Source organism: Aeromonas enteropelogenes (assembly GCF_020097295.1).
In the GTDB taxonomy this organism is placed as follows: domain Bacteria; phylum Pseudomonadota; class Gammaproteobacteria; order Enterobacterales; family Aeromonadaceae; genus Aeromonas; species Aeromonas enteropelogenes.
Genome location: NZ_CP083625.1, coordinates 113,737 through 171,407 on the forward strand (window position 1 = coordinate 113,737; position 57,671 = coordinate 171,407).

A 57,671-nucleotide genomic window follows, 5' to 3' on the forward strand; every position below is an offset into this window, starting at 1 on the left:
ACTTTATGTTCTCCCTGTGCTTATTATTTTATACGGCAGCACCACAGGGAGGGTCGGGTAACCGGCCCCCTGCTGCCCGGATCCACACTCGAGGCTTCCCATGTCAGGAACTACACCCAACAGCAGCTTGATCAAATCCCGCGCCTATATAGATGGTCACTGGTGCGACGCCGCCAGCGGCCGCACCTTCGAGGTCACCAATCCGGCCAGCGGTGCCGTGATTACCCAGGTGCCCGACATGAATGCCGAGGACACCCGCCGCGCCATCGAGGCCGCCAAGGCCGCCCAACCGGCCTGGGCCGCCCTGACCGCCAAGGAGCGCAGCAACAAACTCTACGCCTGGTTTGCCGCCATCACTGCCCACACCGACCAGCTGGCCCGCATCATGACCTGCGAGCAGGGTAAGCCGCTGGCCGAAGCCAAGGGGGAAGTGGCCTACGGCGCCAGCTTCATCCAATGGTTCAGTGAGGAGGGCAAACGCGCCTACGGCCGCACCATCCCGGGTTTTAGCGGCGATCGCCGTCTGGCCACCATCAAGCAGCCGGTGGGGGTGGTTGCCGCCATCACCCCGTGGAACTTCCCCATCGCCATGATCACCCGCAAGGCGGGTCCGGCACTGGCCGCCGGTTGCACCATCGTCATCAAGCCCGCCGCCGAGACCCCTCTGTGCGCCCTCGCTCTGGCGGCACTGGCCGAAGAGGCGGGCATCCCGGCGGGCGTCATCAACATCATCACCTCCCATCAGGCGGCGGCGGTGGGTGACGAGCTGTGCCAGAACCCAGTGGTACGCAAGCTCTCGTTCACCGGCTCGACCCGCATCGGCAAGCTGTTGATGCGCCAGTGCGCCGACACCATGAAGCGGGTGTCGCTGGAACTTGGCGGCAACGCCCCCTTCATCGTCTTTGACGACGCGGATCTTGATGCCGCCGTGGCAGGGGCGCTGGCCTCCAAATACCGCAATGCGGGCCAGACCTGCGTCTGCGCCAACCGCATTCTGGTGCAATCGAGCGTCTACGACGCCTTCGCCGAGAAACTGACCGCCGCCGTCAAAGCCTTCAAGGTGGGGGATGGCATGAGCGAGGGCACCCAGATTGGCCCCCTCATCAACCCCGCCGCCGCCAGCAAGGTGGCCGAGCTGGTCAACCAGGCCCGGGACGCCGGCGCCAGGGTGCTGCTGGGGGGCGAGGCCCACCCCGCCGGCCCGCTCTTCTATCAGCCCACCATCCTCGGCGAGGTGAAGGGAGACAACCCCATCCTGCAGGAGGAGATCTTCGGCCCGGTGGCACCGCTGGTGCGCTTTGACAGCGAAGAGCAGGCCATTGCGCTGGCCAACGACACCCCCTATGGCCTGGCCGCCTACTTCTATGGCCGCGACATCGCCCGGGTGTGGCGAGTTGCCGAGCGGCTCGAATACGGCATGGTGGGCATCAACGAGGGGATCATCTCCACCGAACTGGCCCCCTTTGGCGGCATCAAGGAGTCGGGTCTGGGCCGCGAAGGGGCGGCCGAGGGGCTGGAGGAGTACCTCGAGACCAAATACCTCTGCTTTGGCGCCATCCGCTAGACAGGATAACGATCACCCCACAGACCTTCCCTTCACAAGGGAAGGAGCAAACCCAGCCCTCCCCCCCATGGGAAGGGCATGGGCGGGGTCTGGCCAGCCTGCCAAGGCTTGCCACCACACTATTCAAGGACGAAGTGAGCGCTCCCGCCCGGGAGCCTCGCCAACACTCAAGAGAGGGGGCAAACGCCCCCGCAGGGAGGAAAAATGAGTCATTCAGACAACCAGTCAAACCAGGCCTGGCAGGCCCGCCGTGAAGCCGCCGTGGTGAACGGCGTCGGTACCCTGCTACCGGTCTTTATCGACAAGGCGCAGAATGCCGAGCTGTGGGACATCGAGGGCAACCGCTACATCGATTTCGCCTCCGGCATCGCCGTGCTCAACACCGGCCACAACCACCCGAAAGTGGTGGCGGCGGTGCAGGCCCAACTGGAGAAATTCAGCCACACCTGCTTCCAGGTTACCCCCTACCCCGGCTATATCGAGCTGGCGGAAAAGTTGAATGCCCTGGTGCCCGGCTCCACATCGAAGCGCACCCTGTTTCTCTCTACCGGCGCCGAGGCGGTGGAGAACGCCATCAAGATCGCACGCGCCCACACCGGCCGCAGCGGTACCATCGCCTTCAAGGGGGGCTTTCACGGTCGCACCATGATGGGCATGGCTCTGACCGGCAAGGTGGTCCCCTACAAGACCGGCTTCGGCCCCTTCCCGGGCGAGGTCTACCACATCCCCTTCCCCGCCGACTATCTGGGGGTGAGTGAAGAGGATGCCCTGCAGGCCCTCGACCTCTGCTTCAGCGCCGACATCGAACCGAGCCGGGTGGCCGCCATTATCCTCGAACCGGTTCAGGGCGAGGGTGGCTTCTATCCCGCCTCCCCCCGCTTCATGCAGAGCCTGCGCCGCATCTGCGATCAGCACGGCATCCTGCTGATCTGCGACGAGATCCAGAGCGGTTTCTGCCGCACCGGCAAGACCTTCGCCACCGAGTATGCCGGCATTGAGCCGGATATCATGACCCTGGCGAAAAGCCTGGCCGGCGGCTTCCCCCTCTCCGCCGTGGTAGGCAAGGCCAACATCATGAACTCGGCCAAGCCGGGTGGTCTGGGCGGCACCTATGCCGGCTCCCCCATTGCCTGCGCCGCCGCCCTGGCGGTCCTCGAGGTGATCGAAGAGGAGCAGCTCAACCAGAAGGCCCAGGCCCAGGGCGAGCAGATCAAGGCAGGGCTGCAACGCATAGCCGAGCGTTTTGACTGCATAGGTCAAATTCGTGGCCCCGGCGCCATGGTGGCCATGGAGCTGGTGAAGCAGCGCGATGCCGTCCAGCCGGATCCCGACCTCACCAAGCGTCTGGTGGCCGAGGCGGGCAGGCGCGGTCTGGTCCTGTTGTCATGCGGTGTGCGCGCAAATGTCATCCGTTTTCTCGCCCCCCTGACCGCCCCTGCGTCCGTGATTGACGAAGGGCTGCAAATCCTTGAAAAGTCACTGGAGGCCGTGCTGGACTGACCAGCATGAAAGTGACCGCTCACCAGTGCAAATAAATGCAATTTTGCCCCTTTTATCGCTTGTCAAGGGGGCCCTGCAAATGCACAATGCGCGGCCACTGAAAGTACCGGTGCAGCCCAGCGGCATCGGTACTTTTTTCACAGTGAACAAACCCATAAACGAGGCCGGATCACCCCCGGAAAAGATAGCGAGATTGGCAGCAATCTCCCGACACCAAGTCTTAGTGAGGAACAACATGGGGCATGTCAATGCTTTCCTGCCGGCCCTGGCCGGTGCGCGCCACCCTGGCGCCCTTGATCCCCGGGCCACTCTCCCGGTTTCGTTGATGGACCGTGCCACCCCGGCACTGCGTGAGGAACAGGCATGATGACAACCCCGGCGGTTGGTCTGAAAAAGACCCTGAAACTCTGGCAGGTCGTGGTCATGGGCCTGGCTTACCTCACTCCCATGGCAGTGTTCGACACCTTCGGCATCGTCACCGAGATCACCGACGGCCATGTGCCGACGGCCTATCTGTTTGCCCTGATGGGCATGCTGTTCACCGCCCTGAGCTATGGCCATCTGGTACGCAAGTTCCCGTCGGCCGGTTCTGCCTATACCTATGCCCAGAAGGTGTTTCACCCCTATGTGGGCTTCATGGTGGGCTGGACCTCCCTGCTCGACTACATGTTCATGCCGATGATCAACATGTTGCTGGCCAAGATCTATCTGGAGGCCCTGTTCCCGAACGTGGAGCCCTGGACCTACATCTTTGGTCTGGCCGCCGTGATGACGGCCCTCAACCTGCGCGGCATCAAGCTGGTGGCCAACTTCAACAGCCTGATCGTCATGATGCAGTTCAGCATCATCGCCGTCTTCATCGGCCTCATCGCCTGGGGCGTCTACAACGGTGAAGGGCTGGGAACCGTGGCCAGCAGCCGTCCCTTCTTCTCCGAGCAGATGCACATCAACCCCCTGCTGACCGGCGCCTCCATCCTGTGCCTGTCGTTCCTGGGTTTTGATGCCATCAGCACCCTGTCGGAAGAGACTCCGGACGCGGATCGGGTGATCCCCCGCGCCATCGTGCTGACCGCGCTGATCGGCGGCGTGCTGTTCGTCACCACCTCCTACTTCCTGCAGCTGTTCTTCCCGGACATCTCCCGCTTCCAGCAACCGGATGCGGTCCTGCCCGAGATTGCCCTCTACGTGGGTGGCAAGCTGTTCCAGGCAGTGGTGCTGGTGTGCACGACAGTGGCGGTGCTGGCCTCGGGGCTGGCCTCCCACGCCGGCGTGTCGCGCCTGCTCTACGTGATGGGTCGGGATCGCGCCCTGCCTGCGCGCTTCTTCTCCTATATCCATCCGAAGTGGCAGACTCCGGCGCTCAACGTGCTGCTGGTGGGCACCCTGGCCCTCTCCGCCGTGTCGTTTGATCTGGAGATCGCCCTGGCCCTGATCAACTTCGGCGCCCTGGTGGCTTTCACCTTCGTCAACCTGGCGGTCATTGCCCACTTCTATGTGAAGCTCGGTCGCAACAAGACCCTGAAGGATCACCTGCTGTTCCTGGTGATGCCCCTGTGCGGCGCCGCCTGCATCGGGGTACTGTGGCTCAACCTCGAGCCCTCCTCCTTCGAGCTGGGGCTGATCTGGGCGGCGCTCGGTGCCCTCTACCTGTTCCTGCGTCTGGTGGTGTTCCGCATTCCGCTGCACACCGCCGACAAGGTCGAGGTGGCCCAGTAAGTCTGTGCGAGCATGAATGTACTGAATCAAAAGGAGCCTTTAGGCTCCTTTTTTCATGCCTGATTGAAAGCCTGATAAAAAATCCCTTTGTACTCAATTCCCTGGCTTGCCCCTCTTGCCCCCACCACCCATGACCAAAAACGGTGTTCACCCGGATAAAGTGACCATTTATTCGCGCCTCTCTCCTCCCTTATGCTGGTCGCCAGAGCAGGAGCCATGCACCAGACAGATCCCCTTGCCAGCCAACCGGAAGAGGCCACCCGGCCCGGGCGCCTCTTCCTGTACCAATGCGCCCTGCAGCGACGAAATGGCGAGATTCCGTACTGGATGAGAGCGAGGCTCCCTCATCCAGCGTGACCTGAAAAACGGGGGAAGAAGCTGCATGGTGGCAACAGGGGGAGAGTGATCGCTTACCTGTCAAAGCAGAGTGCAAAAAAATGCGATCCGGCGCCCATTATTGCTTGTCACGGGGGGGCCACGAATGCAAAATACGCGGCCAATTGAAGAGCCGATGTTCCTTGCGACATCGGTTCTTTCTTTTGGGCAGAACACCAAACCAACCACAGAGGCCGGAAACCTTCCGGAAGTGATACCGAGATTGCCAACAATCTCCCGACGTTAAGAGGAAAAAAATGGGGCGTTTCAATGCTTTCCTGCCGGCCAACACCGGTATGCGCCTCCCCGGCGCCCTTGATGTACAGGTCTGCGAATTTTTCGTCTCCCTGTGCGCGTTGCAAGCATGTGCTCCGGCACTGATTGAGGAGAAAGCGTAATGGCATCTCAAGGCGCCAAGCTGCTCAAGACCCTGACCCTGACTCAGGTTATCGTAATGGGTCTCGCCTATCTGACCCCCATGGCCGTATTCGACACCTTCGCCATCGTCGGTGACATCACCGAAGGCCGGGTCGCCACCGCCTACCTGCTGGCGCTGGGCGGCATCCTGCTGACTGCCCTCAGCTATGGCCACCTGGTGCGCAAATTCCCCTCCGCGGGCTCTGCCTACACCTATGCCCAGAAGGTGTTCAACCCCTACGTCGGTTTCATGGTCGGCTGGTCATCCCTGCTCGACTACATGTTCATGCCGATGATCAACATCCTGCTGGCCAAGATCTACCTGACCGCCATGTTCCCGGGTGTCGATCCCTGGATCTTCATCTTCGGCCTGGTGACCGTGATGACCTTCCTCAACCTGCGCGGCATCAACCTGGTGGCCAACTTCAACGGCGCCATCGTCTTTATCCAGCTCGCCATCATCGTCGTCTTCATTGGCCTGATGGGCTGGGGCCTCTACCATGGCGAGGGTGCCGCCACCCTGATGAGCAGCCGGCCGTTCCACTTCGAGAGCGCCAGCATGGTGCCGCTCTTTACCGGTGCGACCATCCTCTGCTTCTCCTTCCTCGGTTTTGACGGCCTGAGTTCCCTCAGTGAAGAGACCCCGAACGCCGGCAAGGTGATCCCCAAAGCGATCGTGCTGACCGCCCTCATCGGTGGCGTCATCTTCGTGGTGGTCTCCTACTGCCTGCAGCTCTACTTCCCGGATCTGGCCCGCTTCAAGGAGCCGGACGCCGTGCTGCCCGAGATCGCCCTCTACGTCGGCGGCACCCTGTTCCAGAGCATCGTCCTGGTCTGCACCACGGTCGCCGTACTGGCCTCCGGCATGGCGGCCCACGCCGGTGTCTCCCGCATCCTCTACGTGATGGGCCGCGATCGCATGATCCCGGAGCGGGTGTTTGGTTACATTCACCCCAAATACCGCACCCCGGCCATCAACGTGCTGCTGGTGGGCGCCCTGGCCCTCTCCGCGATGTCGTTCGATCTGGACATGGCGCTGGCACTGGTGAACTTCGGTGCTCTGGTGGCCTTCACCTTCGTCAACCTGTCGGTCATCGGCCAATTCTGGGTCCGCGAAAAGCGCAACAAGAGCCTGAAAGATCACCTGATCTACCTGCTGTTGCCGCTGCTTGGCGCCGCCACCATCGGCGCCCTGTGGATCAACCTGGAGCAGAGCTCCCTGGAGCTGGGCCTGATCTGGGCTGGCCTGGGCGTCACCTACCTGTTTCTGCGTCTGGCGGTATTCCGCATCCCGTTCCGCCAGTACGAAGAGGCGACTGACGCTCAATAATGGCGCGGATACCGGATAGCAAAAGGGGAGCCACTGGCTCCCTTTTTTAATGCGCTGGCCTGGGTGACGGCGCCCCCTGCCTCTTATCCGTCAGTATGTACCCGTGTGGCGCAGCACCGCCTTGCCCGCCGCCTTGAGCGGATCATCCACCACGTTATCGACCCGCTGCTTGGCGTTGCGTGCCTTGTGGTAGGCCTCATCCACCCCGGTCGCCTCGGCCGCCTTGCGCCTGGCGTAATCCCCCGGGTTCTCTACCGCATTCTCGACCCGTTGTTTGGTGTTGCGCGCCCTGTTGTAGGCTTCATCGACCCCGACCGCCTCGGCCGCCTTGCGCTTGGCGTAATCCCCCGGGTTTTCTACCGCATTCTCGACCCGCTGTTTGGTATTGCGCGCCCTGTTGTAGGCTTCATCGACCCCGACCGCCTCGGCCGCCTTGCGCTTGGCGTAATCCCCCGGATTCTCTACCGCATTCTCGACCCGCTGCTTGGTGCTGGCCGCCGAGCAGCGGCTGTTGACGCCGGTCGCGCTGTTGACCGCGGAACCAATCGCCACATCCTTGGCGCTGCAACCGGAGGAAAGAAGATTGGCCTGGGACGGCAGGGAGGCCAGCGCCAGAGGCAGGAGGAGAAGGGACCAATGTTTCATGACAGACTCACCATAGCTAATAATATGACGCCGCAGTGTACCCTCCCAGGCCCCGCCTTGGCACCGGATAGCTCCTTTATGCTCTTTTGGCTCCTCTGAGCCCGCTTCCTCCGTCAGTTTTTAACGCGCCGATGACCTGCCAAACAAAAAGGGAGCCATTGGCTCCCTTTCTTGCGCTGCACGGCGTACCGCTGGCGACTCCCAGCCTTAGCCCTTGTTGACCACGGCGCTGGCGGCCGACTTGACCGGATCCTTCACCACCTTCTTCACATCCTTGCTGGTCTGCTTGATATCGTCGCGCGTCTCCTTGAGGCCATCTGTCTTGTTGTCAATCGCCTCGGCGGTGTTCTTCTTCACCTCTTTCACTTCTTTCTTGGCGTCCTTGGTCTTCTGCTCCACCAGCTTGTCGGTATCACAGCGTCCCTTGACCCCCAGGGTCGCGTTGAGGGCTTCGTTTTTGGCCGCTTTTTCGAGATTGCACTCGGCCTGCACGCCGGCAGACAGCAACCCCAGGGAAACAAACAGTATCCATGCACGCATGACAGCACCACTCTCTTTGATGGAAGAAACAGCAGCCAGCATATAACGCTGGTGGCCAAGCACAAGCACGAATACGAACGGAGCCCTTCATCATCAGGCCCAGGAAGAGGAGCCGACAGTTTCTGACCGATTTCGCCAAAAAAGATCTCCCCGGGCGCTCAACCAGCGCACGGGGTCATGTCATCAAACCATCATAAAAGTGTCACTTTGTCATATTTCTGTCATGGAGCCTTGCTTAAATGCGCCTGTCATCAACTACCCAAGACGGAACGACCGTCCCAAGAGGCTTTATGCAACACAATGACTCCTTGCCGCAGCAGACCGCGACCCGCGCCCTGTTCAACTGGATGAGTGTTATCGTACTGGTCTATCTGATCCTGGTCGCCGTCGGCGCCGTTTCTCATGGTTTCAAAGGCTTCTCCGGCGGTGCCGAGGGTGCCGCCCAGATCTTCGCGTTTGCCAACAACCCCTTCGTCGCCCTGCTGCTCGGCATTCTGGCCACTGCCCTGGTGCAATCCTCCAGCACAGTGACCTCCGTCATCGTCGGCCTAGTGGCTGGCGGCCTGCCCATCAGCATGGCCATCCCCATGGTCATGGGCGCCAACCTCGGCACCACCATCACCAACACCATCGTCTCCCTGGGCCATATCCGGGATCGGGCGGAGTTTCGCCGCGCCTTCGCCGCCGCCACCGTCCATGACTTCTTCAATCTCATGGCCGTGGCCATCTTCCTGCCCCTGGAGCTGATGTTCGGCCTGCTGCAAAAGAGCGCCGAGACCCTGGCCACCTTCTTCACCGGTTCCGCCGACATGTCGATGAAGGGGATGGATTTCATGAAACCGCTGACCGCCCCGGCCCAGCAGCTGATCGACAGCGCCGTCGCCTTCCTGCCGGGCAAGGGTGCCTCCATCGCCACCATCATCATCGGCATCCTGCTGATCCTGGGCTGCGTGACCTATCTGGGCAAGGTATTGCAACAGGTGCTGGTCGGCCGCGCCAAAGAGGTGCTGCACAAAGCGCTGGGTCGTGGCCCCATGAGCGGCATCGCCTCCGGTGCCCTGGTGACCATCATGGTGCAATCCTCCTCCACCACCACCAGCCTGATGATCCCGCTGGCCGGCGGTGGCGTGTTCAGCACCCGTCAGCTCTATCCCTTCACCCTGGGCGCCAATATCGGTACCACCATCACGGCCCTGCTGGCTGCCACTGCCATCAGCGGCGCCGGTGCCCAGCTGGCCCTGACCATCGCCCTGGTTCACGTGCTGTTCAATGTCTTCGCCGTCATCTTCATCTATGGCATCCCGGCCCTGCGCGGCCTGCCGGTGCGCGCCGCCGAGTGGCTGGCCCGGGTTGGTAGCGAGAACAAGCTGCTGGCACTGGGTTACGTGGCAGGTCTCTTCTTCGCCCTGCCCGCCCTGATGATGGTGGCCGCCAAGTAACGCTCATCATGAAGACGAGGGGGAGGAGCCTGGCGCCTCCCCCTTCTCATTTGCCTGTTCTGTCACATCCTGCCCCGCCCCGACTCGCCCTGACGCCCTGGCTGGGATAAGATGCCGCTCTCGTTCTCACAAGGGAAAATCGATGAAATTCATCCTGATCGCGCTGCTGGTTGCCGGTGTCGCCTACTACTTCTACACCAGCAGCAACAACAAAAAGCTGGCCGCGGAAAACGTGCGCATCGGCGCCGAGTTCCTCGCCGGCAACAAGGAAAACCCGCTGGTGACTACTACCGCCTCCGGTCTGCAGTACGAGGTGCTCACCAAGGGCAGCGGCACGGTTCACCCCACCGCCACCAGCAAGGTGAAGGTGCACTACGAGGGCAAACTGCTGGATGGCACCGTATTTGACAGCTCGGTGGCCCGTGGCGAGCCCATCGAGTTTGGCCTCAACCAGGTGATCCCGGGCTGGACCGAAGGGGTACAGCTGATGGTGGAAGGTGAGAAGACCCGCTTCTACATCCCCGCCAACCTGGCCTATGGCGATCGCGCGGCTGGCAAGATCCCGCCCGGCTCGGTACTCATTTTCGACGTGGAGCTGCTGGGCATCCAGTGACGCCTCCTCCAGGACCGATAACAAGCTGGCCCGTAGCAATCACATCACCGGCAAGATCCCACTGAGCAATTCTGTCCTGATCTTCGACGTGGAGCTGCCAGGCATCCAGTAACGCGTTCTTCAAGCCCGTCACGCACCAACAACAAGGCCAGCATCATGCTGGCCTTGTTGTGATGGAACGGTTGCGATGGGAAAGCCTCACTCCCCCTTGGCGATCCCCTCGCGGCGCGGATCGGCGGCGCCAAACCATCCCTCTTTGTTGCGCTCTACCCCCTGCAGGCCAGAAGTCTGCTCATTGAGCACCACCTCGTGCCCCCTCGCCTTCAGCCCCTCAACCACGGCATCCGGGGTGCGCCCCGCTTCCAGCTCGGTAGGACCGTTGCGACTGCCGAAGTTGGGCAGATTGATCGCCTGCTGCAAATTGAGCCCCCAATCCTGGGTCCCCAGCAGCGTCTTGCCCACGTAGTTGATGATGGCCGAGCCACCCGGGGAGCCCAGGCTCATCTCCAGCTCGCCGCTTGCCTTGTCAAACACCAGCAGGGGCGACATGGAGGAGCGCGGCCGCTTGCCGGGCTCCACCCGGTTAGCCACCGGCAGCCCGGCGGCATCCACCGAGGTGAAGGAGAAGTCGGTGAGCTGGTTGTTGAGCAGATAGCCGTTGACCATCTGGCGCGAGCCGAATCCATCCTCGATGGAGCTGGTCATGGCGATCGCCATGCCGCTCGGGTCGACGATGGAGATGTGGCTGGTCGACGGCAGCTCAGGGGTGGCATCGCGGCCCATGGCCAGCGCCTGAGGCGGCGAGCCCGGTTGAGCTATCCCCATGGAGCGCTCGCCGATAAGCCGCCCGCGCTCGGCCAGATAGCCTTTATCGAGCAGGCCGGCCAGCGGTACCGATACGAAACGGCTGTCGGCCACATACTGGTTGCGATCAGCGAAGGCGAGTCGCGCCGCCTCGCTGTAGAGATGGATGGCGTCAGCCGAGGCGGCAAGCCCCCCTGCCGGGGTGGTGACGGGTTTGAGGGCCGCCATATTGCGACTCTCCAGCATGCCGAAGATCTGGCCAAGCGCGATGGTGCCCGACGAGGGGGTCGGGAAGCCGCACACCTTGCTCTGGCGATAGTCAAAGCAGAGGCCGTCACTCACCCGGGCCCGGTAGCTGGCCAGATCGGCGGTGCTGAGCACTCCGGGATTGGTGGCATGACCGCGCACCTTGGCTACCATGGCATCGGCCAGCGGCCCCTGATAGAAGGCATCAGCCCCCTGATCTGCCAGCGTTTTCAGTACCTTGGCCAGCGCCGGGTTGGTCAGCCGTGTACCCGCCGGCTTGGGGCTGCCATCAGGCTGGTAGAAGTAGGCGCGCGCCTGTGGGTCTTTGGCGAGATAGGGATCTTTTGCCAGCTGGGTGACCAGGCGCGGGCTTATCACAAACCCCTGCTCCGCCAGGGTGATGGCCGGCGTGAACAGACTTGCCCAGGGCAGCTTGCCATAACGCTCGTGGGCCAGCGCCAGGGCACGCACAGTGCCGGGCGCCCCGACTGAGCGGCCGCCCACCACGCCATCGTAGAAGGCCATCGGCTGGCCATCTTTCATGAACAGCTGATCCGTGGCCGCAGCGGGGGCCGTCTCCCGGCCATCCACCGCGCTGACCTGGCTCCCATCCCACACCAACAGCAAGGAGCCGCCACCGATGCCGGAGGATTGCGGCTCCACCAGGGTCAATACCAATTGCACCGCGATGGCAGCATCCACGGCGCTGCCGCCCGCCTTGATGATCTGGTAGCCCGCATCCACCGCCAGCGGGTTGGCGGCAGCCACCATGAAGTCACGGCCCTGCCAACCCTGTTTCTCCTGCCAGCCGCTGGCCGCCTCCGGCGCGATCAGGGTCTGGGGTGGCGCAGCATAGTGAAAGCCCGGTTCGCTGGCACAGCCGGCCAGCAGGGCAATGGCGATGGCTAGCCCCAGGGGTTTGCGCAACATGACACTCTCCTTGTCTGTTTTATGACCATGAAGGACGACTATGTCACGATTGGCGCTGATGACTCAAGTTACCGAGCCAAATCAATACTTTACTCATTTATCAACAGATTGAGCCGACTCATGCGGTCATAAAAAAACCGCCCGTAGGCGGTTCTTGCTGACAAGGAGTGCATCAGATGGACTGCTCTTCCCCGCCCATGGCGGCAAACAGCGCCGGGATGAACTGGGCCAGCTCGGCGGTCACCAGGGCGAAGTCGGCGTCCAGACGGGCGGCCGGATCCTCGCTGGTGATGTCATCGTTTTGCTCGCGCAGCTCTTCGCTGAACTTGAGGCGCTTGATGGAGAGATCGTCCCCCAGCACGAAGCTGATGGTCTCGCCCCAGTTGAGGGCCAGCTTGGTCACCAGCTTGTCGTTGGCCAGGTGGTTCTTGATCTCGTCGGTCATCAGATCCTGCTGCTTGCAGCGGATGATGCCGCCGTGCTCCATGGCGCTGCGCAGCTCGGCTTCGTCCTCCAGGGTGAAGGAGGCCGGCAGATTGCCTTCGTTCAGCCACTCGGTCATGGTGATCTCGGGCGGGTTCTTCAGGGCCACCGGCACCACCGGCAGGGAACCGATGGACTTGCGCAAGAGAGCCAGCAGATCGTCCGCCTTCTTGGCGGAGCCCGCATCCACCACCATCAGGTTGTCGGCAGGGTTTATCCAGGCAAAGGTCTGGCTGGTGCGGCTAAAGGCGCGCGGCAGCAGGGTGTGGAGGATCTCCTCCTTGAGCGCTTCCTTCTCTTTCTTCTTGAGGGCACGCCCCTGCTCGAACTCGATCGCCTCTACCTTCTCCGCCAGCATCTCCTTGACCACGGTACCCGGCAGCATTTTCTCCTCCTTGCGGGCACAGATGAGGATGTGACCGGAGGCGCTGTGGGTCAGGGTGGAACCGAATTTGCCAAGGGGCTTGACCCACCCGAAACGGGACATGTCCTGACTGCCGCACGGGGTGAAGGCGCAGGCCTCAAGCTGAGTCTCCAGCTGATCCACGGTCAGGTCAAAGGGGCGGGTAAAGCGATAAATCTGCAGGTTTTTAAACCACATGGCGTCCTCGGTCTCTAGATTGTCCGGCGGGCATTGTACTAGAGAGGCGCTTTGTGATCAGCCAATCATTCTCGCTAAATAAAGGACGATCGACGTCACAGGGAGTCATGTTCGCCCCCGACTCGATCGGCAAACTCCCCTAGACTGCGAATGTTTGAATTGTTAACAAGGATCAAAGCATGTTGCGGCCGAGTAGCCCGAAAGACATGGAAGAGATCGTCGAAATCTGGCTGCTGGCCTCCCTGCAAGCACACGATTTCGTCGATGCCTCCTGCTGGTGGCAGGCCCAGGAGGAGTTGCGTTCCCGCTATCTGGATCGTGCCCGCATCTGGGTGTTTGAGGAGCGCGGCGACTTGCTTGGCTTTATCGCGCTGGTGGATGACTACCTGGCGGCCCTGTTCGTACGCCCCGACCGGCAAGGGCGCGGCGTGGGTCATGCCCTGTTGCAGGAGGCCAAACGCCAGGGGGCTTCGCTGTATGCCAGGGTGTTCGTGGAAAACGAGCCGGCGGTGCGCTTCTATCGCCGTCACGGCTTCATGATCGAGGGCGAGGAGTCCGATCCCTTTACCGGCCACCCGCAATACCGGATGCGCTGCATACCCGCTTGACGCCAAGCTGGTGGCCAGTTTCCCTTGAAAAAAGCGAGGGGGATCCTCATCTTGTCTCCATCGGGTGCCGCTGGCACCGTCCCAGGATCCGGGTTGCTTTCTCATGAAAATCCTCCATACCGCCGACTGGCACCTTGGCCATCAACTTCATGGCCATGACCGCCGTTTTGAACACGATGCCTTCCTCGACTGGCTGACCGACACCCTCAAGGCACGCCAGATAGACGCCCTGCTGGTCGCAGGCGATCTGTTCGATACCGCCAATCCCCCCGCCAGCGCCTGGCAGCAGCTCTACCGCTTTCTGGCGCGGCTGCGGGCCGAGATGCCCAACCTCGACATGGTGCTGATCGGGGGCAACCACGACTCCCCTTCCAAGCTTGATGCCCCCCACGAACTGCTGCGGGCATTCGATCTGCATCTGGTGGGCAGCATCAGCCGAGACAAGGATGGCCAGCTTGAGACCGATCGCCTGCTGGTGCCGCTGCACGACAACGAAGGCAAGGTGGCCGCCTGGTGCGCCGCCGTGCCGTTTCTGCGCAGCAGCGATCTGCGGGTCGAACCGCTGGCCGAGGGGCAGGACAGGCTTATCGAGGGGGTGCGTCAGATCTATGCAGAAGTGCTCGCCGAGGGGCGCAAGCGCTGCGAACAGGATCAGGCCCTGATCGCCATGGGCCATGCCTATCTGGCGGCGGGCCAGCTCTCGGAATTGTCGGAGCGACGGGTGCTTGGCGGCAACCAGCACGCCCTGCCCGCCGACATCTTCACCGGCGCCGACTACACGGCGCTGGGCCACCTGCATCTGGCCCAGCGCCCGGCTGAAGGCGTTCACTACAGCGGCTCGCCGCTGCCCCTATCGCTGACCGAGACCGGCTACCGCCATCAGGTACTTGAGGTGACACTGGAAGCCGGCCAGCTCACAGCGGTAGAGCCCATCCCGGTGCCCCGCAGCGTCGAGATGATCCGCCTGCCCCAAGGTTCCCTTGACGAGGCACTGGCCGCCATCGACGCGCTTGAGTTGCCAGATCGTCCGCAGGAGGCGCAACCCTTCCTCGAGGTGCGGCTACTGCTGCCCAAACCCGAGGCCCGTATCCGCGAGCGCATTCTGGCGGCGCTGGCGGGCAAGCCGGTGCGCCTCGCCCGTATCAACACCCAGTATCAGGGGTCGGGACAGGGGCTGGCCGATGGTCGTGAGCGGCGCAGGCTGGACGAACTCTCCCCCACCGAGGTGTTTCGCCTCTGTTATCAACGCCAGTTTGAAGGTGAGCCCGAGGTCGGGCTGGTTGCCTCGTTTGAAGAGATCCTGGAGCAGGTGAAGGAGGCCGGCGCATGAAAATTTTATCCCTGTCAGGTGAAAATCTGGCCAGTCTGACCGGCCCCTTCACCATCGACTTTACCAAAGGGGCCCTCGGCGCCACCGGACTGTTCGCCATCACTGGCAACACGGGGGCGGGCAAGAGCACCTTGCTCGACGCCATCTGTCTGGCGCTCTATGACGAGATGCCGCGCTTTGTCGCCAACCGCAAGAACGTAGCCGAAGTGGGCCGCGCGGACGACGAGGAGAAACTCAAGGCCAACGACGTGCGCGGCATCCTCAGTCGCGGCCACGCCAGCGGCTTTGCCGAGGTCCAGTTTCGCGGCTGTGACGGTCGCACCTGGCTGGCCCGCTGGGCGGTGCGCCGGGCCCGCAACCGCGCCGAGGGGCGCTTTCAGGCCCAGGAGCGCAGCCTGACCGACGTCGAGTCGGGCCAGGTCTTCTCTGGCAGCAAGCGGGAATTGCAAGAGCGCATCGACGAGCTGGTGGGGCTCTCCTGGGAGCAGTTTCGCCGTGCGGTGATCCTGCCCCAGGGGGAGTTTGCCGCCTTCCTCAAATCCGATGCCAATGAGCGCTCCGCCCTGCTCGAGCGGATGACGGGCACCGAACTCTACTCCGCCATCTCCATCCAGACCTATGAACGGGCGCGGGAAGAGCAGCAGAAGCTCACCGCCATCGCGCAGCGCCTCGGCGACGTGGCGCTGATGGACGAGGCGACTCGTGAAGCGTGGATCGCTCGCCAGCTCACCCTCTCCACCACCCTCAAGCACGAACAGCAGCAGCGCCAGCTGATGCAGGATCTGCGAGAGCTGGATGGCCGCATCGCCGCCCAGTTGCAGGGGTGCCGCGAGGGGGAAGAGGCGCTGACAGCCGCCCAACAGGCTCACGATGCCGCAGCCCCCGAGCGTGAGGAGTTTGCCCGGGCCGAGCAGGCCCAGGTGGCCCGCGCCGATCACGACGAGCTGGCGCGCCTCACCCTGGAGGTGCAGCAACAGGAGAAGGTGATCGCCGAGCTTGGGCCGGAGCTGGACCGCCTCGAGGAACAGGCCAGACAAAATGCGCTCCATGAGCAGCAGTTGCTGGCGGACAAGATTGCCGCCGAACGCGAGTGGGGCGCCCTGCAACCCGAGCTCAAGCGAGCGCAGGAGCTCGACACCCGGCTGCTGGAAAAACAGCAGCAGTTGCAGAAGATCCAGCAGGAGGGAAGCCAGGAGCGCGAGGTGCAGCTCACCCTGGAGCAGAGCTGGCAGGAGCTGAGCCAACAGGTAGCCGCCCTCAAGAGCCAGTATCAGCAGTGGGGCGCCTGGCTCGAAGAGCACAGGGAACTGGCTCCCCAGGCTCGCCAGTGGCAACCCCTGCTCACCGCGATGCAGGATTGGGCCGAGTATGCCGACAAGCTGCAACAATTGCTGACCCTGCGTGAGCACAAGGTGCGTGCGCTGCAGCAGTTGCAACACCAGCTGGAGCAAGGCGGGCAGGAGCGTGACTACTGGCGCCGCGAGCAGGAGCGGCTGCAAAAATTGCAGGACGACCTGCAGGAGGAGCAGTGGGAGAGCCGCCTTGCCAAGGCGCAGGAGCAGTGGCAGCTGCAGACAGAACAGCTGGGCCAGCTGCGTCAACTGCTGGATCTCGCCAACTATGGCCGCAACCACGGCGAACAGCACGATCGCCTGCAGCAAGAAATTTCCCAGCTGGAACAAACTCTGACCCGGCTCGCCAGCCAGGGCCAGGAGCTGGCCCCCGCCCTGGAACGGCTGGCGGTGCAACGGGACGAGGCGCGCCACGCCCTGGAGCAGGCCCGCGCCGTGGCGAGCTTCGAGCAGTATCGCCACGTGCTGAGCGATGGCACCCCCTGCCCCCTTTGCGGCGCCGAGGAGCACCCCTACAGCCAGAGTCAGCCCCAGGTGGCAGGGATCCTGGGTCAGCTGGCGGAGCGAGCTCGCAGCCTGGAGCTGGAGTGGGAGCGGCTCAACCATCAATACATTCAGTGCGAGAGCGAGCGTCAGGAGCTGGCCCGCCAGCTGACTGTGCGCCAACAACACTTGCCGGAGCTGGCGGCGAGCTCCGAGCAGCTGACCCAGCACTGGCAACAACTCGGTGGGGAGGCGCTGCTCGGCCACCCCTTGCCGCTGCGCCAGAGCCCGGCCGAATGGGAGCACCTGCTGGACACCCTACTCGGTCGTGGCCAGGCGCTGGAACAGGGGCTGGCCCAGAGCCAGCAGACCCTGCGTCAGGCCCAACAGGGGCTGCAGCAGTTGCAGAGCATTCGCCAGCAACTCAGCCAGCTGGCCACCCGCCATCAACAATTTGATCAGCAGTGGCAGGAGGCCGACCGCCAGCGCATCGCCTGGGAAGGGGAAGTGAAGGCGATGGGCGAGCAGGAGAGCACCCTGCGCCAGCGCCTCGAACAGGGGGCCAACCGGCTCGACGAGCAGATGGGCGGCCAACCCTGGCGCCAGTGGCTCGGCAGTCAGCAGTGGCGCGAGTGGCAGCAAACCTGCGAGGCCTATCTGCACGGCCAGAGCGAGTGGGAGCGACTGGCCGGCGAGATTGCCAGCCTGACCCCGACCCTGAGTGCCCAGGAGGCCCGCCTGCAGACCCAGCGCGAGCGGCTGCACAAGCTGGAGCGTGACTATAAGGAGCACGAACAGCAGCGCCAGGGATTGCTGGCGAGCCGTGCGGCCTGCCTGGAAGGTGAAGGGATCCCCCAGGTCGAGGCTCGCTGGCAGGCGCGGTTGCAGCTGGCCGCCAGCCAGCTCGACGAGGCAGCCGGCGCCGGGCGCACCCTGCGGGAGCGACTGACCGAGCTCAAGACCCGCCTCGCCCATGTGGAGCAGGAAAAGCAGGTGAGCAGCCGCCGCAAACGCGAAGTGTTGGGACGCTGGGCTGCCCACGCCACTACTCTCGGCATCGCCGAATATGATCTGCGCCGTCTGCTGGCTATCGGCCAGGAGGAACTCAAGGCCCGCCGCGCCGCCCTGCAGTCACTGGACGATGCCTTGGCCGAGGCCCGTACCCGCCTCATCGAACGGCAACGAGCGCTGGCACAGGAGCAGAGCAAGCGGGAGCGTTATCAGGAACATCACCCCGAGTTGGCCGCCCTCACCGAGCAGGCACTCGGCGAACGGCTGGCAGCGCTGGAGAACCAGTGTCGCACCCTTGATGAGCAGCTGTTCGAGTGCCGCAGCACCCTGGCTCAGGCGGAGGCCGCCGCCCTCAAGGCGGGCAGCCTGCAAGAGGTGTTGGCGAGCCAGCAGGCGGTGGCGGATCACTGGCAGCAATTGTGCGATCTCATCGGCCAGGCCAACGGTGCCAAGTTCCGCACCTTCGCCCAGAGCCTCACGCTCGAGCGCCTCCTGCTGGAGGCCAACGCCCAGCTCGGCGAGCTGTCACCCCGCTACCGGCTGGAGCGGGTGCCCGGCACCGATCTGGCGCTCCAGGTGGTGGATCTCGACATGGGGGACGAGGTGCGCTCGGTAGATTCCCTCTCCGGTGGCGAGAGCTTCCTGGTGTCACTGGCCCTGGCACTGGCCCTCTCCAGCCTGTCGTCACGCCAGACCCAGGTCGAGTCGCTCTTCATCGACGAGGGGTTCGGCACCCTGGATCCGGACAGCCTGGATCTGGCGCTGGCCAGCCTCGACTCCCTGCAGGCCGCCGGTCGCCAGATCGGGGTCATCTCCCATGTACAGACCCTGGTGGAGCGGCTCGGGGTGCAGGTGAGAGTCGAGGCTCTCGGCGGCGGAGAAAGCCGGGTGATCGTGCCCTGACTGGCACCGCTTGGTCCCATCGGTAGCGGGATTGCATAGCAAAAGGCCCCGCCAAATGGCGGGGCCTTGTCGTTCATACCCACCGCGAGCGCCTTAGTCGAAACGGTAGGCCCCCATATAAAGGCTGCCCAGATCCCAGCTTTCGTGCAACCGGGCAGGGCTCTCCCCTCTGGCGGCCCCCAGCGCCACAAACAGGGGGCGCAGGTGATCGTCGTGGGGATGGGACTCCACCGCCCCGGGGGCCAGCCGGCGATAGTCGAGCAGCGCCTGCTTGTCCCCTTGCGCCATCATCTGCTCGAGCCAGCGGACAAACTCCCGGGCCCAGGGGGCCGTGGGGGAGTGATCCGGTCCGAGTGCCCTCAGGTTGTGGGTGATGGCGCCGGAGGCAAGGATGCCGATCCCCTGCTCGCGCAGCCGGCCCAGCGCTTCCCCGAGCTGCCACAGCTGCGCCGGGGTGAAGTTCACGGGGATGGATACCTGCGCCAACGGGATCTCGCTGTCCGGGTCTATCAGCGACATGGGTGACCAGACCCCGTGGTCCAGCTCCCGCCGCACGGCACTGGCCTGCCATCCGGCCACCGCCAGCTCGTCACCCACGGCCTGCTGCAGCCAGGCCGGGCTACTGGCAGGCCAGCGCATATGGTAGAGCGGCTCGGGGAAGCCGTAGAAGTCGTACATCAGGGCCGGAGCCGGCTCGACGTTGAGCTCCAGCTCGCGGCTGAACCAGTGGGCGGAGATGACCACCAGCCCCTTGAGCTCCCCCAGTCGCAGGGAGCTCAGGAAGCGGGTGGCGGGGCGATCCCGCAGCACCAGATCCGGGGCGCCGTGGGAGATAAACCAGACAGGGGCAAGGGACATGACAGTCACTCCAACAAGGTATCGGGTGGCGCCATTCACAAGGAATAACGCCGTTGGAGTACATTATCTGCCCACCATTTCAGGTTAACAATCAGGTGAAATGGATAAGCACTGTTTACCAATTATTGATAATCACCGGGAGCTAAAACCACGCTTCACTCTTGCCGCTCTGCGGGCAAGTGAGCATTTCGTTTATCGGTACCCCTCTCCCCCACAACCAGGAGACGGCTGGCCAGCCTGGTGGCCACTTGCTGATCCTGCCATTCCCGCCAGCCCAGTGTCAGCGCACTTTCGTGCCGTGGCACTCCGCTTAGCCAGCCTTGATTGTCTGGCCAAAAGCGCGTTGGCAGCACCTGCATCACCAGCAGGCTGGCCCCTAGCAGAAACAGCCCTGGCCCCGCCCATCCACTGTTTTTCATCCCGAAACCCTTCAGATGCCGACGAATGAACTAACATTCTTGCCCATGCGGGTGACAGGATGGTGACACTGAGCAAGTTGTCATTTTACAACATTTGCTCCCGAATCGGCCGCCAAGACACAGATGGAAACACTTGTCCCCTGTCAGCTCAGACCAGTAGGTGTATACCCTGAAAAGTGACAATCAGGAAAACGTTATCCCTGAAAAGAAAACGTTATCTGGTCAAAACGTTGTTTCTGGATCATAAAAAGAATCCAAAAACTGGTGTATATTGCTCGGCGGAAACTCCTTAACCATGAAGACTGACATGAAAAAGACCAAAATCGTCTGCACCATCGGTCCCAAGACCGAATCCAAAGAAATGCTGGCCAAGATGCTGGATGCCGGCATGAACGTCATGCGCCTGAACTTCTCCCACGGTGACTACGAAGAGCACGGTACCCGTATCAGCAACCTGCGTGCCGTGATGGCCGAAACCGGCAAGCAAGCCGCCATCCTGCTGGACACCAAGGGTCCCGAAATCCGCACCATGAAGCTGGAAGGTGGCAACGATGTCGCTCTGGTCGCCGGCCAGACCTTCACCTTCACCACCGACCAGACCGTGGTTGGCAACAAGGACAAGGTCGCCGTGACCTATCCGGGTTTCGCCAACGACCTGCGCGTCGGCAACCGCATCCTGGTTGACGACGGCCTGATCGGTCTGGACGTCATCGAAATCACCGAGCGCGAAGTTGTCTGTAAAGTGCTGAACAACGGTGACCTGGGCGAGAACAAGGGTGTCAACCTGCCGGGCGTATCCATCAAGCTGCCGGCCCTGGCCGAGAAAGACAAGCGCGACCTGATCTTCGGTTGCGAGCAGGGCGTTGATTTCGTTGCGGCTTCTTTCATCCGCAAGAAAGAAGACGTACTGGAAATCCGTGAGCACCTGAAGGCCCACGGTGGCGAGAACATCCAGATCATCTCCAAGATCGAAAACCAGGAAGGCCTGGACAACTTCGACGACATCCTGGCTGTTTCCGACGGCATCATGGTTGCTCGTGGCGACATGGGTGTAGAGATCCCGGTTGAAGAGGTGATCTTCGCCCAGAAGATGATCATCGCCAAGTGCAACAAGGCCCGCAAAGTGGTCATCACTGCGACCCAGATGCTGGACTCCATGATCAAGAACCCGCGTCCGACCCGCGCCGAAGCCGGCGACGTGGCCAACGCCATCCTGGACGGTACCGATGCGGTCATGCTGTCCGGTGAGTCCGCCAAGGGTAAATACCCGCTGGAAGCCGTGACCATCATGGCCACCATCTGCGAGCGCACCGATGCCGTGATGCCGTCCAACCTGTCTGCGTCCAACGACAGCAACAAGCTGCGCATCACCGAAGCCGTGTGCAAGGGCGCGGTAGAGACCACCGAGAAGCTGGATGCCCCGCTGATCGTGGTTGCCACCGAAGGCGGCAAATCCGCCAAGGCCATCCGCAAGTACTTCCCGAAAGCCTGGATCCTGGCCATCACCACCAACAAGAAGACTGCTGCCCAGCTGGTACTGACCAAGGGTGTCATGACTCACGTGGTTGACAGCATCGCCTCTACCGACGATTTCTATCGCATCGGTAAAGAAGTGGCGCTGGAGAGCGGCATGGGTCAGAAGGGTGACGTGGTTGTCATGGTTTCCGGTGCTCTGGTACCGAGCGGCACCACCAACACCGCTTCTGTTCACGTACTGTAATCCGTACCGAACTGCTGAAAACGGCGCCTGCGGGCGCCGTTTTTTTTATCTCTCCCCCTGCTTCCCTGACAAACCCGATGATAGAATCCACGCGGTTTTAATTTAAGCGGGATATCCCCCGTACATCGAGTAATAACCCGGAAGTTTTATGCTCTCAATACGATTGAAAAGAGCCTCGGCCACCCTGCTGCCGCTGCTCTGTCTACTCGCCAGCCTCTGCACTGCGCAGGCCATGGCACAAGAGGTTCCCCAGCGCGCCAGCGTCCAGCGTGCCCTGGACAGCCTGGGTAAATCCGAGACCCTCACCGTCTCGCAACAAGCCGATCAGAAATTTCTGACCGACACCCTCAGCCTGCTCGACAGCATCGACAAGGAAGAGGCGAAGGCCAAGGCCCAGGCTCAGCGGATCCGGGCACTTCCGGCCGAGATCCGCGACATCGGCGCCAAACTCAACGCCCTGAACGAGGGCAAGAGTGCGGAGCAGATCAAGAGCGAATACGCCAGCATGAGCCTGAACGAGCTGGAGAGCCGCCAGCCCGATGTGCTGGCGAACATGCAAAACGCCCAGGAAGCCCTCGGTGCCATCGCCAGCCAGCTCACCAACCTGCAGACACTGCCGGAGCGCGCCCAGACCAGCATGAGCCGGGTCTACCTGCGCAGCCAGGAGATCCGCAGCCGCCTCAATACCGGCGAGGGTGTCAGCAGTGCCGAGAAGATGAAACTCAATACCGAGCTGGCACTGCTCGAGTTGCAGCTGGCCAATCTGCAGAAGGAGCTGGACAACCGTACCAGCATGCAGGATCTCGCGATAAAACAGCGCGACTACCAGAGCGCCCGTCTCGCCAGCGAAGAGCAAAAGCTGCAACTACTGCAGGAGCAGAGCAGCGCCAAGCGCCTGGGTGACACCGAGAAAACCGCCGAGCAGACCGGCGAGCTGGTGGCCACCGAAGACAGTCCGCTGGTGCAAAGAGAGCAGGAGATCAACCACCAGCTCAGCCAGCAGCTGATCAGCGCCACTACCAACCTCAACTCGCTGGTGCAGAAGAATCTGCAGGCCAAGAGCTGGCTGGAGCGCGGCACCCAGACCGAACGCAACCTCAATGAACAGGTGCAGATGCTCAAGGGCAATCTGCTGCTCTCGCGCATTCTCTATCAGCTCTACCAGCAGCTGGAGGCGGCACCGACCGTCGCCGTCAAGAACCTGGAAGAGCAGATTGCCGACCTGCATCTGGCCCAGTTCGAGCTGAGCCAGCAACGCGACCAGCTGTTCCAGAAGAACCAGTATCTGGACAACCTCATCGCCCAGAGCCCCGATCCCGTCACTGCCGAAGACAGGGCCAGCCTTTCCAAGCTGCTCGATACCCGCATCAATCTGCTGGATCAGCTCAACCGCCAGCTCGACAGCCAGCTCACCAATGCCATCAGCCTGCAGCTGACCCAGCAGCAGCTGAGCCGGGTCTATGCCTCGGTCGAGTTTACCCTGCAGCAACATATCTTCTGGGTAAGCAGCAACAAGCCCATCGACGGCAAGTGGTTCATCAGCTGGCCAGCCCAGGCCTTCAAGCAGGCCTCCGACTGGGTGCTGAAACCTGACTGGAAGGGTTGGGGTGAAATGGTACTGCCCATTTCGCTGCTCTCCCTTCCCCTGATGCTGGTCGCCGGTCTGCTGATCTGGAAGCGCCCGACCCTGATCGAGCGCCAGAAGAAGATCGCCAAGGATCTCGGCCGCTTCCGCCAGGACAGCCAGTGGCATACCCCGGCGGCCCTCTTATATACCGTGCTGGAGCGCCTGCCGGGCAGCCTGTTCATCCTCGCCATCGGCCTGCTGCTGACCTACTGTGGTCTGCTCACGCCCAAGCTTATCTTCCAGATCACCCTGAACCTCGCACTGGGTTATCTGGTGTTCAGCGTCTACCTCTCCGTGATGCGTCCGGGCGGCATCGCCGAAAGCCACTTCCGCATACCGAAAGCCGAGCTGCAGGCCAAGCGCAACAGCATGCACTATCTGTGGCTGCCGCTGCTGCCCCTCATCATGCTGTCGACCAAGGCGGTAGTTGAACCCTCCACCCTTGGCAACGACGTGATCGGCCAGGCGCTCACTCTGGCGCTACTGGGCCTGACCGCCTATCTGGTCTTCCCCATCTCCCGCGCCCGCATGAAGGGCGAGACGAGCATGCAGAAGTCCATAGTCGCCATGGCTCTGGCGCTGGCCCCCGTGGCCCTGATCATACTGGTCGGTCTGGGCTACTACTACACGGCATTGAAACTGACCGGTCGCCTGATCGAATCCTTCTACATGCTCATCCTCTGGAGCCTGGTCTATCGCACCGCCCTGCGTGGCCTCGAGCTGGCGGCCCGCCGCCTGGCCTACCGCCGTGCCGTGGCCAAGCGGGAGCACAAGGCCCAAGAAGATGCGGAAGGGGGAGAATCCATCGAAGAGCAGCCCATGGATCTGGAAGAGGTCAGCCAGCAGTCCCTGCGTCTGACTCGCACCGTGCTGCTACTGATCTTTGGCGTCGCCTTCTACTGGCTCTGGTCCGATCTGGTGGCGGTCTTCGCCTACCTCGACAGCATGGTGTTGTGGCATCGCAGTGAAGGGACTGGCGCCAATGCAGTGCTCTTCCCCATAAGCCTGAGCGACGTGTTGATCGGTTTCCTCCTGCTGGGGGGAGCCTGGTCGCTGGCCCGCAACCTGCCCGGTCTGCTGGAGGTGCTGGTGCTCTCCAAGCTGAACCTGGCCCAGGGCACCGCCTACGCCATCACCACCATGCTCAACTATGTGCTGATCGGTGTCGGTTCTCTGACCGCTCTCTCCATGATGGGCGTCCAGTGGGATAAGCTGCAGTGGGTAGCGGGTGGCCTGTCAGTCGGTATCGGTTTTGGCATGAAGGAGATCCTCTCCAACTTCGTCTCCGGCATCATCATCCTGTTCGAGCGCCCGGTGCGGATCGGTGACACCGTCACCATCGGCAGCTTCTCCGGCACCGTCTCCAGGATCCGCATTCGTGCTACCACCCTGACCGACTTCGACCGCAAGGAAGTGATCATCCCCAACCAGCAGTTGATGACCGAACGGCTGATCAACTGGTCCCTGAGTGACACCATCACCCGCGTCATCGTGCGGGTCGGGGTGGCCTATGGCTCCGATCTCGAGCTGACCCGTACCCTGCTGATGCAGGCAGCCATGGAGAACAGCCGGGTGCTCAAGGATCCGGAACCCATCGTCTTCTTCCTCACCTTTGGCGCCAGCACTCTGGATCACGAGCTGCGCTTCTTCGTGAGCGAACTGGGTGATCGCAACCCGGCCATCGATGAGCTGAACCGCAAGATCGATGCCCTGTTCCGCGAGAACGGCATCGAGATCGCCTTCAACCAGATGGATGTCTACATCAAGAACATGCAGGGAGAGGAGCAGAAGCTGGAGTCCCACTCCAGCCTGCCGCTTGCAGAGCCCGGCCAGCAGCCAGCCTGATAATTCTTGCCGGCCATCCGATGACAAAAGCCGCTCACCCTGTGAGCGGCTTTTTTATGCCTGCTACAAGGCAGAGGGGGGCCACGGCAAGACCCCTTCCCAGTGTTCTGCACAAGGGGACAACCCATAGCTACAATGAGCCAGCCAGATGCGCTACCTCCCTTGGTAGCCTTCTGCTCACCCTATCAGGGTGCCTACGCCTTCCAGCCGCTTATGGATATGATGGCCGTTGCCAACCGTAGACCATAGGCCGCTGAGCGCTCACGTAGAACGTAGAGCAGTTATCAGTGCGATCTCCGGTTTCACACTCATGGCCTGGCTGATGAAATAACGCACTTCTCCTGTGCTGAAAGCGCCCTGCACCATAGAACAGCGGCCATAAAAAAACCGAAGCACAAGGCTTCGGTTTTTTACTGCAGTGGCTGGCACAGGCCAGCGCTGCATTATTTCTTGATGCGGATAACCGGGGTCTCGCCCACAACAACGGCACCAGTCATCTTCACCAGCTCTTTGATCTCGTCCATGTTGGAGATGACCACAGGAGTCAGGGTAGATTTGGCTTTCGCTTCCAGCACAGCCAGATCGAACTCGATGATGGTGTCGCCACGCTTGACCTGTTGACCTTCCTGAGCGATACGGGTGAAACCTTCACCTTTCAGCTCAACGGTGTCGATACCGAAATGAACGAACAGCTCGATACCAGAGTCGGATTCCAGAGAGAACGCATGGTTGGTCTCGAAAATCTTGCCGATGGTACCGTCGCACGGAGCAACCATCTTGTTGCCAGCCGGCTTGATGGCAATACCGTCACCCACGATCTTCTCGGCGAAGACAACATCGGGCACATCTTCGATCGGCACGATTTCGCCTGACAGCGGAGCAAAGATTTCGATGCCACCGGTATCAGAGCTATCGTCGGAAACCAGTTTCTTCAGTTTATCAAACAGACCCATAGTAAAGCTCCTAGAGATGATTTGTCGCTGTTTGCAGCCGATCTTAGCAGACTGCCTTCTGCTTAATAAAGTTATCTACACAGGCTTCGATTTCTGCGGCAGTGGCGAAGCTCAGTGCTTGGTCAGCCATCGCCTTCACATCTTCGAAGTTGGTGTTGCGGATAAGCTTCTTGATACGCGGTACAGAGATGGCGCTCATGGAGAACTCATCCAGACCCATACCCAGCAGCAGCAGGGTGGCACGCTCGTCACCAGCCAGTTCACCACACATACCGGTCCACTTGCCTTCGGCGTGGGACGCATCGATAACCATCTTGATCAGGGTCAGGACGGAGGGTGACAGCGGGTTGTACATGGCGGAGATCATCTCGTTACCACGGTCGACAGCCAGGGTGTACTGGGTCAGGTCGTTGGTACCGATACTGAAGAAATCCACTTCCTTGGCCAGATGATGAGCCATGACGGCAGCAGCCGGGGTCTCGATCATGATACCCACTTCGATGGCTTCATCAAAGGCTTTGCCTTCGGCACGCAGTTCGGCCTTCAGCGTCTCTACGGTAGCTTTGAGGCTACGGAACTCTTCGACGGAGATGATCATCGGGAACATGATGCGCAGTTTGCCGAAGGCAGACGCACGCAGAATGGCCCGCAGCTGGGCGTTCATGATGTCGGCGCGATCGAAGAAGATACGCACGGCACGCCAGCCCAGGAAGGGGTTCATCTCTTTCGGGAAATTCATGTACGGCAGTTCTTTGTCGCCGCCGATGTCCATGGTACGCACGATGATCGGCTGATCCGGCATCGCTTCGGCCACTTCTTTGTAGGCTTTGAACTGCTCGTCTTCGGTCGGCAGCGCATCGCGATCCATGAACAGGAACTCGGTACGGTACAGACCCACGCCTTCGGCGCCATTACGGATGGCACCCTCGGTATCCTTCACAGTACCGATGTTGGCGCACACTTCGACCTGGTGACCATCCAGCGTGATGGCGGGCAGATCTTTGAGCTTGGCCAGCTCGTCCTTCTCGGCCTGGAACTGGGCCTGGATCTCTTTGAATTTGGCCAGTTGTTCGGCAGTCGGGTTGATCACGATCTGGTTGTTGATCGCATCCAGCACCAGCACGTCACCGTTCTTGACACGCTCGGTGATGTCGTTGGTACCTACGATGGCCGGCAGCTCCAGGGAGCGGGCCATGATGGAGGTGTGGGAGGTACGGCCACCGATGTCGGTGACGAAGCCCAGCACGTACTTCAGGTTGATTTGAGCGGTTTCGGACGGGGTCAGGTCTTTGGCGACCAGGATAACCTCTTCGTCGATGGTGCTCAGGTTGACAACGGCGATGCCCAGTACGTTCTTGACCAGACGGGTGCCGATGTCACGGAAATCGGTGGCGCGCTCACGCAAGTAGGGGTCGTCCAGCTCGGCCATCATCTTGGCGTACTGTTCGATAACCTCGTAAATCGCCTTGTCGGCGGAAGCCTTGTTGTCTTTGATGAAGGATTTGATATCCCCTTCCAGCTCCTCATCTTCGAGCAGCATGATGTGACCTTCGAAGATGGCCTCTTTTTCCTCACCGAAGGTACGACCGGCCATCTCTTTGATGGCTTCCAGCTGGGCAGCTGACTTGGTGCGAGCTTCGAGGAAACGGTTGATCTCGGCATCAATCTGATCGGCAGAAATCTTGCCTTGATTGATAACGATCTCATCTTCTTTCAGAAGAAGCGCCTTACCGAATGCGATACCGGGGGACGCAAGAATGCCAGATATCATAATCCTTCCTATTAAAACGACTGTGGGGGAGGAATAAAGCTGGATTACTCCAGCTCGTCCATCAGGGCAACCAGCTTCTCAACGGCTTGCTGAGCATCCGGACCTTCGGCCTGGATGGTCACGTTGGTGCCTTTGGTCAGGCCCAGAGTCTGCAGCTTGAACAGGCTCTTGGCGCTGGCGGACTTGCCACCGGAGACCACAGTGATCTCGCTTTGGAATTCTTTGGCTTCTTTCACGAACTGAGCTGCCGGACGGGTGTGCAGGCCGTTTTCAGCAGTAATAACAACAGACTTCTCGTACATGGTTTCACCCCATATTATTGATATTTTTTGATGGATTGAGCGTTTATCAAACGATTCGCCCCACCGTGTCAGTATGGATATGTTGTAAAGTAACGAAAGCAGACCCGCAATGGTTTAATCCAGGTCAAGTTTCTGTGCAGTAATCGGTTTGTTGGCCGGTGTTTTTCCATTATCCGGCTGAAAGCCGCATCAGGACTGGCCTGAAATTAATTTATAACGAAAAATAACACTTTGTTACTTTGTGATACCTAGCCATCAAAAACCGCGTGACGCCGCACAGGATATGAGATTTATCACAGAATGTCTGCTTTTTTTGTCGCGGCAACGCTTGTTATTTTACCCCAAAAAATAAGGGTCGAGTGACGCTCCCTCGCGTCACGGCCAAGTGCAGAGTCTAGTCCATAACAAAACGGCGCTCCGAGGAGCGCCGTTGTTTTGAAAAGATCCGTACATTTACTGCTGCAGTTCCTGCTCGGTGAACACCCCGGCAAACAGGGCGCTGGAGAGGTAACGCTCCGCTGCGCTCGGCAGGATGACGACGATGGTCTTGCCTTCAAACTCCGGCAGTTCGGCCAGACGGCTGGCTGCGACCACGGCGGCGCCCGAGCTTATCCCTGCCAGGATGCCCTCCTCTTCCATCAAACGGCGCGCCATCTCGATGGCCTCGTCGCTGGTCACCTGCTCGACTCTGTCCAGCAGGGTTAGATCCAGGTTGCCCGGAATGAAGCCGGCACCGATCCCCTGGATCTTGTGGGGGCCCGGTTTGATCTCTTCACCCGCCAGTTTCTGGCTGATGACGGGAGATTCGGCCGGCTCGACGGCCACGGAGACCACGGCCTTGCCTTTGGTCTGTTTCAGATAGCGGGAGACACCCGTGATGGTACCGCCGGTACCGACGCCAGCCACAAACACATCCACCTCACCATCGGTGGCGTCCCAGATCTCGGGGCCAGTGGTTTTTTCATGGATTTCCGGGTTGGCCGGGTTTTCAAATTGCTGCAGCAGGACATATTTGCCCGGCTCGGATTCTAGGATCTCGTTGGCCTTGGCGATGGCACCCTTCATGCCGAGCGGCCCCTCGGTCAGTATCAGGTTGGCACCGAGTGCCTTGAGCAGCTTGCGACGCTCCAGGCTCATGGTGGCCGGCATGGTCAGGGTGATGGGATAGCCACGAGCAGCGGCCACAAAGGCCAGAGCAATACCCGTGTTGCCGCTGGTGGGCTCGATGATCTCCTTGCCCTTGGTCAGCACGCCGCGCTTCTCGGCATCCCAGATGAGGTTGGCGCCGATCCGGCACTTGACGCTGAAGCTCGGGTTGCGACTCTCGATCTTGGCCAGCACGCGGCCCTTGGTAACACGGTTGAGACGAACCAGCGGGGTGTTGCCTATGGTCTGGCTGTTGTCCTCGAAAATTTTGCTCATGGTGCTATCCCTGTGTTTGTTAAGGCGATGAAACAAGATTACCCTGTGGTTTCTGAATGAGAAGTGACGAATCGTTATAACAATATGTTATTACAACATATAGAGCTTATTCTCTCACTGAGTCCCGCCATCACCACGGGCCTCCCCTCGTCAAAGGATCGGACGCTATGGGATTTTCAGGAAGCAGCCACTATCTTGCCTCTGATGCACTGAGCATGGCGGTCAATGCCGCCATCGTGCTGGAGAAACCGCTGCTCATCAAAGGCGAGCCGGGCACCGGCAAGACGGTACTGGCCGAGGCGGTCGCCGACCATCTGGGCACTGAACTTATCGCCTGGCATATCAAGTCCACTACCAAGGCCCAGCAGGGGCTCTACGAATACGATGCGGTGGCCCGGCTGCGGGACTCCCAGCTCGGCGATCCGAACGTCGCCAACATCGACCACTACATTCGTCGCGGCAAGCTGTGGCAGGCCTTTACCGCCGACCAGCGCCCCGTGCTGCTCATCGACGAGATCGACAAGGCAGACATCGAGTTTCCCAACGATCTGCTGCTGGAGCTGGATCGCATGGAGTTCGACGTCTACGAGACCAGCGAGCGCGTCAGGGCCCGCCAGCGCCCCGTGGTCATCATCACCTCCAACAACGAAAAGGAGCTGCCGGATGCCTTCCTGCGCCGCTGCTTCTTTCACTACATTCGCTTCCCCGACAAGGCCGAGATGCAGGCCATCGTCAGGCTGCACTACCCGACCCTGAAGGATGCGCTGCTGGATGAGGCCATGGCGCTCTTCTTCGAGCTGCGGGATGTGGAGGGACTGCGCAAGAAACCCTCCACCTCGGAGCTGCTGGACTGGATCCGGCTGCTCTTGGCCGACGATATCGCCCCGGAGGCAATGCGCACCCGCGAGCCCGGCAAGCTGGTGCCCGCTCTCTATGGCGCCCTGCTCAAGACAGAGCAGGATCTGCATCTCTTTGAGAAGCTCGCCTTCCTGGCCCGCCGTGGTAGCTAGATGCTGATCGATTTTTTTACCCACCTGCGCCGCCACAAGCTTCCCTGCAGCCTGCGTGAACTGCTTGACCTGCACGCCGCCCTGGGGGCTCGCCTGGCCAGCGTCGACATGGATGACTTCTATTTGCTTGCCCGCACCCTGCTGGTGAAAGACGAGGCCCATTTCGATCGCTTCGATCGCGCCTTCGCCGAATACTACGACGGCCTGCAGACCACTCCCCTGTTGCCCGAAGCGCTACCCGACGACTGGCTGCGCAAGGAGTTCGAACGGCTGCTGAGCCCCGAGGAGAAGGCGTTGCTCAAGTCCCTCGGCGGACTCGACCAGCTGCTGGAGACCCTCAGCCAGCGTCTGGCGGAACAAAAGGAACGTCACGCCGGCGGCAACAAGTGGGTCGGCACCGGCGGCGGCAGCCCGTTTGGCCACGGCGGTTTTCACCCGGAAGGGATCCGCATGGGGGGAGAGGGACAGTACAGCCGGGCGGTCAAGGTGTGGGAGGCGCGCCACTACCGCAACTTCAGCGACGATTCGCCTTTGGGCCAACGGGCCATCCAACTGGCGCTGCGCAAACTCAGGCGCTGGGTGCGCCAGGGCAGCCCCGACGAGCTGGATCTCGACGACACCATCCAGAGCACGGCCAGGCAAGGCTGGCTCGATGTGAAGCTGCGCCCCGAGCGTCACAACGGGGTCAAGCTCTTGGTCTTTTTCGACGTGGGGGGCTCCATGGATGCCCACGTGGCCGAGGTGCAACGGCTCTTTTCCGCCCTACGCCACGAGTTCAAGCACCTGGAGTACTTCTATTTTCACAACTGCCTCTACGATTTTGTCTGGCAGGACAACGCCCGCAGGCACGAGGAGCGCTTCGACACCCTGCGGCTGCTGCGCACCTATGGCAGCGACTACCGGGTGATCCTGGTGGGGGATGCCACCATGGGTCCCTACGAAATAACCTGGCCCGGCGGCAGTGTCGAACAGTGGAACGAGGAGCCCGGCCAGGTATGGCTCGCCCGCCTGCAGCAGCATTTTCCCAAGCTGGTGTGGATCAACCCCACCCCGCGCCGGGAGTGGCTCTGGCACCCCTCCATCAAGCTAATGAACGAATTGATCGGCGGGCGCATGCACCCGCTGACCCTGGCCGGTCTCACCCAAGCTATCGACCAGCTGTAATGAACCTCTCTACCCGAACGGACAACAAGCCGGGAGTGCACCCGGCGAGGAGCAAAGATGACCCCTATCGTGATCAGTGGCTCAGGCCTCTATACCCCACCCTTTGCCGTCAGCAATGAAGAGCTGGTGGCCGCCTTCAACCAGTATGTGGATCTCTACAACGAGGAGAATGCCTCCGCCATCGACGCCGGCCAGCTGCCCGCCAAACAGCATTCGAGCAGCGAATTCATCGAGAAGGCCTCCGGCATCAAGAGCCGCTATCTGGTGAGCAAGGAAGGTGTGCTGGATCCCGACATTATGCAGCCATTGATGGCGGAGCGCCCCGATGACAAGCCCTCCATCATGGTGGAGATGGCGGTGGCTGCCGCCGAGCAGGCGCTGATCGCCGCCGGACGCGAGCCGGGGGAGATCGATCTGGTCATCGTCGCTGCCTCCAATATGCCGCGCCCCTACCCGGCGCTGGCCATCGAGCTGCAACACTATCTGGGGGCGAGCGGCATGGCCTTTGACATGAACGTGGCCTGCTCCTCCGCCACCTTCGGCATCAAGACGGCGGCGGATCTGCTGGCGGCAGGCACAGCCAAACTGGCGCTGGTGGTCAACCCGGAGATCTGCTCGGGCCACCTCAACTTTCGCGACAGAGACAGCCATTTTATCTTCGGCGACGCCTGCACCGCCGTGCTGCTGGAACGGGAGACCGATTGCAAGGTGGCCAACCCCTGGCAACTGGTGGCCAGCAAGCTGATGACCCAGTACTCCAACAACATCCGCAACAACTTCGGCTTTTTAAACCGGCTGAGCCCACGCACCCGCTACGGCGATGACAAGCTGTTTCGCCAGCAGGGGCGCAAGGTGTTCAAGGAGGTGCTGCCCATGGTGTGCGACCTGATCGCCGACCAGCTGGACGAGCAGGGTTGGAGGGCGGATGCCTTGAACCGGCTCTGGCTTCATCAGGCCAACCTCGCCATGAACCAGTTCATCGCCCGCAAGCTGCTGGGGCACGATGCCAGCCAGCAGGAGGCCCCGGTGATCCTCGACAGTTACGGCAATACCAGCTCTGCTGGTTCCATTATCGCGTTCCATCTGTACAATCGCGACCTTCCTTCGGGGGCCTGCGGCGTGCTTTGCTCATTCGGAGCCGGTTATTCCATCGGCAGCCTGCTGCTGCGGCGCCTGTAAAAAGGGGCCTGGCCCCTCATAACAATCATCCGTTGTTTGGGCGACATTATGCAGAAGATCACGGGGCGCTGTGCCCTTCACTATGGCGTGACACTGTCACTCTTTTGTCTCTACGGGCTGCAGGTCTGCCCGTTTCTCGAGAGCCTGACCCTGCCCCAGCTGGTCATGCCCACCCTGGTGGCCTTCACCTTCATGTTCGTCATGCGCAGCTGGCTGCTGCCACGCAGCCGCCTCACCGCCCGGGGGCTGGGCGGTTTCGGGCTCGAGGTCGGCTTCTTCCTGCTGGGCGCCCTGATGATCTCCACCTACAACGCCCTGGTGCACACCTTCCCACTGGAGAGTCATCTCAAGATCCTGCTGGGCATGACGACCTTGGGCTTTCTAGTGGCGGCGGACCTGACCCTGGCCCGGGACTGGCTCAGTGCCAAACAGCGGGAACAGCAGGGCGCCTTCGCCCTGAGTCATCCGTTGGCGATGCCGGTTTCGCGCAAACTCTCCCTGTTTGCCCTGGCGACCCTGACCCTGTTGGGAGCCGTCTTCTTCCTGCTGTTCAACAAGGATCTGGAGTGGCTGATCACGGTCGGGGAGACCTTGCCGCACCTCGCAGCCCAGCACTACATACTGCTGGAAATAGCCTTCGTGATGGCGGTGACTTTCGGCTATCTCTCCCTGATCATTCACGGCTATGGCCGCAACCTCTCCCTGACCCTGATGCACCAGACCCGCACCATGGCCAGGGTGCAGTGCGGCGATCTCAATGCCCGGGTGCCGGTTATCCGGGATGATGAGTTCGGTCTGATTGCCGCCAGCACCAATCAGATGATCGGGGAGCTGAAAGCGCGCCATGACGAGCTGCACCTGACCCGGGATGTGGCCATCCTGGGGCTCGCCTCCCTCGCGGAGACCCGGGACAACGAGACCGGCGCCCATATCATCCGTACCCAGCACTACGTCAAGGTGCTGGCCGAATACCTGAGCCATCACGAACGGGCCCGCTACCCGCTGGACGACGCCACCATCGATCTGCTGTTCAAGTCGGCCCCCCTGCACGATGTGGGCAAGGTGGGCATTCCCGATGCCATCCTGCTCAAGCCGGGCAAGCTGACTGACGAGGAGTTCGCCATCATGAAGCGCCACCCCCAGATAGGCGCCGATGCCCTGGCGAGCGCCGAGGCCCAGCTCGGCTCCAACTCCTTCCTGCACCTGGCGCGGGAAATTGCCCTCACCCATCACGAGAAGTGGGATGGCAGCGGTTATCCGAGCGGCCTGGTCGGCGAGGCGATCCCCCTCTCCGGCCGACTGATGGCAGTGGCGGATGTCTACGACGCCCTCATCTCGAAGCGGGTCTACAAGCCCGCCTTCAGCCATGAGGAGGCGAAGGCGATCATCGTCCGGGGCCGCGGCAGCCATTTCGATCCTGCCATCGTCGATGCTTTCCTCGCCTGTGAGGCAAATTTCCAGCAGATTGCCGCCCGCTTTCAGGACAGTCACTGACAAAGGGGCCGCCAACATGGCGGCCCTCCCCTCAAGCGTCATTCCCCTTTCGCAGCCGCCATAATCCCCTTCATTCACTACGGTTGATGGCCCTCAGAGGCGCGCTAACGTTTTCCTCCCTCACACACAACCAGCTGATAAATATATTATTTTTAAATAATGTGTCATTTTTTGGTCATTTGGACCCGAGAATTATGGAACCTGGATCACAAGGCGATATAAAAGTGACGATATGGGGCCGAAGGAGCCAATCATGACTGCCAATCAGAGCCAGGTTTGTTATCATCCCTGAATCTTTATCACCTGCCGCCGGTCACAAAAGAATACCCATGTACACACAGTTCTTCGGCCTCTCGGAACCTCCGTTCTCCATTTCCCCCAATCCAAAGTACCTCTATATGAGTGAACGCCACGGCGAAGCCCTGGCTCACCTCACCTACGGATTGCAGGATGGGGGCGGCTTCGTGCTGCTGACCGGCGAGGTGGGTACCGGCAAGACCACAGTCTCCCGCTGCCTGTTGCAACAGCTGCCGGAGGAAACCGAGATCGCCTACATCCTCAACCCCTCCCTGACCGAACGGGATCTGCTGGCCGCCATCTGCGACGAGTTCCAGCTTGCCTATGGGGAAGAGGCCGGGATCAAGGCGTTATTCGACCTCATTCGCGATCACCTGCTGGCCAACCTGGCGGCGGGCAAGCGCAGCGTGGTACTGGTGGACGAGGCGCAGCACCTGCTGCCCGGTGTGCTGGAGCAGCTGCGCCTGCTGACCAACCTCGAAACCGACGACAAGAAGCTGTTGCAGGTGGTGTTGATAGGCCAGCCGGAGCTGCAGCAGATGCTGCGTCAGCCCCTGCTGCGCCAGCTGGCCCAGCGCATCACCGCCCGTTACCACCTGTTGCCGCTCTCCGCCACTGACGTGGATGCCTACGTCAGGTTCCGCCTGCAGGTGGCCGGTTGCGTGCAGCCCATCTTTACCCCGGGTGCGGTCCAGACCCTGCATCGCCTGAGCGGCGGCGTGCCCCGCCTCATCAACCTCATCTGCGATCGTGCCCTGATCGCCGCCTTCGCCCGCGCCAGCTACAAGGTCGCCCCTGCCGACATCAGCCAGGCGGCCTTCGAGGTGACCGGTGTACGGGACGAAGGGAGCTGGCTCTCGGGGCTGACCGTGACCCTGGCCGGCGCCCTGCTGGTGGCTGCCGGCTGGTGGGGCTGGCAATTTTTCGGCGTTTTTCCCGAACGCCCAGTGGTCAAGGTCGAGGTGCCAGTCACCATAGACGAGACCGCCGAGCAGCAGGAGCAGCTGACCGAGGCAATCAACCAGGCGCTCGATCCCGACAGCGCTATGCAGAATCTCTACCGGGTATGGGGATATGAACCCGAACTGGACGACGCCACCTGTGCCAATGCCCCCCGTGCCGGCCTGCGCTGCCAGGAGGGGGAAGCAAGCCTCGAGGAGCTGCGCGCCCTGCAGCACCCCGCCATGATCACCCTGACCGACGAGACCGGCGGGATCTACTACGCCACCCTGGTGACCCTGGGTCCCAAGCAGGCCAGCCTGATGATCGGCGATCAGAGCTGGGAGGTAGAGCGCCAGTGGCTCCAGGATAACTGGGGCGGCAGCTACACCCTGTTGTGGCGCATGCCCAAGGGTGGCGTGGGCCTCATCAGCAGCAACGCTGGCCAATCCCAGCTCCAGTGGCTCGACAACGCCCTGAGCCGCGCTCTGCAGCAACCGGAACGCAAGGTGCGCCGCTTCGATGGCGAGCTCAAGCAAAAACTGCAGCAGTTCCAGCGGGATCAGGGGCTGACCCCGGACGGCATCGCCGGCAGCAATACCCTGCTGCGTCTCAACGCCCTCTCCGGCGAGCCCATGCCCAGACTGGAGGAGGCCTCCTGATGTCTACCCTGCTCAAGGCGCTGCGCCGCGCCGAACAACCGGCCATCCCGGCCCATATCCCCGCCATGGGGCTGCCGCTACCCCGGGAGGAGGAGCGTCACCCTCGCCGCATCGGCTGGCTGCTCGCACCGCTGGCCCTGCTGCTGGGCGCCGGCGCCAACTATGGCTGGCACCTGCTGCACAACCGCCCCATCGAGGAGAAGGTCGAGGTAAAGGAGGTGGTCAGGCCCCCCTTCGTGCGAGTCGAGCCCAAGGCGATGATCACCCGACCACTGCCGCCTCCCTTGCCGGAGCCCGTGGTGCAGCAACCCAGGGTGGTGGCTAAAAATAGCAACCCGGCCCCGAGTCTGGCCGAACAGTTGCTGCGCGCCCTCAATGAGACACCGCTGCAGGAACCCCGGGCCAGCGGGCCAGCGGTCGCTCCGAGCCAACTGATGAGCCTGAATGCGGCGCCGCCCGCGGTGCGCCAGCAGGTGCCGCCGCTGATGTACGGCTCCCATGTCTTCTCCTCCAACCCGGCCAAACGCACCGTGCTGCTCAATGGCCGTGAATACCGGGAGGGAAGTGACCTGGCGCCCGGCGTGCGCCTCGCCGCCATCGCGCAGGAGTACATAGTGCTGGATGTGGGCGGGCAGAGCGTCACCCTCAAGGCACTGCAGGACTGGCATGGTTAGCAGGGTGATGAAGCAAACCGTTCACCCCGGGTCGCGGGTCTGTGATATGAAGAGGATGCCAAACGGGTCACAACTGACAACCCCTGACGCCTGGCGTACAAGTGGCGCCGTGTCTCCTTGCGACGAAATGATTAAATACTCACCTGTATGCATACGCCTGTTGTGTCATGCAAACGGGCCGTTCACAATACGCAACCACACCGGAACCTGGAAGTGATTGATTAATATGACGCTACGATTCAGGGACGACATGTTTACCAGGCTGCTGGTCCAGTGCCGGCGCCTCCCCATGACCAGGATTGCCCAGCTGGTATTCCTGGTGCTGCTGCTCATGCTGGCCCAGCAGAGTGCCAGCCTGACCTGGCGTTTGCTCACCCTGGCAAGCCCCCAGCAGAGCGAACCCTGGCAACCGGCCATGGCCGCCACTGCCAGACCGGACAGCCCGCGCATCGAGCTCGATGACATCAGCCGGCTGGCTCTCTTTGGCAAGCCCCTGCCCAGGGCGCAGGACAACACTGCCGTGGCCGCCAATGCCCCCCGAACCCAACTCAATGCCCAGCTCAACGGCGTGCTGGCGAGCTCGGATCCGGCCAGATCGATCGCCATCATCGCCATCTCCGGGCGCCAGAACTCCTACGGTGTCGGGGATATGATCGACGGCACCCAGGCCAAGATCCGCCAGATCTTTGCCGATCGGGTCATCATCGCCCACAACGGCCGTGACGAGACCCTGATGCTGGACGGGGAAGAGTACGGCAAGCCGCTGCCGACCCCGGAGAAACCGGGCAGCACCCTCACCGACCTGCGCCAGGAGCTGATGGCCAACCCGGGCAAGATCACCGATTACCTCAATGTTTCACCGGTGCAGGTGGATGGCCGGATGACGGGCTATCGCCTCAATCCGGGCAGCAATCCGGCCCTCTTCAACCAGAGCGGACTGCAGGCCAATGATCTGGCCATCGCCATCAACGGACTGGATTTACGGGACAACATGCAAGCCATGCAGGCGATGCAACAGATGGCTGGCGCCACGGAAATGACGGTAACCATAGAGCGTCAGGGCGAACAGCTCGACGTCTATGTGAGCCTGGCAGAATAATAATTTTGGAGTCGTACCAAGAATGAGCACTAAAGGGAAAGGCTGGCGTCTGGCTACCATGGCCGCGGCACTGATGATGGCAGGCAGTGCCTGGGCCACCGAATACGCGGCCAGTTTCAAAAACGTCGAAATCGAAGAGTTCATCAACACGGTGAGCAAGAACCTCAACCGGACCGTCATCATAGAGCCGTCGGTGCGGGGCAAGATCAACGTGCGCAGCTATGACCTGCTCAACGAGGATCAGTACTACCAGTTCTTCCTGAGCGTGCTCGACGTCTACGGCTTTGCCGTGGTCCCCATGGACAACGGCGTGCTCAAGGTGCTGCGCTCGCGGGATGCCAAGACCTCCGCCATTCCGGTGGTGGATGGCAACAACCCGGGCTCCGGCGACGAAATGGTGACCCGGGTGGTGCCGGTGCGCAACGTCTCGGTGCGCGAACTCGCCCCCCTGCTGCGCCAGCTCAACGACAACGCCGGCGGCGGTAACGTGGTCCATTACGACCCGTCCAACGTGCTGCTCATCACCGGTCGCGCCGCCGTGGTCAATCGCCTGGTGGAAGTGGTCAACCGGGTTGACCGCGCCGGGGATCAGGAAGTCGACATCATCAAGCTGAAATACGCCTCCGCCGGCGAAATGGTGCGCCTGGTGACCAACCTCAACAAGGATGGCAACCCACAGGGAAGCACCGCCAGCCTGCTGCTGAGCCCCAAGGTGGTGGCCGATGAGCGCACCAACTCGGTGGTGGTCAGCGGCGAACCCAAGGCGCGCGCCCGCATCATCCAGATGGTGCGCCAGCTTGATCGGGATCTCCAGAGCCAGGGCAACACCCGGGTCTTCTACCTCAAATATGGCAAGGCCAAGGATATGGTCGAGGTGCTCAAGGGGGTCAGCTCCAGTATCGAGGCCGACAAGAAGGGGGGCACGGCGGCCACCACGGGGGGCGCCAGCATCGGCGGTGGCAAGCTTGCCATCTCCGCCGACGAGACCACCAATGCCCTGGTCATCACCGCTCAGCCTGACGTGATGGCGGAGCTCGAGCAGGTGATCGCCAAGCTCGATATCCGCCGTGCCCAGGTGCTGGTCGAAGCCATCATCGTCGAGATGCTGGATGGCGATGGCCTCAACCTCGGGGTCCAGTGGGGCAACGCCAATGGCGGTGGCACCCAGTTCACCAATACAGGAGTCGGACTCGGCTCTGCCATCATCGCGGGCAAGGATTACAAGGACAACGGCAACACCGACGGCCTTGGCAACCTGCTGAGCGGCTTCAACGGCATGGCCGCCGGCTTCTACCATGGCGACTGGGCCATGCTGGCCACGGCGCTCGCCTCCAACACCAAGAGCGATATTCTCTCCACCCCGAGCATAGTCACCATGGACAACAAGGAGGCGTCGTTCAACGTGGGTCAGGAGGTACCGGTCCAGACTGGGTCGCAAAGCTCCACCTCGGGCGACAACATCTTCAACACCATAGAGCGCAAGACTGTGGGCACCAAGCTGGTGGTCACTCCCCAGATCAACGAGGGGGATTCGGTGCTGCTCACCATAGAGCAGGAGGTCTCCAGCGTGGCCAAGGCGCAGGCCTCGGGCACCGCAGAGCTCGGACCCACCTTCGATACCCGTACCGTGAAAAACGCCGTGCTGGTGAAAAGTGGCGAGACAGTGGTGCTGGGCGGCCTGATGGACGAACAGACCAAGGAGGAGATCTCCAAGGTGCCGGTGCTGGGGGATATCCCCGTGCTGGGCTACCTGTTCCGCTCCACCGCCAATACGACCTCCAAGCGCAACCTGATGGTCTTTATCCGGCCGACCATACTGCGTGATGCCAATGTCTACTCCGGCATCTCCAACAACAAGTACTCCCTGTTCCGCGCCGAGCAGCTGGAGGCCGCCGCTCAGGATGCCTACCTCACCTCGCCCAAGCGCCAGGTGCTGCCGGAATACGGTCAGGATGTAATGGTCTCCCCCGAGGTGAAAAAGCAGCTCCAGCAGATGCAGCTTCGCCAGCAAAGCACGGTCGAGAGCATCACTCCCTTTGTGCAGAGCAAGCCCTGATGAACGCCTACCAGCTGGACGACAGCGAACTGCCGCCGCCACTGCCCGAACTGCCCTTTGCGTTTGCCCGCAACTTCGGGGTGATCCTCACCGAGCGTGATGGCGCCCCCCTGCTGCAGTGCCGTCAGGGGGTCACACCGCAGGCCCTGCTCGAGGTGCGTCGGGTCGCCGGCGTCCCCTTCACGGTGGAGATGCTCGATGGCGACGCCTTCGAAGAGCTGCTGATGGCCCACTACCAGCGCGACTCCTCCGAGGCGCGCCAGCTGATGGAAGATCTCGGCAACGAGATGGACTTCTTCACTCTCGCCGAAGAGCTGCCCCAGAGCGAGGATCTGCTGGATGCCGATGACGACGCCCCCATCATCCGCCTCATCAACGCCATGCTGAGCGAGGCGATCAAAGAGGAGGCATCGGACATCCATATCGAGACCTTCGAGCGCGCCCTGGTCATTCGTTTTCGCATCGATGGGGTGCTGCGGGAGATCCTGCGCCCCCATCGCAAGCTCGCCTCCTTGCTGGTATCACGCATCAAGGTGATGTCGCGCATGGACATCGCCGAGAAGCGGGTGCCCCAGGATGGCCGCATCTCCCTGCGCATCGGCGGGCGCGCCGTCGACGTGCGGGTCTCCACCATGCCGTCAAGCTATGGCGAGCGGGTGGTATTGCGTCTGCTCGACAAAAACACCATCCGCCTCGAGCTCAAGCAGCTCGGCATGACCCAGCGCAACCGCACCATCATCAGCGAGCTCATCAGAAAGCCCCACGGCATTATCCTGGTGACCGGCCCGACCGGCTCGGGCAAGTCCACCACCCTGTATGCGGCGCTCTCCGAAATCAACTCGCGGGATCGCAACATCCTCACGGTGGAAGACCCCATCGAATATGACCTGGAAGGGGTCGGCCAGACTCAGGTCAACAGCAAGGTGGACATGACCTTCGCCCGCGGCCTGCGCGCCATATTGCGTCAGGATCCGGACGTGGTGATGGTAGGGGAAATCCGCGATCTGGAGACCGCCCAGATCGCGGTGCAGGCATCCCTGACCGGTCACCTGGTGATGTCGACCCTGCACACCAACACCGCCATCGGCGCCATCACCCGGATGCGGGACATGGGGATCGAGCCCTTCCTGCTCTCTTCATCCTTGCTGGCAGTGCTGGCCCAGCGCCTGGTGCGCACCCTCTGCCCGGATTGTCGCGCCCCGCGCCCGGTCACCGAGCAGGAGCGCCTCGCCATGGGTATCGAACTGACCGCCGATCAGCAGATCTGGCATCCGATGGGCTGCGAGCAGTGCAACCACACCGGCTATCGCGGCCGTACCGGCATCCACGAGCTGGTGGTGGTGGACGAAGCAGTGCGCGAGGCCATTCACGGCGCCAGTGGCGAGATGGCCATCGAGCGCCTCATCCGCGAGCACACTCCCAGCATCCGCCGCGACGGCATCGACAAGGTGCTCAAGGGGCAGACCAGCCTGGAAGAGGTGCTGCGCGTGACCCGGGAAGATTGAGATGGCGGCATTCGAATACAAGGCACTCGACAACCGGGGACGCAGCAAGAGCGGCGTGCTGGAGGGGGATTCCGCCCGCCAGGTGCGCCAGCTGCTGCGTGAACAGGGACTCACCCCGCTGGAGGTGAACGAGACCACCGAGAAGGCAAAACGGGAGGCGACCCGCTTCGCCCTGTTTCGCCGCGGTGCCAGCACCGCCGAGCTGGCCCTCATCACCCGCCAGCTGGCAACCCTGGTGGGCGCCGGCCTCACCATCGAAGAGGCCCTCAAGGCGGTCGCCGAACAGTGCGAGAAGGCCCATCTGCGCAGCCTGGTGGCGACAGTGCGCAGCAAGGTGGTGGAGGGGTATTCGCTGGCCGACTCCCTGGGGGCCTTCCCTCATGTGTTCGATCAGCTGTTTCGCTCCATGGTGGCGGCCGGCGAGAAGTCCGGTCACCTGGAGAAGGTGCTCAACCGCCTGGCCGACTATACCGAGCAGCGCCAGCACATGCGCACCAAGCTGCTGCAGGCGATGATCTACCCCATCGTTCTCACCTGCGTGGCCATCGGTGTCATCTCCATTCTGCTCACCGCCGTGGTACCCAAGGTGGTGGCCCAGTTCGAGCACATGGGCCAGCAGCTGCCCGGCACCACCCGTTTTCTTATCGGTACCAGCGAGCTGATGCAGGCCTATGGCCTCTGGTTCCTGCTGCTGCTGTTTGCCGGCAGCCTGGTCTGGCGCTGGTGGCTCACCGACGACAAGCGTCGCCGCCGCTGGCATCAGGTCATCTTGCGCCTGCCGGTGATAGGCCGGGTCAGCCGCGGCCTCAACACAGCCCGTTTCGCCCGCACCTTGAGCATCCTCAACGCCAGCGCTGTACCGCTGCTGGAAGGGATGCGGATCGCCGGTGAAGTGCTCTCCAACGACTTTGCCCGGATGCGGATAGCTGAAGCCACCGAGCGGGTGCGCGAGGGGACCAGCCTGCGCAAATCCTTGGCGGAAACCAGGATTTTCCCGCCCATGATGCTGCACATGATCGCCTCCGGCGAGCAGAGCGGCGAGCTCGACAGCATGCTGGAACGGGCTGCGGACAACCAGGATCGGGAGTTCGAGTCCCAGGTCAACATCGCCCTCGGGGTATTCGAACCCATGCTGGTGGTCTCCATGGCCGGGGTGGTGCTGTTTATCGTGATGTCGATCCTGCAGCCGATCCTCGAGCTCAACAATATGGTGAATTTATAAGGTTCCGGCGTTCGGCGGGCCCCAGTCGGCCAGTCGAACCCATTAAGCAATCTCTGATGGGTCAGCCCATCTCATTCGTTACGGAGCAACTCATGAATAAACGTCGTCAATCCGGTTTTACCCTGCTGGAAGTCATGGTGGTCATCGTGATCCTCGGGATCCTGGCCAGCCTGGTGGTGCCCAACCTGATGGGCAACAAGGAGAAGGCCGACCAGCAGAAGGCGGTCTCCGACATAGTCGCGCTGGAAAATGCCCTCGACATGTACAAGCTGGACAACAACCGCTACCCGACCACAGAGCAGGGGCTGGAAGCCCTGGTCACCCAGCCGACCGTCGATCCGGCGCCGCGCAGCTACCGTGAGGGTGGCTACATCAAGCGCCTGCCGCAGGATCCCTGGGGCAACCCGTATCAGCTGCTGAGCCCGGGCCAGTTTGGCAAGCTCGACATCTTCACCATGGGACCGGATGGCGAAGCCGGCAGCGATGATGACATCGGCAACTGGAACCTGAAGGACTTCCAGTAAGTGAATGCCTGCCCCTGCATCCTGCTTCGCCCTGCCCGCTGAGGCCTGCATGAGAGTCAGTCCGGCCCTTCGTCGCCAATCCGGCTTTACCCTGCTGGAGGTCTTGCTGGTCGCCATGCTGATGGGGCTGGTGGCCACCGCCGTCACCCTCAGCATGGGGGGTGCCCGGGGCGACAGGGAGCTCGACCAGCAGGCACGCCGCCTGATGGCGACCCTGCAGCTGGCACAGGAGTATGCGGTGATGGAGGGGCGTCTGGTGGGTCTTCGCATCGAGGAGAACGGCTGGCAGTACATGCAGCGCGCCGCCCGGGATCGCAAATGGCAGCCGATCGCCGATGACAGACAGCTCGGCCAGGTCGAGCTGCCAGAGAACATGACGCTGGGCCTCGAGCTCGGCGGCTTTGGCTGGCAGCCCGATCCCGACGAGGAGCGCGAGCAGAAACGGGACGAGAAAGAACGCACGCCCCAGCTGCTCATCTTCCCGGGAGGCGAGCTCACGTCGTTTACCCTCACCTTCACCCAGCAGGATGACGATGCCCGCTACATCCGCATCGTCAAGGGGGACGAGTTCGGTCGCCTGACCCTGCTGACCGGTGATGAGGAGCAGCCAGAATGAAGGCGCGCGGCATGACACTGCTGGAGGTGATGGTCGCGCTGGCGGTATTCGCGATCGCGGGCCTGGCGGTGATGAAGACAGCCAGCGAGCACCTCTCGGCCCTCAACTACCTGGAAGAGAAGACGCTGGCCACTTGGGTGGCGGAGAACCAGCTGGTACAGCAAAAGCTCGAGAAGAAGTGGCCCGGCGACAGCTGGGTGGAGGGAGAGGAGCTGCTGGCCGGACAGACCTGGTACTGGCGCTATCGCGGCGTCGCCACCAGCGACAACAACTTCAAGGCGCTGGATATGGAAGTGCGCACCGAGGCGAAATCAGCGAGCCCGGTCGCCATGCTGCGGACCTATATCAACCGATGATGCGCCACCGCCCCCGTCACGCCGGCTTTACCCTGCTTGAGATGCTGGTGGCCATCGCCATCTTCGCCACCTTGAGCCTTGGCGCCTATCAGGTGCTGCAGGGGGTGCTCACCAGCGACGAGGTGGCCAAGCGCAAGGAGGCAAGACTCTACGAGTTGCAACTCGCCTTCACCCTGCTGGAGCGGGATGTCACCCAGATGGTGCCCAGAAGCGGCCGCATCGAGGGCGAAAGCAACAAGGTATTGCTGGCGGCGTCGCGCTTCGGCCAGCAGAGCGATGACTGGGGCATGGCGTTTATGCGCGGCGGCTGGCTCAACCCGGATGGCATGTTGCCCCGCTCCCAGCTGCAGCGGGTCGGCTGGCGCCTCAAGGATCAGACCCTGGAGCGGCTGAGTTATCTCTACCCGGATCCGGTGATCGGCAGCGAGCCACGTATCCAGCCGGTGCTCAAGGGGGTCACGGCCCTGCGCCTCTACTTCTACGATCAGGGACGCTGGCGAGAGGAGTGGACCCAGCGCAGCGTGCTGCCTTACGGGCTCGCGGTCGAGCTGGATCTGGAGGATTACGGCACCATCCGCCGCCAGTTCCTCATCGGTGCCGGTGGTCAGCGCTACGAAGAGAACAGCCAGAGCCAGGACAACCCGGATAGCAGCAACGGGAACAACACCGGCAACGGCGGCACCGATCAGGGGGGCACAGATAACAATGGCGGAAGCGTGAATGACAGCCAGAGTGGAGTCACTCCCAATGAGGGGTAGCGCCCGCCCGGACCGCCAGGGGGGCATGGCCCTGCTGGTGGTGCTGCTGATCCTCTCCGTGATGGTGATCGTCGCCAGCAACATGAGCGGCCGCCTGCAGCTGGAGCTGCGCCGCACCGCCAACCTCACCGCGGGCAAGCAGGCCTGGTGGTATGCCATGTCGGCGGAGGCACTGGTGAGCAAGGTGCTGACCCAGGATTTCAAGGATGACCCCGAGGTGGTGAGCCTGGGGCAGAACTGGGCCCGCAAGGAGGCGGTGTTCCCGCTGGAGGATGGCAAGCTGCGTGGCGAGGTGACCGACCTGCAATCCTGCTTCAACCTCAACAGCCTGGCCGTGGCGAGTGCCGCGGGGGTGGGCGAGGAGCTGGAACAGCAGCCCTATCCGGTGCAGGTGTTTCGCGAACTGCTGAGCCAGCTGGGGATGGAGGATTACGAAGCGGCCCAGCTCACCGATGCCGTGCGCGACTGGGTCGACAAGGATACTGTGCTGGTCTCGAGTCTGGGGGCCGAGGACGCCTATTACGAAGGGCTCAAGCCTCCCTATCTGACCGCCAACCAGTGGATGCTGGGCAAGGATGAGCTGAGGGCGGTGCGCGGGGTCACGGCCAGGGTCTATGCCAAACTGGCCCCCTATGTCTGCGCCCTGCCAAGCAGCAAGCTGAAGATCAATATCAACACGCTGGATCCGGAGCAGCCAGCCCTGCTGGTGGCACTCTACCGGGGCAAGATAGGGCTGGACGATGCCAAACGGCTGCTGACCGAGCGCCCCAAGAAGGGGTGGAAAGAGATCAAGCTGATGACGGATCGCATGGGCGTCCCCCTTGAGAGCATCAAGGGGCTCAAGGAGGCCCTGGTGGTCAAGAGCGACTTTTTCGCCGCCCGCGTGGTCGCCGAGACGGAGGACACCCGCGCCTGGCTGGAGACCCTGTTCCAGCGCGGCAAGGACAACAAACTGGTGGTGCTGCGCCGTTTGAACGGCACCGCCGAATGAGGGAAGCCGAAGCAAGCCTTCGGCACCCGACCGATTTTGGATGCAGCCGGCAGGCTGCGCACCGGCGGCCCACTCGGGGTGCGCCGGCATCGCAGGAGAGAGATGCGTGAGCGAGAGTCTGGTCATCCGTCTGGGGACCAATAAACAACAACCGGTGGCCTGGCTGGTCTGGTCTGCCCAGGAGCAGGAGATCATCGCTTCCGGCCAGCTCCCCTCGGCCGACGCGCTGAGCGAGCTGCAGGAGCGGGCCGGTGGCCGTCCCGTGGTCACCCTGGTGCCGGGCAGCGATCTGCTGTTTCGGCGCGTCGCCCTGCCCGGCCGTTACAGCCGCCAGTCGGCGGCAGCCCTCCCCTACCTGCTGGAGGAGCAGATCGCCTCCGATGTGGAAGATCTTCACCTGGTAGTGCTGGCCCACGATGGCCCCAACGTGGATCTGATGGCGGTGGATCGCCAGAAGATGACCGAGTGGCTTGGCTGGCTCGAAGCCGCCGGGCTCAAGAGCCTGCAACTGCTGCCGGATGTGCTGGCCCTGCCCCCCGCAAGCGACGGCTGGTCGGCTCTGCAGCTGGAGCAAGAGTGGCTGATCCGTCAGGGCCCCTGGCAGGGGATCGTCACCGACGAGACCCTGCTGGCCCTGCTGCTGGCGGCCGAGGCCGAACCGGTCACCATCCACAGCCATACGCCGCCCCCCGCCATGGCAAGTGCCAACTGGCAGGCCGCCGAGCCCGAGCTGCCCATGTTGCTACTGGCCAGGGGGGCGCTCGCCTGTCGCGCCAACCTGCTCACCGGACCCTACCGTCCCCAGACCGAATATGCCCGCTACTGGCAGCAGTGGCGCAAGGTGGCCATCACTGCCACCCTGCTGTTGCTGGTGGCCCTGGTCCAGCGTGGCGCGCAGCTTTATCAGCTGAAACAGCAGGACAAGGCGCTCAAGGGAGAGATCCGCCAGGTCTACACCCGCATCTTCCCCGGGGAGAGCCGCATCGTGAACGTACGCAGCCAGATGGCCCAGCACCTCAAGCAACTGGGGCAGGCCCCGCAAAACGGCATCCTGCTGATGCTGACCGAACTGGCCCCCACCTTCGCCGAGATCCCCGGTCTCAAGCCCCAGGTGTTGCGCTTTGATGCCAGCCGCAGCGAGCTGCGCCTGCAGGTCAGCGCTCCCGGTTATGGCGAGATAGAACGCTTTCGCGAGCTGGCTGGCAAGCGCTTCGAGGTGCAGCAGGGCGAGGTACGCAGCGGCGAGGGCAAGGTAGAGGGCGCACTGGTGCTCAAGGACAAATCATCATGATGGCAAAACTGCATGGGTGGTGGCACGGCATCACCGCCCGGGAACAACGGCTGGTGGCGGCAGGCGGCATACTGCTGTTGATCGGGCTCTGCTACTGGAGCATCTGGCATCCCCTCAACAACCGCATCGCGGAGCGGGAACGCCAGGTGCAAAACCAGCAGCAAACCCTGGCCTGGCTCAAGGAGAAAGGGGCCGAGGTAATCGCCATGCGCGGCAACCAGGTGGTGCCGGCTGATACCGGCGTAACCCTGGAAGGGACGGTCAACCGCACCGCCTTCAACCACAAGATCAAGATTGCCCGCCTGCAACCCCAGGGCAGCGAACTGCAGGTGTGGATCGATACGGTCCAGTTCGATGATCTGCTGCTCTGGCTAGCCACCCTGGTGGAGCAGCACGGCATCCAGATCCAGGTCATCGAAATCGCCCGCGAAGACCTGGCCCCGGGCTTGGTCAAGGTCAGACGTTTGCAACTGAGTCGTCCCCAATGAAACAGCGAATCCTGACTGCCACCCTGTTTCTGGTGGCCTATCTCATCTTCCTGCTGGCCACCCTGCCGGCAGCCCTAATGGCCCGTTATCTGCCGCTGCCTGCCCAGATGGCCAACCTGCTCAAGCTGGAGGGGGTCAGCGGCACCCTCTGGAGTGGCCAGATAGCCCGATTGCAATACGCCAGCGAATCGGTCAGCCAGCTGCGCTGGGAGCTCAATGGCTGGTCTTTGCTGCGCTTCGCCCCCGAGGTGTCGGTGCGTTTTGGCGATCGCCACGGCCTCAATGGCCAGGGGGTGATCGGCTGGCAGGGCAGCCTGTTTGCCCGCGATCTCACTCTCAACGCCCCGGCTCCCTGGCTGCTGGCCCGCCTCCCGCTGCGCCCGCCCTTCCCGCTCACCGTGGCCGGCCAGCTGCAACTCAAGATCGACCAGTTTGCCCAGGGGGCTCCCTGGTGCGACAACCTCTACGGCAACCTCGACTGGTATGACGCCATTGCCGATACCCCGGCCGGCAAGCTGGATCTGGCCGACCCCGAGGTAAAGCTCACCTGCCTCGACTCCAGGGTAGTGGCCGAACTCAAGCAGGGTTCCAATGCGGTAGAGACCCTGGGCCGCCTTGAGCTGCAGGCCAACGGCCAGTACCTGTTCCAGGGCAGCCTGAAGCCGGGGCCGGATCTGCCCGCCCAGATGCAACAGGGACTCCCCTTCCTCGGCCAGCCCGACAGTCAGGGGCGCTTCCCCCTGCGCTATCAGGGACGGATCTGAGCCCCTCCTCTTAACCAGCGGCCCCGGCACTTTGTACCGGGGCCGCTTCTTTTCGCTCGCCTTGGCCTTTTCAGGGGGGAGAGAGAACGCAAGCCAAGGCGTTTCCCTCCTCTACGGGCTCAGCTTTCTTTATCTGAGCCGCTTTGCTTGCTTCACCGACGGCTCTGTTTTGCCTGTCCCGCTTTCTGCTGCCTCTCCCGCTCTTTGCCAGTTAGCGCTTGTCACTCTTCCTTCTATCTCTTTTGCCCCTCTATCACCTTTCTGACGCCCTGACCGTCCTCCCCTCTCTGGTTGATTCCTCATTAACGCGATGTCAATAAAACCCCATCTGAGTGATATTCAGACGATCTGAAAGATCTGGCGGGAATATCAATCAGATTGCATTCGCTTGTGAATTTGAGCCGGTGAAGACAATTTCGCATTTTTCTCGCAAAGCAGGTCAACGCCCCACCGAAAACACATAATTAATTGATTTAAATAAAAATAAATCATCAACCTCTCTTTTTATCTTCGTTATATCGTCTTTTTTCCAATCATGGCACATCGAAAACTGTGAAGAGCGGCAGATCGCTTGGTCAACCAAAGACAATTCATTTAGACCGCGAAATACCAGTAAAACAGGATGTGTCGATACAATAAGGTCAATTGGAGATGATCAAGGCTTGCAGCACGACTCGCCGCCGTCTCGACCGGTTTGTTCATTTGATTTTCAAGCGTTGAGGGAATGGTTATGGAAAAGAAGCACATCTACCTGTTTTGCTCTGCCGGGATGTCCACGTCACTGCTGGTCTCGAAGATGAAGGCGCAGGCAGAAAAATATGATGTCCCCGTGGTGATCGATGCCTATCCGGAGACCCTGGCCGCCGAGAAGGGGGTCGATGCCGACCTGATCCTGCTGGGCCCGCAAATCGCCTACATGCTGCCGGAAATCCAGCAGCAGCTGCCGGGCAAGCCGGTCGAGGTGATCGACTCCATCCTGTACGGAAAAGTGGATGGTCTGGGTGTTCTCAAGGCGGCCGTCGCGGCCATCAAGCAGCACAGCGCACAGTAAGGAGAGGGATGTGAGCAACCTTATCGCATCGATGGAGAAGGCAATCCTGCCGATTGCCGTGAAGCTGGGCAAACAGCCTCACGTCAATGCCATCAAGAACGGCTTTATCAAACTGATGCCCCTGACGCTCGCCGGGGCCATGTTTGTGCTGATCAACAACGTGTTTCTGAGCTTTGGCGAGGGCTCTTTTTTCTACTCCATGGGGGTGCGGCTCGATCCCGCCACCATCGCCACCCTGGATGGCTTCAAGAGTATAGGGGGCAGCGTCTACAACGGTACCCTGGGGATCATGTCCCTGATGACCCCCTTCTTCATCGGCATGGCGCTGGCGGAAGAGCGCAAGGTTGACCCGCTCGCCGCCGGTCTGCTGTCGGTTGCCGCCTTCATGACGGTCACTCCGTTCAGCGTCGGTGAGGCTTACGCCGTCGGTGCCAACTGGCTGGGCGGCGCCAACATCATCTCCGGCATGCTGATCGGTATCGCCGTGGCCGAGATGTTCACCTTCATCGTGCGCCGCAACTGGGTGATCCGCCTGCCCGACAGCGTGCCAGGCTCCGTCTCCCGCTCCTTCTCGGCGCTGATCCCGGGCTTCATCATCCTCTCCATCATGGGGGTGATCGCCTACCAGCTCAACAACGCCGGCACCAACTTCCACCAGCTCATCATGGATACCATCTCCACGCCGCTGGCCAGCATGGGTGGCCTGGTGGGCTGGGTCTATGTGCTCTTCTCCCCGCTGCTCTGGTTCTTCGGGGTACACGGCTCCCTGGCCCTCTCCGCCCTCGAGAACGGCATCCTGGTGCCATTTACCCTGGAGAACGTGGCGCTCTACACCCAGTACGGCTCGGTCGAAGCGGCGCTGGCCGCCGGCAAGGAGTTCCACGTCTGGACCAAGCCGATGCTCGACTCCTACATCTATCTGGGTGGTACCGGTGCGACCCTCGGCCTTATCCTGGCCATCTTCATGGTCTCCCGCCGCGATGACTACCGTCAGGTCGCCAAGCTGGGCCTGCCCTCCGGCATGTTCCAGATCAACGAACCCATCCTGTTCGGCCTGCCGGTCATCATGAACCCGGTGCTGCTCATCCCCTTCGTGATGGTGCAGCCGGTACTGACGGGCATCACCCTGTTTGCCTACTACACGGGCTTCATTCCGCCCATTACCAACATGGCCCCATGGACCATGCCGGCGGGGCTGGGTGCCTTCTTCAACACCAACGGCAGCGTGGCGGCCTTCCTGCTGGCCCTGTTCAACCTGGGGGTGGCCACCATGATGTATGTGCCGTTCGTCATCATCGCCAACAAGGCCCAGAACGTCATCGAAGAGGAAGAAGAGAGCGAGGAAGATATCGCTCAGGCTCTGAAGTTCTGACGACACGCGCGGGAGGAGCCCGGCTCCTCCCGCCAGTTTGGAGAAACGCAGTATGCAGTATCGTTTTCCGGATAACTTCTGGTGGGGCAGTGCCAGCTCGGCACCGCAGATGGAGGGCGCCGCCGCTCGCGGCGGCAAGTCCGCCAACATTTTCGATCACTGGTTTGCCATCGCGCCGGAGCGCTTTCACGGTGGCATAGGCCCGACCGATACCTCCACTTTTTACGACCACTTCGAGAGCGACATCGCCCTGCTCAAGCAGTTGGGCCACAACAGCTTTCGCACCTCCATCTCCTGGTCACGGCTGATCCCGGATGGCACCGGCGAGATCAACCCCGAGGCCGTCGCCTTCTACAACGCTGTGTTTGACCGCCTGCTGGCCGAGGGGATCACCCCGCTCATCAACCTCTACCACTTCGACATGCCCATGTGCATGCAGGAGCGTGGCGGCTGGGAGAGCCGGGAAGTGGTCGCCGCCTACATCCACTACGCCAGCCACTGCTTTGCCCTGTTTGGCGATCGCATCAAGCACTGGTTCACCTTCAACGAGCCCATAGTGCCGGTCGAGTGCGGCTACCTGGGTCACCATCACTACCCCTGCGTGGTCGATTTTAGCCGGGCGGTCACCGTCGCCTACCACACGGCGCTGGCCCACGCCGGCGCGGTGCAGGCCTACCGGGCACGCCAGGAAGATGGCGAAATTGGCATCATCCTCAATCTGACGCCGACCTATCCCCGCTCCCAAGAGCCCGCCGATCTGCAGGCTTCCCGTCGGGCGGATCTGCTGCTCAACAAGAGCTTCCTCGACCCGGCCCTCAAGGGCTGCTACGACCCCGAGCTGATCGCCCTGCTGGAGCAGTACGACTTGCTACCCCAGGTAGCGGAAGGAGACAAGGCGCTGCTCGCCGCCGGCAAGGTGGACCTGCTCGGCATCAACTACTACCAGCCGCGCCGGGTCAAGGCCAAGGACGAACCCTGGTCGGGCACGCCGCGCACCCCGGAAGATCTCTTCGACTATTACGAGATGCCGGGGCGCAAGATGAACCCCCATCGCGGCTGGGAGATCTACGAGAAAGGGATCTACGACATTCTCACCGATCTGCGGATCAACTATGGCAACCTGCCCTGCTACATCTCGGAGAACGGCATGGGAGTCGAGGGGGAGGAGCGCTTCATCGGCCCGCAAGGGCGGGTGGAAGATGACTACCGCATCGACTTCATCCGCGGGCACCTTGAGTGGCTGCACCGCGCCCTCGAGGAGGGTAGCGCCTGTCGCGGTTATCACCTCTGGACCTTTATCGACAACTGGTCCTGGCTCAATGCCTACAAGAATCGCTACGGCCTGGTGCGCCTCAATCTCGAAACCCAGCAACGTACCATCAAGAAGAGCGGTCACTGGTTTGCCGACGTCGCCCGTCACAATGGTTTCAATTAACCGGTTTCAATCAAGGAGAAAGCAAACATGTTCGATCTGGATCAAATCCCCGCAGAGAGCGATACCGCCAGCGATCTGGAAGAGGTAGTGATGGGGCTCATCATCAACTCGGGGCAGGCCCGCAGCCTGGCCTATACCGCCCTGAAGAAAGCCAAGGAGGGGGATCTGGCCGCCGCCCACCAGCTGATGGCCCAATCCCGCGAGGCACTGAATGCCGCCCACCTGGTGCAGACCCAGCTGATCGAGGGCGATCAGGGGGAAGGCAAGATCCCGGTCACCCTGGTGCTGGTGCATGCCCAGGATCACCTGATGACCTCCATGCTGGCCCGTGAGCTGATCAGCGAGCTGATCGAGCTGCACGAGAAGCTGCAGAGCAAGTAATCCCGGGGCGGGGCACCCTGCCCCGTCATAGGTTCGCAGATCAGGAAGCGACTCATGAGCGTCAAGACAATCCGGGAAACCGAGCTGTTCAACAACAAACCGTTCCACATGTTCATCTACAACAAGCAGGTGAGCGGAACCGGTTTGCACCAGCACGACTATTACGAGTTCACCCTGGTATTGACCGGTCGCTACTATCAGGAGGTCAATGGCAAGCGGGTGCTGCTGGAGCGGGGAGACGTGGTCTTCATCCCGCTGGGCTCCAGCCACCAGAGCTTCTACGAGTTCGGCACCACCCGCATCTTCAACGTCGGGATCAGCCGCAGCTACTTTGACGAGCACTTCAAATACCTGCTGCCGGATCACTTCGTCGCCTCCCAGGCCTATCAGCTCAAGAGCGAGTTTCTCAGCTACATAGAGTCGGTGCTGGTCTCCCCCGGTTTTCGGGAAGAGGCGCTGACCGAATTTCTCGAGGTGGTGACCTTTGCGGTGATGAACCGGCTGCGTCACTACAAGGAGGCCTCCGCCAGCGAGGATCTCCCCCTCTGGCTCCACGAGACAGTGGAAAAGATGCACAACCGTCCCCTCTTTGCCGAAGATGCGCTGGCCAACATGGTCTCCCTCTGCGGCAAGAGCCAGGAGTACCTGACCCGGGCCACCCGGCGTTACTACAACAAGACGCCGATGCAGATCATCAACGAGATCCGGGTCAACTACGCCAAGATGCAACTGGAAGTGACCAACAACTCGGTGGCCGACATCGCCTTCGAGACCGGCTACAACGACGTCAGCCTGTTTATCAAGAACTTCAAGAAACTGACCTCGTTTACCCCGGGGAGCTATCGCAAATATCTCTACCCGAAATTTGAAACCCCTGCCTGAGGCGGGGCCCTGTTACCGATGTAAAACAGTGAGTTAGATAACAATTCGCCCATTTTGACCAGCCCCTGCATCAGGCGGCTGCGGCCCCGCTCATCCCTGGCCCGGCGCCAGAGCAGAGCGGCCCCTGTTCAACCAGATAGAGAAAGATGAAAGAGGGATTTATGAACGAGAAAATCAAGGTAGTCACCATAGGCGGCGGCAGCAGCTACACCCCGGAACTGGTCGATGGCTTCATCAAGCGTTATGCCGAGCTGCCCATCAGCGAGCTGTGGCTGGTCGACATTCCCGCCGGCGAAGAGAAACTGAACATCATCTTCAGTCTGTGCCAGCGGATGATCCGCCAGGCCGGCATCCCCATGACGCTGCACAAGACCCTGGATCGCCGTGAAGCGCTGGCAGGCGCCCACTTCGTGACGACCCAACTGCGGGTCGGCCAGCTGCAGGCGCGAGAAAAAGATGAGCGCATCCCCTTGAGCCACGGCATGCTGGGGCAGGAAACCAACGGCGCCGGCGGCCTGTTCAAGGGGCTGCGCACCATCCCCGTCATCTTCGATATCATCCGTGACATCGAGGAGCTCTGCCCGGATGCCTGGCTCATCAACTTCACCAATCCGGCCGGCATGGTGACCGAGGCAGTCCACCGCCACACCAACTTCCGCCGCTTTGTCGGGGTGTGCAACATCCCGGTCGGCATGAAGATGTTCGTCAAGGATGCCCTGAAGCTGACCGAGCAGGATCATCTCTCCATGGATCTGTTCGGCCTCAACCACCTGGTCTTCATCGGCGACGTGCTGGTGAACGGCGAGTCCCGCTTCGACGAGCTGCTGGAAGGGGTAGCCGACGGCACCCTGACCCGCGCCAGCTCGGTCAAGAACATCTTCGACCTCCCCTTCGATGCCAGCCTCATCCGCGGGCTGCGCCTGCTCCCCTGCTCCTATCTGCGTTACTACTTCAAGGAGAAGGAGATGCTGGGGATCGAGATGGGCGAGTTCTACAAGGGCGGGGCCCGCGCCCAGGTGGTGCAGGAGGTCGAGAAGAAGCTGTTCGATCTCTACCAGAACCCCGAGCTGTGCGAAAAACCCAAGGAGCTGGAGCTGCGTGGCGGCGCCTACTACTCGGATGCCGCCTGCGAGGTGATCAGCGCCATCTACAACGACAAGCAGAGCGAGCACTATGTCATCATTCCCCACCAGGGCCATGTCACCAATATCCCGGCCGACTGGACGGTGGAGATGACCTGCCGGATCGGACGTGACGGCGCCATCCCCCACCCCCGCCTCACCCGCTTTGACGACAAGGTGAATGGTCTGGTCCACCTCATCAAGAGCTTCGAGATCGCCGCCTCCCGGGCCGCCATCAGCGGCAACATGGAGGATCTGCTGCTCGCCATGAACCTCAACCCGCTCATCCACTCCGACAACGATGCCCGCCTCGTTGCCCGCGAGCTGTTGCTGGCCCACCGCGAACATCTGCCGAACTTCGCTGCCGCCATCGACGCCCTCGCCTGAGACCATCGCGCCCCGTTTGATTACGAGCGGGGCGCCTGAAAGGAAGAGAACCGTCATGAGCAAGAGATTGATCATCAATGCCGACGACTTCGGTCTGTGCCGCGCCCAGAACTACGGCATCATCGAGGCCTTCACTCAAGGCGTCGTCAGCTCCACCACCGCCATCGTGACCTCCCCAGCCATCGAGCATGCCGCTTGGCTGGCCGGGCGTTTCCCCGAGCTGCCGGTCGGGCTGCACTTCATGCTGAGCTGGGGACGCCCGCTCACCCCGCTCACCTGCCTGGTCAACGAACAGGGAATGCTGGACAAGGGGATCTGGCAAAAGAGCGAGGCGGGCACCCTTGACCCAGAGGAGATCCGCTGTGAGCTGGCAAGCCAGTACCAACGCTTTATCAACCTCTTTGGCAAGGCACCCACCCATATCGACAGCCACCACCATGTGCATATGCTGCCGACTCTCTACCCGCTGGTGGAAGCCTTTGCCATGGAGCACCGGCTGCCCCTTCGCATCGACCGCGGCGAGATCGCCCGCCATGGCCTGAGCGTGCACCATACCCTGAGCTGCGATCAGTTTGACGCCCGCTTCTACGGGGAGCAGCTGACCCGGGACACCCTGCTGCAGCTGCTGGACGAGGCTGATGAACTTGGGGCCAGTTCCCTCGAGATCATGTGCCACCCCTCCTTCATTGATCTGGAGATGCAGGGCAGCTCCTATTGCCAGCCCCGCCTCACCGAGCTCGCCATCCTAACCGACCCGGCCCTGCCGCCACTCATCGCCAAACGGGGCTATCGCCTCGCCAACTATCGGGAGTGGCACACTGAGTCATAAACAGGGCTGCCAGCATGAGAAAATGCCGGAAAAGGAAACGGCGGGGGAGCCTGGTGGCCCCCCCGTCGCGTTTATGATGAAATCGGTCAATTTGGCTGCTGCATCACTTTTGAGCAGGGTAATTCCTTGTATATTCATTCATTTGCTGCGAAGCAAACCTGCCCGGACGGGACGTGATCGCCCTGTTGCGTGACAGGGTACCGTCACCTTCCCGGGTCATTGTTTACATGGACAATCTGCACGGACAACGCGCACGGAGAATGCCAGATGAAACTAGCCCCCATCGCCATCGCCCTGCTGGCCGCCAGCTCGGCTTATGCCGTCAGCCCCGCCAAACCCACCGCCCAGACCATCTACCTCGGGGGTGACATAGTCACCGTTAACGACGCGGCGCCAACGGCTCAGGCACTGGCCATCAAGAATGGCCGCATCCTGGCGCTGGGCAGCGAGGCCGACATCCTCAAGCTGCGCGACGAGGCGACCCGGGTGATCGACTTGCAGGGCAAGACCCTGATCCCGGGCTTTATCGATGGCCATGGCCACGTCTTCAACACTGGCATTCAGGCGCTCTCGGCCAACCTGCTGGCCCCGCCCGATGGCGCCGTGACCCGCATAGCGGACCTGCAGCAAGGGCTGCGCGACTGGGTCGCCAAACCGCAAAACAAGGCGCACGGGGTTATTTTGGGATTTGGCTATGACGACTCCCAGCTCAAGGAGAAGCGCCACCCCACCCGTCAGGAGCTGGATGCGGTCTCAGAGGATCTGCCGGTGATCATCATCCACCAGTCGGGCCACCTCGCCACCCTCAACAGCAAGGCGCTGGCGCTGGCCGGCTTCAGCCCGCAGAGCAAGGATCCGGAAGGGGGCAAGATCCGCCGTGAAGCGGATGGCAAGACCCCGAACGGCGTGCTGGAGGAGACCGCCTTCTTCGGCGCCTTGCTGCCGATGTTCGCCAAGCTGAACAACCAGGAAAACGAGGCAATCTTCAAGGCGGGCATGGCGCTCTACGCCAGCTTCGGTTACACCACGGCCCAGGAGGGGCGCGCCTCCTCGTCCGCCGTCAAGACCATGTACCAGCTGGCCCAGAAAGAGAAGCTGCCCCTCGACGTGGCGGCCTATCCCGATATCCAGATCGCACGGGATGTCATCGCACCGCCCTACTATGCCCAGCAGTACATGAACGGCTTTCGGGTCGCGGGCGCCAAACTCAATCTCGATGGCTCCCCCCAGGGCAAGACCGCCTGGCTGACCCAGCCCTATTTCATCCCGCCAGCAGGACAAGAGGCCGGCTACAAGGGCTACCCCAGCATGAGCGAC

The 57,671-nt window shown here is 61.8% G+C and carries 46 protein-coding genes (1 of these 46 running past the window's edge); 37 read left to right on the plus strand and 9 right to left on the minus strand.

What is annotated here, in order from left to right; all coding sequences use genetic code 11:
* The first annotated feature begins 100 nt into the window (after window positions 1-100).
* The 4 genes from LA321_RS00540 (at window position 101) to LA321_RS00555 (ending at window position 6,902) form a co-directional block, all read left to right on the plus strand.
* Window positions 101-1,564 (plus strand): NAD-dependent succinate-semialdehyde dehydrogenase, encoded by a 1,464-nt coding sequence (locus LA321_RS00540; protein WP_042072979.1) that lies wholly within the window; start codon window positions 101-103, stop codon window positions 1,562-1,564.
* A 204-nt stretch (window positions 1,565-1,768) separates the two neighbouring features.
* Window positions 1,769-3,064, plus strand: coding sequence for a 4-aminobutyrate--2-oxoglutarate transaminase (gene gabT, locus LA321_RS00545; protein ID WP_042072980.1), 1,296 nt, complete (start codon window positions 1,769-1,771; stop codon window positions 3,062-3,064).
* Window positions 3,065-3,430: 366 nt separating this feature from the next.
* The gene (locus tag LA321_RS00550) at window positions 3,431-4,780 is read left to right on the plus strand and encodes an APC family permease (protein ID WP_026457272.1); all 1,350 of its coding nucleotides are present in this window, start codon (window positions 3,431-3,433) and stop codon (window positions 4,778-4,780) included.
* A gap of 772 nt (window positions 4,781-5,552) precedes the next feature.
* On the plus strand, window positions 5,553-6,902 hold the full coding sequence (locus tag LA321_RS00555; protein ID WP_042072981.1) for an APC family permease: 1,350 nt from the start codon (window positions 5,553-5,555) through the stop codon (window positions 6,900-6,902).
* 90 nt (window positions 6,903-6,992) lie between these two features.
* Here LA321_RS00555 and LA321_RS00560 read toward each other — a convergent pair whose 3' ends face one another.
* Both LA321_RS00560 and LA321_RS00565 read right to left on the minus strand, forming a co-directional pair.
* The gene (locus LA321_RS00560) at window positions 6,993-7,547 is read right to left on the minus strand and encodes a hypothetical protein (RefSeq protein WP_042072982.1); all 555 of its coding nucleotides are present in this window, start codon (window positions 7,545-7,547) and stop codon (window positions 6,993-6,995) included.
* Window positions 7,548-7,754: 207 nt separating this feature from the next.
* Window positions 7,755-8,087, minus strand: a complete 333-nt coding sequence (locus tag LA321_RS00565; RefSeq protein ID WP_042072984.1) for a hypothetical protein — start codon at window positions 8,085-8,087, stop codon at window positions 7,755-7,757.
* A gap of 290 nt (window positions 8,088-8,377) precedes the next feature.
* On the opposite strand from LA321_RS00565, the gene LA321_RS00570 reads away from it, so the two are divergent.
* Complete coding sequence (locus LA321_RS00570) at window positions 8,378-9,526, plus strand: sodium:phosphate symporter (protein ID WP_042072985.1); 1,149 nt, start codon at window positions 8,378-8,380, stop codon at window positions 9,524-9,526.
* 142 nt (window positions 9,527-9,668) lie between these two features.
* A complete protein-coding gene (locus tag LA321_RS00575) occupies window positions 9,669-10,139 on the plus strand; it encodes an FKBP-type peptidyl-prolyl cis-trans isomerase (protein ID WP_026456884.1) in 471 nt (156 codons plus the stop codon).
* A gap of 198 nt (window positions 10,140-10,337) precedes the next feature.
* On the opposite strand, the gene LA321_RS00580 is transcribed toward LA321_RS00575, so the two are convergent.
* Together LA321_RS00580 and rdgC are read right to left on the minus strand one after the other, a co-directional pair.
* Window positions 10,338-12,119 (minus strand): gamma-glutamyltransferase family protein, encoded by a 1,782-nt coding sequence (locus LA321_RS00580; RefSeq protein WP_042072986.1) that lies wholly within the window; start codon window positions 12,117-12,119, stop codon window positions 10,338-10,340.
* A 172-nt stretch (window positions 12,120-12,291) separates the two neighbouring features.
* A complete protein-coding gene (gene rdgC, locus LA321_RS00585) occupies window positions 12,292-13,203 on the minus strand; it encodes a recombination-associated protein RdgC (protein WP_026456883.1) in 912 nt (303 codons plus the stop codon).
* A gap of 179 nt (window positions 13,204-13,382) precedes the next feature.
* On the opposite strand from rdgC, the gene LA321_RS00590 reads away from it, so the two are divergent.
* The 3 genes from LA321_RS00590 to LA321_RS00600 all read left to right on the plus strand — a co-directional run bounded on the left by LA321_RS00590 (window position 13,383) and on the right by LA321_RS00600 (window position 18,890).
* The gene (locus tag LA321_RS00590; protein WP_026456882.1) at window positions 13,383-13,811 is read left to right on the plus strand and encodes a GNAT family N-acetyltransferase; all 429 of its coding nucleotides are present in this window, start codon (window positions 13,383-13,385) and stop codon (window positions 13,809-13,811) included.
* A 103-nt stretch (window positions 13,812-13,914) separates the two neighbouring features.
* Complete coding sequence (locus tag LA321_RS00595; protein WP_042072988.1) at window positions 13,915-15,141, plus strand: exonuclease SbcCD subunit D C-terminal domain-containing protein; 1,227 nt, start codon at window positions 13,915-13,917, stop codon at window positions 15,139-15,141.
* Complete coding sequence (locus tag LA321_RS00600; RefSeq protein ID WP_042072990.1) at window positions 15,138-18,890, plus strand: AAA family ATPase; 3,753 nt, start codon at window positions 15,138-15,140, stop codon at window positions 18,888-18,890. The genes LA321_RS00595 and LA321_RS00600 overlap by 4 nt, the downstream gene beginning before the upstream one ends.
* A gap of 93 nt (window positions 18,891-18,983) precedes the next feature.
* On the opposite strand, the gene LA321_RS00605 is transcribed toward LA321_RS00600, so the two are convergent.
* Entirely contained in the window at window positions 18,984-19,748 is a 765-nt protein-coding gene (locus LA321_RS00605) for a DODA-type extradiol aromatic ring-opening family dioxygenase (protein ID WP_042072992.1), read from the minus strand.
* Between the two features lie 726 nt (window positions 19,749-20,474).
* On the opposite strand from LA321_RS00605, the gene pykF reads away from it, so the two are divergent.
* Together pykF and mscK are read left to right on the plus strand one after the other, a co-directional pair.
* On the plus strand, window positions 20,475-21,887 hold the full coding sequence (gene pykF / locus LA321_RS00610; RefSeq protein ID WP_042027715.1) for a pyruvate kinase PykF: 1,413 nt from the start codon (window positions 20,475-20,477) through the stop codon (window positions 21,885-21,887).
* A gap of 148 nt (window positions 21,888-22,035) precedes the next feature.
* Window positions 22,036-25,359 (plus strand): mechanosensitive channel MscK, encoded by a 3,324-nt coding sequence (gene mscK / locus LA321_RS00615; RefSeq protein ID WP_042072996.1) that lies wholly within the window; start codon window positions 22,036-22,038, stop codon window positions 25,357-25,359.
* A gap of 443 nt (window positions 25,360-25,802) precedes the next feature.
* Here the strand turns inward: mscK and crr are convergent, their stop codons facing one another.
* From crr to cysK, 4 genes are all read right to left on the minus strand, one after another.
* Window positions 25,803-26,312: a PTS glucose transporter subunit IIA gene (gene crr / locus LA321_RS00620; RefSeq protein WP_026456550.1), complete on the minus strand. Its 510-nt coding sequence runs from the start codon at window positions 26,310-26,312 to the stop codon at window positions 25,803-25,805.
* Window positions 26,313-26,355: 43 nt separating this feature from the next.
* Window positions 26,356-28,083, minus strand: a complete 1,728-nt coding sequence (gene ptsI / locus LA321_RS00625) for a phosphoenolpyruvate-protein phosphotransferase PtsI (protein ID WP_042027718.1) — start codon at window positions 28,081-28,083, stop codon at window positions 26,356-26,358.
* A gap of 44 nt (window positions 28,084-28,127) precedes the next feature.
* Window positions 28,128-28,385 (minus strand): HPr family phosphocarrier protein, encoded by a 258-nt coding sequence (locus LA321_RS00630; protein WP_026457936.1) that lies wholly within the window; start codon window positions 28,383-28,385, stop codon window positions 28,128-28,130.
* A gap of 453 nt (window positions 28,386-28,838) precedes the next feature.
* Window positions 28,839-29,807, minus strand: a complete 969-nt coding sequence (gene cysK, locus LA321_RS00635; RefSeq protein ID WP_042072998.1) for a cysteine synthase A — start codon at window positions 29,805-29,807, stop codon at window positions 28,839-28,841.
* A 167-nt stretch (window positions 29,808-29,974) separates the two neighbouring features.
* On the opposite strand from cysK, the gene LA321_RS00640 reads away from it, so the two are divergent.
* The 26 genes from LA321_RS00640 to LA321_RS00765 form a co-directional block, all read left to right on the plus strand.
* Window positions 29,975-30,817, plus strand: coding sequence for an AAA family ATPase (locus tag LA321_RS00640; protein WP_042072999.1), 843 nt, complete (start codon window positions 29,975-29,977; stop codon window positions 30,815-30,817).
* Window positions 30,818-31,981, plus strand: coding sequence for a vWA domain-containing protein (locus LA321_RS00645; protein ID WP_042073001.1), 1,164 nt, complete (start codon window positions 30,818-30,820; stop codon window positions 31,979-31,981).
* A 57-nt stretch (window positions 31,982-32,038) separates the two neighbouring features.
* On the plus strand, window positions 32,039-33,160 hold the full coding sequence (locus LA321_RS00650; protein ID WP_042073003.1) for a beta-ketoacyl-ACP synthase III: 1,122 nt from the start codon (window positions 32,039-32,041) through the stop codon (window positions 33,158-33,160).
* A gap of 48 nt (window positions 33,161-33,208) precedes the next feature.
* Complete coding sequence (locus LA321_RS00655) at window positions 33,209-34,654, plus strand: HD domain-containing phosphohydrolase (protein WP_042073368.1); 1,446 nt, start codon at window positions 33,209-33,211, stop codon at window positions 34,652-34,654.
* Between the two features lie 329 nt (window positions 34,655-34,983).
* Entirely contained in the window at window positions 34,984-36,552 is a 1,569-nt protein-coding gene (locus tag LA321_RS00660; protein ID WP_042073004.1) for an ExeA family protein, read from the plus strand.
* Window positions 36,552-37,226 (plus strand): GspB family T2SS assembly factor variant ExeB, encoded by a 675-nt coding sequence (gene exeB, locus LA321_RS00665; protein ID WP_042073006.1) that lies wholly within the window; start codon window positions 36,552-36,554, stop codon window positions 37,224-37,226. Before LA321_RS00660 ends, exeB begins: the two co-directional genes overlap by 1 nt.
* A gap of 226 nt (window positions 37,227-37,452) precedes the next feature.
* Window positions 37,453-38,325: a GspC family type II secretion system variant ExeC gene (gene exeC / locus LA321_RS00670; RefSeq protein WP_042073007.1), complete on the plus strand. Its 873-nt coding sequence runs from the start codon at window positions 37,453-37,455 to the stop codon at window positions 38,323-38,325.
* 22 nt (window positions 38,326-38,347) lie between these two features.
* Window positions 38,348-40,381: a GspD family T2SS secretin variant ExeD gene (exeD, locus tag LA321_RS00675; protein WP_042073008.1), complete on the plus strand. Its 2,034-nt coding sequence runs from the start codon at window positions 38,348-38,350 to the stop codon at window positions 40,379-40,381.
* A complete protein-coding gene (gspE, locus tag LA321_RS00680) occupies window positions 40,381-41,886 on the plus strand; it encodes a type II secretion system ATPase GspE (protein ID WP_042073009.1) in 1,506 nt (501 codons plus the stop codon). The genes exeD and gspE overlap by 1 nt, the downstream gene beginning before the upstream one ends.
* Before the next feature lies 1 nt (window position 41,887).
* Entirely contained in the window at window positions 41,888-43,108 is a 1,221-nt protein-coding gene (gene exeF / locus LA321_RS00685; protein ID WP_042073012.1) for a GspF family T2SS innner membrane protein variant ExeF, read from the plus strand.
* 92 nt (window positions 43,109-43,200) lie between these two features.
* On the plus strand, window positions 43,201-43,632 hold the full coding sequence (exeG, locus tag LA321_RS00690) for a GspG family T2SS major pseudopilin variant ExeG (RefSeq protein WP_042073013.1): 432 nt from the start codon (window positions 43,201-43,203) through the stop codon (window positions 43,630-43,632).
* Between the two features lie 49 nt (window positions 43,633-43,681).
* Window positions 43,682-44,248, plus strand: a complete 567-nt coding sequence (gene exeH / locus LA321_RS00695; protein ID WP_042073370.1) for a GspH family T2SS minor pseudopilin variant ExeH — start codon at window positions 43,682-43,684, stop codon at window positions 44,246-44,248.
* Window positions 44,245-44,604 (plus strand): GspI family T2SS minor pseudopilin variant ExeI, encoded by a 360-nt coding sequence (exeI, locus tag LA321_RS00700; protein WP_042073014.1) that lies wholly within the window; start codon window positions 44,245-44,247, stop codon window positions 44,602-44,604. Before exeH ends, exeI begins: the two co-directional genes overlap by 4 nt.
* A complete protein-coding gene (gene gspJ, locus LA321_RS00705) occupies window positions 44,604-45,362 on the plus strand; it encodes a type II secretion system minor pseudopilin GspJ (RefSeq protein ID WP_042073372.1) in 759 nt (252 codons plus the stop codon). The genes exeI and gspJ overlap by 1 nt, the downstream gene beginning before the upstream one ends.
* Entirely contained in the window at window positions 45,352-46,353 is a 1,002-nt protein-coding gene (exeK, locus tag LA321_RS00710) for a GspK family T2SS minor pseudopilin variant ExeK (RefSeq protein ID WP_156141173.1), read from the plus strand. Before gspJ ends, exeK begins: the two co-directional genes overlap by 11 nt.
* 106 nt (window positions 46,354-46,459) lie before the next feature.
* A complete protein-coding gene (gene exeL, locus LA321_RS00715; protein WP_082043460.1) occupies window positions 46,460-47,644 on the plus strand; it encodes a GspL family type II secretion system protein ExeL in 1,185 nt (394 codons plus the stop codon).
* Complete coding sequence (gene exeM / locus LA321_RS00720; protein ID WP_042073016.1) at window positions 47,641-48,132, plus strand: GspM family type II secretion system protein ExeM; 492 nt, start codon at window positions 47,641-47,643, stop codon at window positions 48,130-48,132. Before exeL ends, exeM begins: the two co-directional genes overlap by 4 nt.
* Window positions 48,129-48,896, plus strand: a complete 768-nt coding sequence (exeN, locus tag LA321_RS00725; protein ID WP_042073019.1) for a GspN family type II secretion system protein ExeN — start codon at window positions 48,129-48,131, stop codon at window positions 48,894-48,896. Before exeM ends, exeN begins: the two co-directional genes overlap by 4 nt.
* A gap of 730 nt (window positions 48,897-49,626) precedes the next feature.
* Window positions 49,627-49,947, plus strand: coding sequence for a PTS sugar transporter subunit IIB (locus LA321_RS00730; RefSeq protein ID WP_026457940.1), 321 nt, complete (start codon window positions 49,627-49,629; stop codon window positions 49,945-49,947).
* 10 nt (window positions 49,948-49,957) lie between these two features.
* Entirely contained in the window at window positions 49,958-51,319 is a 1,362-nt protein-coding gene (gene chbC / locus LA321_RS00735; RefSeq protein ID WP_042073020.1) for a PTS N,N'-diacetylchitobiose transporter subunit IIC, read from the plus strand.
* 52 nt (window positions 51,320-51,371) lie between these two features.
* Window positions 51,372-52,754 carry a glycoside hydrolase family 1 protein gene (locus LA321_RS00740; RefSeq protein ID WP_042073022.1) on the plus strand — a complete coding sequence of 461 codons (1,383 nt, stop codon included), beginning with the start codon at window positions 51,372-51,374 and terminating at the stop codon, window positions 52,752-52,754.
* Window positions 52,755-52,781: 27 nt separating this feature from the next.
* Complete coding sequence (gene chbA / locus LA321_RS00745; protein ID WP_026457347.1) at window positions 52,782-53,135, plus strand: PTS N,N'-diacetylchitobiose transporter subunit IIA; 354 nt, start codon at window positions 52,782-52,784, stop codon at window positions 53,133-53,135.
* Window positions 53,136-53,189: 54 nt separating this feature from the next.
* Window positions 53,190-54,017, plus strand: coding sequence for a transcriptional regulator ChbR (gene chbR, locus LA321_RS00750; RefSeq protein WP_026457346.1), 828 nt, complete (start codon window positions 53,190-53,192; stop codon window positions 54,015-54,017).
* A 161-nt stretch (window positions 54,018-54,178) separates the two neighbouring features.
* Window positions 54,179-55,525, plus strand: coding sequence for a 6-phospho-beta-glucosidase (locus tag LA321_RS00755; RefSeq protein ID WP_042073023.1), 1,347 nt, complete (start codon window positions 54,179-54,181; stop codon window positions 55,523-55,525).
* Between the two features lie 55 nt (window positions 55,526-55,580).
* Complete coding sequence (chbG, locus tag LA321_RS00760) at window positions 55,581-56,354, plus strand: chitin disaccharide deacetylase (RefSeq protein ID WP_042073025.1); 774 nt, start codon at window positions 55,581-55,583, stop codon at window positions 56,352-56,354.
* 267 nt (window positions 56,355-56,621) lie between these two features.
* Window positions 56,622-57,671 carry the 5' portion of an amidohydrolase gene (locus LA321_RS00765; RefSeq protein ID WP_042073026.1) on the plus strand. 756 nt of this gene lie beyond the right edge of the window, so 1,050 of the gene's 1,806 nt are visible here — the first part of the coding sequence; it begins with the start codon at window positions 56,622-56,624; its stop codon lies off the right edge, out of view.

Coding starts and splice junctions, on each gene's coding strand:
- LA321_RS00540 (WP_042072979.1), top strand. CDS start 101: ATGTCAGGAACTACACCCAACAGCAGCTTGATCAAATCCCGCGCCTAT.
- gabT (WP_042072980.1), top strand. CDS start 1,769: ATGAGTCATTCAGACAACCAGTCAAACCAGGCCTGGCAGGCCCGCCGT.
- LA321_RS00550 (WP_026457272.1), top strand. CDS start 3,431: ATGACAACCCCGGCGGTTGGTCTGAAAAAGACCCTGAAACTCTGGCAG.
- LA321_RS00555 (WP_042072981.1), top strand. CDS start 5,553: ATGGCATCTCAAGGCGCCAAGCTGCTCAAGACCCTGACCCTGACTCAG.
- LA321_RS00560 (WP_042072982.1), bottom strand. CDS start 7,547: ATGAAACATTGGTCCCTTCTCCTCCTGCCTCTGGCGCTGGCCTCCCTG.
- LA321_RS00565 (WP_042072984.1), bottom strand. CDS start 8,087: ATGCGTGCATGGATACTGTTTGTTTCCCTGGGGTTGCTGTCTGCCGGC.
- LA321_RS00570 (WP_042072985.1), top strand. CDS start 8,378: ATGCAACACAATGACTCCTTGCCGCAGCAGACCGCGACCCGCGCCCTG.
- LA321_RS00575 (WP_026456884.1), top strand. CDS start 9,669: ATGAAATTCATCCTGATCGCGCTGCTGGTTGCCGGTGTCGCCTACTAC.
- LA321_RS00580 (WP_042072986.1), bottom strand. CDS start 12,119: ATGTTGCGCAAACCCCTGGGGCTAGCCATCGCCATTGCCCTGCTGGCC.
- rdgC (WP_026456883.1), bottom strand. CDS start 13,203: ATGTGGTTTAAAAACCTGCAGATTTATCGCTTTACCCGCCCCTTTGAC.
- LA321_RS00590 (WP_026456882.1), top strand. CDS start 13,383: ATGTTGCGGCCGAGTAGCCCGAAAGACATGGAAGAGATCGTCGAAATC.
- LA321_RS00595 (WP_042072988.1), top strand. CDS start 13,915: ATGAAAATCCTCCATACCGCCGACTGGCACCTTGGCCATCAACTTCAT.
- LA321_RS00600 (WP_042072990.1), top strand. CDS start 15,138: ATGAAAATTTTATCCCTGTCAGGTGAAAATCTGGCCAGTCTGACCGGC.
- LA321_RS00605 (WP_042072992.1), bottom strand. CDS start 19,748: ATGTCCCTTGCCCCTGTCTGGTTTATCTCCCACGGCGCCCCGGATCTG.
- pykF (WP_042027715.1), top strand. CDS start 20,475: ATGAAAAAGACCAAAATCGTCTGCACCATCGGTCCCAAGACCGAATCC.
- mscK (WP_042072996.1), top strand. CDS start 22,036: ATGCTCTCAATACGATTGAAAAGAGCCTCGGCCACCCTGCTGCCGCTG.
- crr (WP_026456550.1), bottom strand. CDS start 26,312: ATGGGTCTGTTTGATAAACTGAAGAAACTGGTTTCCGACGATAGCTCT.
- ptsI (WP_042027718.1), bottom strand. CDS start 28,083: ATGATATCTGGCATTCTTGCGTCCCCCGGTATCGCATTCGGTAAGGCG.
- LA321_RS00630 (WP_026457936.1), bottom strand. CDS start 28,385: ATGTACGAGAAGTCTGTTGTTATTACTGCTGAAAACGGCCTGCACACC.
- cysK (WP_042072998.1), bottom strand. CDS start 29,807: ATGAGCAAAATTTTCGAGGACAACAGCCAGACCATAGGCAACACCCCG.
- LA321_RS00640 (WP_042072999.1), top strand. CDS start 29,975: ATGGGATTTTCAGGAAGCAGCCACTATCTTGCCTCTGATGCACTGAGC.
- LA321_RS00645 (WP_042073001.1), top strand. CDS start 30,818: ATGCTGATCGATTTTTTTACCCACCTGCGCCGCCACAAGCTTCCCTGC.
- LA321_RS00650 (WP_042073003.1), top strand. CDS start 32,039: ATGACCCCTATCGTGATCAGTGGCTCAGGCCTCTATACCCCACCCTTT.
- LA321_RS00655 (WP_042073368.1), top strand. CDS start 33,209: ATGCAGAAGATCACGGGGCGCTGTGCCCTTCACTATGGCGTGACACTG.
- LA321_RS00660 (WP_042073004.1), top strand. CDS start 34,984: ATGTACACACAGTTCTTCGGCCTCTCGGAACCTCCGTTCTCCATTTCC.
- exeB (WP_042073006.1), top strand. CDS start 36,552: ATGTCTACCCTGCTCAAGGCGCTGCGCCGCGCCGAACAACCGGCCATC.
- exeC (WP_042073007.1), top strand. CDS start 37,453: ATGACGCTACGATTCAGGGACGACATGTTTACCAGGCTGCTGGTCCAG.
- exeD (WP_042073008.1), top strand. CDS start 38,348: ATGAGCACTAAAGGGAAAGGCTGGCGTCTGGCTACCATGGCCGCGGCA.
- gspE (WP_042073009.1), top strand. CDS start 40,381: ATGAACGCCTACCAGCTGGACGACAGCGAACTGCCGCCGCCACTGCCC.
- exeF (WP_042073012.1), top strand. CDS start 41,888: ATGGCGGCATTCGAATACAAGGCACTCGACAACCGGGGACGCAGCAAG.
- exeG (WP_042073013.1), top strand. CDS start 43,201: ATGAATAAACGTCGTCAATCCGGTTTTACCCTGCTGGAAGTCATGGTG.
- exeH (WP_042073370.1), top strand. CDS start 43,682: ATGAGAGTCAGTCCGGCCCTTCGTCGCCAATCCGGCTTTACCCTGCTG.
- exeI (WP_042073014.1), top strand. CDS start 44,245: ATGAAGGCGCGCGGCATGACACTGCTGGAGGTGATGGTCGCGCTGGCG.
- gspJ (WP_042073372.1), top strand. CDS start 44,604: ATGCGCCACCGCCCCCGTCACGCCGGCTTTACCCTGCTTGAGATGCTG.
- exeK (WP_156141173.1), top strand. CDS start 45,352: ATGAGGGGTAGCGCCCGCCCGGACCGCCAGGGGGGCATGGCCCTGCTG.
- exeM (WP_042073016.1), top strand. CDS start 47,641: ATGATGGCAAAACTGCATGGGTGGTGGCACGGCATCACCGCCCGGGAA.
- exeN (WP_042073019.1), top strand. CDS start 48,129: ATGAAACAGCGAATCCTGACTGCCACCCTGTTTCTGGTGGCCTATCTC.
- LA321_RS00730 (WP_026457940.1), top strand. CDS start 49,627: ATGGAAAAGAAGCACATCTACCTGTTTTGCTCTGCCGGGATGTCCACG.
- LA321_RS00740 (WP_042073022.1), top strand. CDS start 51,372: ATGCAGTATCGTTTTCCGGATAACTTCTGGTGGGGCAGTGCCAGCTCG.
- chbA (WP_026457347.1), top strand. CDS start 52,782: ATGTTCGATCTGGATCAAATCCCCGCAGAGAGCGATACCGCCAGCGAT.
- chbR (WP_026457346.1), top strand. CDS start 53,190: ATGAGCGTCAAGACAATCCGGGAAACCGAGCTGTTCAACAACAAACCG.
- LA321_RS00755 (WP_042073023.1), top strand. CDS start 54,179: ATGAACGAGAAAATCAAGGTAGTCACCATAGGCGGCGGCAGCAGCTAC.
- chbG (WP_042073025.1), top strand. CDS start 55,581: ATGAGCAAGAGATTGATCATCAATGCCGACGACTTCGGTCTGTGCCGC.